The organism is Metallosphaera tengchongensis (assembly GCF_013343295.1).
Taxonomy (GTDB): Archaea; Thermoproteota; Thermoprotei_A; order Sulfolobales; family Sulfolobaceae; genus Metallosphaera; species Metallosphaera tengchongensis.
The window spans coordinates 1,955,490-2,013,160 of the sequence record NZ_CP049074.1 but is presented as its reverse complement, the minus strand read 5'-3'; the positions used below and the strand labels follow the sequence as shown (position 1 = coordinate 2,013,160).

Below are 57,671 nucleotides of genomic sequence, written 5' to 3'. Positions count from 1 at the left end.
CCCCACCCCCAGACGGAGGGGACTACCCCACCCAGAGGGTAGTCTGCGGGGGAGAGGTCGTGTACGGTAAAGACCTAAAACCAGGTGAGTTCGTCTCCGTGAGGCCCTTCGGGGACCTCCTCACCCTGGTCAGGAGCAAGGGTTGGAGGCACCAGGAGCTCTTCGTTGGGGAGGACTTCGGGGGAATGAGGAAGGTGGACGAGGGCGAGACAGTCGGTCCTGTGGGGTTCTCAGATACCTTGATCTACAGGAGGAACGACTCCGTGTTGACCGGGAGCGTCACGATAAAGGTGGACTACCCTGTCCTAGACGTCGTCCTGTGGGGGGACTTACTCGCAGTCGAGGTAATAAAGGACTACAGAACCCCCATCCTGACCTACGACCTCCTAGGTAGGAAGCTGGACGAGGAGACTCACGACAACGTGCTTATGATGGACAGCGAGGGACCAACGCTCTTCCTGACCGAGACCTCGTTCTCATACAGGGTCAAAGTCTCCAGCAAGAGGGAAGGCAGGGAGAACGTCATCCTCAGTTCGGGGAGCACTCAAGTCCATGTCAAGGACGTGTACGTGCAGGGGGACGTCCTCTTACACGGGTTCCTCCTCACCAAGGTCAAGGAACCCAAGGGCGTAGTGGTCTACGGCTACGGAGGCTTTAGGTTACCCCTCCTCCCCAGTTATAACCCCGTACACAACGTCCTCATGGACGATGGGTTTTCCGTGCTGATAACCAACCTGAGGGGAGGCTACGAGAAAGGTGAGGAGTGGCACAAGGCCGGCATGTTGAAGAACAAGGTGAACGTCTTCAGGGACTTCGCCCAGTTCCTCGAGGTCGTGAAGGGGATGGGAGGGAGGACTGTCGCCATGGGGGGTAGTAATGGCGGTCTACTCGTTGGGGCAACCCTAAACCAACGCCCGGAGCTCGTGGACTGCGCCGTCATAGGGCACCCGGTGCTCGACATGTTGAGGTACCACAAGCTGTACGTAGGCAAGTACTGGGTCGAGGAGTACGGAGACCCTGAGGACCCTGAGATGAGGGATTACCTCCTGAGTTACAGCCCCTACCACAACCTGAGAGGGGGCCTACCCAAGACCTTCGTATATACAGGCCTCAACGACGATAGGGTACACCCAGGCCACGGCATCAAGTACGCCGCCAGGTCTAGGGAACTGGGGAACGACGTGCTACTCTTCGTCAACGACACTGGGCACAGCGTGGCTGACCCAGAGTTAAGGGCGAGGGAGTACTCCTACGTAGTTGCCTTCATCGAAGAGTGCTTGAGATGAGTAGTTGGCGGGCCTGCTCGCCATAGGGAAGGTGGGCTGTTTTAAGTGATGGGATCTTTAGACCCCCATAACTTCCTCCCTGCCTGCGAGGCTTGTTCTCACTCTGTCAAACATTAGACCGTGTCCTGGGAGGGATATACACGTTCGTGGAGGTCCAACAGATTTTCACGATGAAGTGTAAGGTTTTTAAACCCCACTCCGGTTGGACTTTCCTCCGGTTCTATTTGGGTGAAAGTATCACCCTATCCACCTCCATTTATAATACTGAGTAAAAAATATTCATTTTTGATTTATAGTTTATTTTGTACACTCTTCTGAAAATACCAATAAAGTTTGCTCTTCTTAGGTGTATTACCGAGATTACTTAAAGGTAGTTAGCACCTGCATGATATTTTAGTGAGAACTCTTTCCTAATTTCATTAAACGTGGTACCCGGTATAGGAACTGACTTCGTACCCCTAACTCACATGTACTTCATCCTCCTTGTGAATTCATCCCACCTGCCCTCCCCTGTCCCTTGCTGTCCACGTATTTTTCTCCCACGGTTCCCCTGTCTGCTGAGGCCCAGGATTTGCAGTAGTACCCTGTTCTTTCCCTTCCTCACTATTTTCCATCTGTCAGCGTTTCTGTTAAGGAGTCGAACTATCTTACTGATAGGGACCTGGACTGTCTCACCCCTTACAGGTGGCTGGTAGAAAGAGATGTACATGTACTCCCTAGAGTTCCCAACCTTGTCCTTCAGCACTATACATTCAGTGTCTTTCACCAAATCCTTTGAAATGGTCACGTACACGTACCTTATGTTCACCTTCATCAACATGTCCACCCCTAAGTCATCACCTTTACTCTACCGAAGCCGTTCCTCCTCGAGGAACCTATCCCTCGAGCGACAGCCGATTCAAGAGATAGTCTCAGGGTCTTCACTACTACCTCGTCCGTCTCACTTAGCGAGTACCTCAACCTCCCGGTCAGCCCAACTACCTCCTTCCCTGCGTAGATCACCTTGGCGTAATACATGACCGAAGGTTCCTCACGTAATGCATGATCAAGGCTGCTCAAAAGCTCGTTCAACTCTTGGTCCCCTCTCCCCAACTTTGTCACGTCAATTACGTTATTGAAGAACACCACGGAGGGTCTGTTGGTGAAGACCTTCCTCTTGTCCTTCCGGTGTGGGGACACTAGGAGAGCTGGAGTCATGACCTTAACCTCAAAGGATTCCTTTAAGTCCACCCTCACCTGCGAGACCTTGACGTCCACTACCCTCCATAAGGTGTTGAAGGCCTTCCTGCTGTCTAAATTCGTCAACGCATTCAAAACCTTGTCCTCCTCTCCTCCCACCTCGAAGGAGTAGACCTCACCAGAAAACACCTGTAGGTACCTTGGCATGCCCCCGAACTTGATGAGGTACCGGTCACTACGCTTCAGTGGAGATATCGACACGTCCTTAGGATCTAACAACATGGTCTTTGCGACCTTGCTGCTAAAGGGTGGTATTATAGCGTCGTTCTCTGGGGACACAGACACTTCAGCTAAGAGCATACTTGTTCACCCTCTATGTTCCTTTTTCCGCATGCCTCGATTCCACGAGTCTGTCGACCTCTTCCTCGTTTGGCATCGTGTCTAGATCAACTTGAAATATGTGATTTTGTCTATAATTATCTTTCCTTCGTCCTTGTCCTTGGTGTAGTGAGCGACAATTAGATAGGAGATGTGAGTGTCATAAATGTAACAATATAGGCAAGCTTGCTCTAACCACTCTCTCGGAGGGTTATCTATTTTCCTCATGGTAGTCTTTATCTCTCCAGGTACCCCGTTCATGATGATATCCGGTCTTCCGTGGAGCTTGTTCCTTTGCACGCAACACTCTACTGGCTCTCCTCCCACAATCTCTCTAACGACGTGTTCTAATGAAGTTACAATCTCTATGTCAGTTGTTAAACACTTAGCACTTCCTATCAGTGCATTGACCGTGTCACATTCATAGACCTCGTTCCTAAGTACTAGATATTTATAGTAAATCTCTTTGCTGAGCCTCCGCGCCTTTGACCTTCGACTGCCTACCCTAATACTAAACGGAGGTTTAATCCTAACTTTACCCTCTTTACGGATTAGATTCATGCCTTGACCTAGAAGAGGCAAGGGGATGAAAAAAAGATTTATAGTAACCAATATTTCAAGGGTATTAAAATGCACTACTGTCACCCCTATATGCCTTTACTACTCAAATATATATAAAGTTAACTATGATTTTTAGCATGTAAGAACAAATTACAGTCCTGATATTTTATCAGGTAGAGATTTATTTTCACAAAAAAATTCTTCATGGCGGAGAATACTGAAAGTAAAGCATTATAATATACTAGTATAATCAAAGACACTCAATTCATATCGGCAAATTCATTGCTCGTTTATACTTTTAAATCTTTCTCAAGACATCTGACTACCAAACCCATTTTGTAAGTTTGTAAGTCTCTTTTTTTATGATCACATTATTTAAATCAGAAAAGTTTATATACATGAATTTGACATAAGATACCTATGTCGTCTTTATCCCAGGCGCCGTCAAAGGCCCAAGGAAATGTTGACCTTTTAAACCAGGCAACCAAGATAGCTATCTCGGCATCCGCACCGAGACCTGGTGGGAGGGGACCCCAAGTCAACTCGAGCACAATAAATAACCTGATCGCGTTTCTGCAGTCGAGGAGGGACGTGAACGTACTCCTTCTCTTAATAATGAGGCAGATGGGGAGGGGGGAGATAGACAACAACACCGGGAAGCTGCTCCTGGAGAGCCTCAAGAACTTAGACGTTGACCGCGCCCTCACCCTGTTGGGATACGTTAAGTGGGCTTTCGAAACGCTTACCGCCAGGAACATCACGGTCAACAGGAACCTCCTAGGTAAAGATCCGAGCTTCATGGATCTAGTTAAAGCGATTTCCTAAGTGGTAGCTATGAGCTGTTACGATCTAGACAAGATAACCTCCATCATCAAGGTGGAAGGCAAGCTAGTGAATAAGACACCCCTCAGGGTAGGTTCTGGGAAAGAGGCCTCTCTAGAGGACGCGACTGACAACCCGATAATGAAGGTTGATGGTAGACCGGTCATCCCCGGATCCTCCATTAAGGGGGCCTTCAGGAGCTTCATAGAGGCCTATGAAAGGGCTAAGGGTGACCAGAAGTCCAGGGTCTGCGATATCGACGATGACGAGGAGTCATGTACCTCATGTGACGACACCTCCTATTGCGTACCCTGCATCCTGTTTGGGTTTAAGGACCTGGGCTCAAGGGTCTTCATCCTAGACGCTGTAGCCAAGGACTTCAGAGTAGGGCAGAGGACTATGGTCTCAATTAACAGGGTCTTTGGCGGACAGGCGCCGGGCCACCTCTACACCCTTGACTATGTGGAACCGGAGGCAGCCTTTGACTTCACAATGGTCGTATACAACTTGGACCTGGTCAATAACGAGAGTGAGGAGTGGAAGAAGGAGTCAGTTGAGGCTATGAGGCTCCTTCTCAAGTACCTCTCCACTGATGGGATATTCTTAGGAGCGAGGAGGAGCGTGGGGTTTGGGTTAGTGAAGCTGACCGAGGCTAACGTCTCGCTCTACAAGGCGCCTGACCTGTTCACGGCGAAGAAGTATTCCCTGCAGGACTTGATAACCGCCTGGAGTAAGGGATGAGCTGAATGGTCGACTTCTCTTTTATCAGGAAGGACATTGCGAAGAGGACCGTATACATAGACGGCGAAGTCATTGCCATGTCCCCCCTTAGGATAGGAGTAGGAAGGGCTAACCTCGACCCCACCAGCACTGCGAGGGACACACTCTTGAAGGACCCACAAGGGAGACCCGTAATCCCAGGCTCGTCCTGGAAAGGGATCTTCCGCTCGACTGGGGAGAGGATACTGAGGGACAAGGGACTCGAAGTATGTAGTGGGATAGGGGGTGACAACTGCTTAGAGAAGAGAGATTTATCCGATGAATTTCAGAAGCTCATCAAAAACAACGTTAATGGGGCCCTTGACATGTTCTGGAAGAAGACCTGCCTCAACTGTAAGACCTTCGGCGCCATGAGCGTAATAGGGGCAGTGAAGTTAGCCGACTCTGTAGCCTCACATTACACTCTAGGAGTGAGGACAATAATAGCCATCAGCAGGACTGAGGGGGCAGTGGCTGAGGGTGCCCTCGCGAGCGTCGAGTTCGTGGAGCCCGGGTCCAAGTTCAGTTTTAGGCTCATCGGGAACAACCTCCCGAACTACGTCATTGGGTACTTGGTCAGGATCATGGAACAGATCCACCTGGGGCTATCGCAGGTAGGGGGTCAGAAGAGCAGAGGCTTCGGTTTCGTCCAGTTCGGGAAGATGAAGTTCACCAGCGTAGGCTCGGAAAAGGTGGGTGATGAGGACAAGGAGATCAAGGTCACCGTGGCTGAGGGTGAGGGCTCCAAGTTCTTCGAGCAGATGAAACCATTTAAAGAGGCGTTCGACAGTGTCAAGACCAGTTATCCAGAGAAATAACTACACCCCCAGGACTTTCAAGGGTCTTGAAGGGTTCCTAGGGATAAAGCTCACGGTCGTCTCTGACTACTTACACATAGGTAGCGGGGAGGTGAGCTATGAGACCAAGGGACAGGTCAAGAGGGAGGACTTGGAGAAGTTGCTCGAACAGGCCCTGAGGAACGGGGTGCCTGATGTGTCCTCCTACTTCTCCGAGAGGGTGCACTCCATGACCAAGTACTCCGACGGAAGGCCAGTTATACCGGGATCGACCATGAAGGGCTTAGTGAGGTCAAGGCTGGAGCTCTCCATACCAGGTTCATGCTTTATAGTCGACAGGAATTCCACGAACTCGTCTAGCAGGTACGTAAACATATTCCACCCCAGTCGGAAGCCCAAGGACGAGTTTAAACCATTGCAGATGACCAAGGTATGCCCAGTCTGTGACCTATTGGGGAACATGTCCCTGTCCAGCAAGGTGTCCTTCTCTGACCTGACCCCGGAGAAGGAGAAGGTACCCATCGAGTTCGTCAAAGACGAGGGTGAGTCTTACGAGTGCGTCAAAAAGGACGCGACCTTTGTGGGGACTGTCACATTCAAGGGCCTCAAGGACTACGAGCTAGGTATGTTAGTGTACGGCCTTGGCTTCAGGATTAAGGGGAACCAGCTTGACTCCAAGGTGATGCTCATGGGTAGGTTTAAGTTCTCCAAAAAGAGCTTCGGTAGGGTGAAGTTCTCCCTTGTTAACCAAGGGATAGTGCCCAACACGGATGTAAAGGGTGCCCTTCAAAAGTTCATCAACGCTTACAGACCCCTAGACTTTGAGGAGGACTGGAAATGAGGATCTGCGTGAGGAGAGACCTGTACCTGGAGGAGTGCGCTAAAGGAGAGGAGGGCAATTACCTCTACGTGGCTGAGGTCAGGGAAGAGGGACGGGATTTAGTGTGGGAGAAGGACGAGAGAGCAGTCAGATGGGTGAGGTTCGACCATGACGATTAGAGGAAAGCTTAACCTTCCTGACTTCAAGATAACGGTGGAGGACGCTGAAGATAAGGGTGAAAAGCTCAAGCCCTTGATCGTCAACGTCCTGAAGAAGTTGGTAGACGTCTCCTGCGAGCTGGTGCAGAAACAGAGCAACGTGTCCGACAGGGGGAGAGTAGCCATGGACATCTTCGCCGACCTCGTGTCAGTCCTCTATAAGCTCCCTGTGCTGACACCCTACGCGCAGGTTAGCCGCAAGTCTGAAGTGATAACGACTGTATACGAGAGTTTCCTGGCCTACGTGGTCTCCAGGCACTTAGACCTGAAGTTCGATAGCCTAGAGCTGGAGGAAGTCATGAAGAAGTTAGAGGGCAATAATATCAAGGAACTGGTTAGCAAACTGAGGGAAGTCATGAGCGGGAGAGAGGTGAGGTCACTCTACGAGGCCCTGCTCAACACCCCGGCTGATACCAGGCCCGGTTACAACTTCACCTCTCTGGCGTCCCATCTACAGCTCACCTCTCTACTTACCTGGCTGTTGCAGACTAACTCTGTAGACCTTAACTACCTGAGGGTCTCGTCCCTCCTGCACGATGTGGGGAAGTTAGTCAGTCCCAGGCACCACGTCAAGGCGTCTATCGAGATACTGGATGAAGTCCTAAAGGAGGAGAGTTGTCTTAAGGATCAACTTGAACATGTCAAGAGCCTAGTGAGCACGCACCATAGGGATTACGACACAATCATTAGAAGTGCAGACGGACTGGCGTCTTCAGCGGACAGGCTCAGTCAGCTCGTGGAGCACTACATGAGAGAGCAGGGTAACCAACTAAAGGTGAGCGAGTGCTACTCCCTGAAGAGGGAGGAGTCCTTCGACTGCTTTGACAAGCACGGTAAAGAGGAGTACGAGAAGGCGAGCAAGACGGTGTACAAGTACCTCGTCTCCCAGATACTGAAGGACTCGAAAGCGTTACATGAGGGGGACGCCAAGTTCTTCGACTACCTAAGACTAGAGGACTTGCCCAAGGTCCCTGAACCCGTGCTTAAGAAGGTCGTACCAGGAAACCTTAAGGGCTACCTAGTCTACGTAGACTTCCCTGGAGTCCAGAAGTTCATAACCAGCTTCCCCAAGATGAGGGAGATGTCCTTCGCCAGCATGCTGGTGGACTTCGTAACTTCAGTGTACTCCTTCATCCTCCTAGACCAGAAGCTCTACTCAGGGAAGACCAGGTTGCCAGTCGAGGCCCTCATTAGCGGTTACGGAGGGCATTCCTATATCGTGGTCAGGAAGGACGAGGGTGTTGATAAGGATAAGGTGGAGCAGGCCCTCTCCCAAGTCATCCAGCCCCTCGACGTGAGGTTACACGTCGCAGTAGTCGATTTCGCCTATGATAACTACGTCAGGAACTTCCAGGAAATCTGGGAGGACATACTGTCCCAGTCGCCCAGGAGGTACCTCATAAACTGGGAGGAGGAAGAGCTCTCCCTAGGCCTCCACCTAGTGTGCGACTACTGCGGGGTCAGACCAGTGGTACATGAGATAAAGGAGAGGGATCAAACAATCAGGCTGTGCTCCCGTTGTAATACCGTGAGAGAGTGGTCCAAGAACAGGGGGTTCATGGCTAGAGCAGGCGCGAGATATGTCCTTGGTGACATGGCCATCTTCCCAGGAGAACAGGCTGAGGAGATCTTTGGGGAGGACTACCCGTCGTACGCAATGGAGTTCATCGCAGGATACAAGAGCCCCCAAGATGGTAAATACGTCTCGCTAGTGAAGGCTGACGGGAACAGGGCCTCTACCATCTTTATGACCAGCGTCACCTTGTCGGACTACGTGGAGAGGAGCTTCAGGTTAGACTACGGGATAAAGAAGGCCTTCCAGGAGACCGTCGCAGACCTCGCTAAGGAGAGCGAGGACCTAGCTGGGAGGGTACTCTCAGGCGTGCTCTACCTGGGAGGTGATGATCTAATGCTAATGATGCCAAGCGCGGTCTCAGTCCCGTTTGCACTGGCGATGTTCAAGAGGGCCGAGGAGTACACGGGTTTCACTTTCAAGGTGGGCATAGTCACGGTGAAACCTGATCATCCAGTCCAGTTCGCCTATCAGGCAGTGAACGAGCTCATGGAGAAGGCTAAGATCAAGGAGAGCAACGAGTCCTCAATTGCCTTCCTAGTATTCTCGACGACCTTGGCTACTGCTGGAGTCGTGCTGGCTGAGGTAGAGAGGTTCTCAAAGGACAAGTTCTTGCAGGTCTCTAACAGTCTTAAGAAGGTGGAGGAGGTGTTGAAAGTTTACCAGCTGGACACATTCGAGAAGGCGGTCGAGATGTACAACCAACCTAACAAAAAGGGAAAGAAGGCAAGGGACTACCTGAGGCCTTTTGAGGATCTGGCAGTTTACTCCCAAGTTAAGCCAGACTACTACGACGTGGTGGCTTACGCCTTGAGGACAATGGTTAGGACTGACGACCCGGACGACAGGGAGGTGCTTAAGATGTTGCTGAAGGATGTAGGGAGAGGAGGACAGTTCCCTATTCTGGACTACTACTTCGCCCTGAAGAACTTCAGGGTAGGTACGCAAGGTGGTCAACGTGATTAAGGTCGAGGTCATCTTCAAGTCCCTTTCAGCTTTGACAATAGCTGGGGGGAGCAAAGTCGGAGCAGTGGACGTACCCTTCAACGAACTGGGTATACCACCCTCCTCCGTGAAGGGGGCATTGAGGACAGCGGTGTCGAGGTATACTCCGAGCAACTTCACAGCGTGCTCGGAGGTGAACCCGGACATGATGAGGAGTAAACACGCCAGTGGGCCTTGTGACGTCTGCAAGCTCTTCGGTTACCCGGGGAGCGGGGAGAGCTGCTTTTACGTAGAGGTGGAGGGGGTTCAACTAGAGAAGTACCTCCTGACCAGGGTGGCCATAGAGGATAAAACCCAAAAGGCGAAGGAGGGGTCCCTGTTCACCCAAGAGGTGTTGAGACCGGGCTTTCAGTTTAAGGCTACCCTGAACTACACCTGCGAGGACCCAAGGCTCTTCAAGTTACTACTGTACTCTCTCCTGTCCTTAAGGCTGTGGAGGTTCGGAAGGAACGGTATGGTGGACCTAAAGGTGACTAACCCGGAGCAAATATGTAAGTCAACCTCCTGCGACAATGAGCTCAAGACGGTACTTAGCTCTCTCTCCAATTTCCTGTGGGGTGATTAGATGACAGACTACGCGTTACTCAAGCTTAAGGTAAAAGGGGATTACGTAGTGACCCAGATGAGGAGGGTCCTGAACTACTACTTCGCGACCTCTAGTTACATACCCTCCACCACGTTGAGGGGTGCAATCCTCAACGAGTTCTACCAGCAGAAGAAGAGGGTACCCGTCGACTTCTACGCCTCCCCCGCCTACCCTGCTAGGGGAGCGCCAGCCCACTACTTCTCCCCAGCGAGCGGTAGGAAGTCTGAGGGGTTCGAGGAGGAACAAGGCATCCTCCGACGTGTAGAGGAGGAGATGAAGGGGGTCAAGGACGAGAAGGGTCTCCTAAACATCCTATCAAACAGGGTGAAGGACATGAAGCCCAAGGTTGGTACGATCGTCCTCTACGAGAAAAACGAGAACGGGAAGAACAAGTACAAGGAGTTCCATTCAGAGTCCATTGTGAACATGCACGTCGCAATAGACAAAAGGACTGGCTCCTCTCACCACGGCATGCTGTTCGCCTACGAGTACAAAAAGGTTATGGAGATGTGGGCTCTTGCCTCCCCAGGAGAGGTCTTGGACGTGGTCAAGGCCTCTAAGAAGATCCTCGTCGGGAGGGGGAAAATGAGGTCAGGTAACGTGGTTGACGTCGAGGTTGTGAGGGAGCTCAGCGACTTTGAGAGGCCAGAGGGGTTGGTCTACTGCCTCTCCCAGTGCGTCCCCAGGCTGTTCGGTAAGGAGGTACTGATGGTCAGGAGACTAGGGGACAGGATGCTGGCGATTGGCGACACCTCCATGTATACCGGGTGGTTCACAACCGACACGTTGAGGGGTACGAGACCTACCTTCAAGGTAATGAGGGAGGGAACCTTACTCTTCGTCGAGGAGGGGAAGCTCGACCTGAGGGCAGCAGGGCTCAACTTCGCATTCAAGATACCAGACTTAGGTGAACTCATAAAGAGGGTGATGTGAGATGGAGGTAAGACTATACAAGTTGAAGTTCCTGACACCTAAGGGGTTCAGGATCGGTGGTGGTAACCAGGACACGTTGGAGCCATTGACCATGGGCGGAAAGTACGTGATCCCTGCGTCCAGCTTGAAGGGAGTCCTCAGGAGGACCTCGGAGATCGTGTGCGGTCACTCCCCCAACCACGAGGAGGTTGACCCTAAGAAGGTCTATGAGGAGAACTCTAAAAACGAGGAGATAACGGCCATAGCTAGGGCAAAGGGTGTCCTCAGCGTCGAGAGACAAAAGGAATTCGCAGAGCTGTACACGCAATACAAATGTCAGATTGAAAGGCTCTACGGAGGGGACTTCTTCGCTGGGGCCATAAGCATAGCTGACGTCACCTTGGACGGCGAAGTGTTGGAGAGGGCCCACTCCTCAATGGACAGGAAAAAGGGGAAAGTGTTAGAGAAACACCTCTACACCGAGAAGTACCTAAACGTGAAGCAGTTCGAGGTCAAGGTAGTGGTAAGGGGGAACGAAGCCCAGGAGTGCTGGAACAAGACGCTGAAGTTCTTGAACGAGGTGGGTACATTCCTTGGAGGTGGAAAGTCCAGGGGGATAGGCCTTTTGGCCCTTGACCTAGAGGAGAGCCTTGTGGGTGAAGTGAACGGGCTTACCAGTCCCCCGACGTGGTACAAGCTCAAGCCCTACCTGGAGGGAAAGAAGGAACTGAAGTAATGGTGAAAAGAGAGGGGTTTGGGTTTCATCGGATCTCATACTTGATATCAACCCTCAACCCTTGTCACAGGGGTCAAGCGGATCCTCCTCTTTCATCCTCCTCCGCCCCATTAGCGGGGTAACCCCGACCCACCTAGATGGGATACCACCTAAGTGGGGAAACCCGCACATCTCAAGTTATCTTACTCCCTTTCGGGATACATACTCACATCTGGGGTAAGACCATTTCTGTCGTGTAAGATATCAATATGGAGTTATGTAAACTTAATCCTCTCACTGAAACTGCTTATCACGGCAGACTCGTAGGACGAGAGGAGGTAAGATAGGGTAGAGTTGACTTAGAATAGTCCCATCTAGAGCAAGTTCTAGATGGGGGGATCTGGAGAACATCTTTACACTACGGATGGGACTCCTCTTAACGGCACCGTTTTTCGTTTGAGGTCCAGTTTTTCGGTTTTGTAGCGATGAGGTCTGAACTAATCTATGAAGATCGAAGTTGTCTTCATTGTTAAGATAATTCCCACGAGGCCGTGGACCTGGAACTGGTGACCTTGACGCGACGCAGGCCGTGGATGGGGTGGGGATGTGGAATGTATCACGATAACTGTTGGCGACCTGGATATGAGAGATGGAGAACCACGAGCTCTCAGGCTAACTACATGAGGACTTAGCTTGAAATCGTATCAGAAACAAGTTCTACCCTCCACTCCATAGACCAACTTTACGCCTCAGTTTATTCTAAAACATGAGAGATATTATACTGAACTCTTCCTCGCCCTAAAGGGCAGGGGAATGTCCTTCTTTTGTCACCCTTAAGACCGTCACGAAATTGAAACTTAAACTTTTTCATACTTTTCATTCATGCTGAGCAGAGGGGTGATAAGGGATCGTTTACTGCTCTGACGTCCCCTTTTTAGACATTCTGTTCATGGATGTGGAGAACTGAGGTACGTTCAATTAACGTTACCGCTCCCTAAAGCGATCATTTCCTTCCTTTATAGATCTTTTTCCCATTTTCTATAGAACTGAATTCAATACGGAGAAATATTAGAAGGACTATGCATTAGTGTAGTGAGGTTTTGGACCTGACTTCCCCTCGCCCAAAGTGCTCCTCTTCGCGTACAAGAATGCGTAAGACAGGAACGTGTCCTACAGAAAGAGTTAAATACTATATTTCCACGAAAATATTTTGGTGAAAATATTACCACGGAAATATTGCGGAGAGAATATAAAGAGCTAGAGAAGATCGACTCATGGACTCTGATATACGGGAGGAGAAAAGTGGGAAGTCCTTCCTCGTAAGGAAGTACATTAAGAGCGACATCTACTTCATAGTGACCAGGGACCTCCAAGCGTACTACTTGGATGGGAGCTTCAAGAGGCTTGACGAAGCTTTCTCCCAAGCGATAAAATACCTAAATGGTGATAGGGTAGTAGTAATTGATGAGTTTCAGAGGATGCCGGAGAAGTATTGGGACGGGCTAGCTGCCGCTCATCCTAAAGGGAGGTTAGTACTAGTCGGTTCAAGTTTTAGGATCTCTGGCAGGGTCCTCGATAAGAGGAGCCCTCTACTTGGTCTCGTTTTACCTCTTAGGTTTGATATCATGAAGTACTCCGACACTTTGAGCCAAGTCAAAGACCCCCTCCTCTCAATGGTCTATAGAGACCCTTGGACAGTGAACTTCGTAATGGGTATCCACGATCTGAGGGATAGGGCTTATCAACTCTTCATGGTCACTAAAGCGTTAATTGGGGAAATATTTGAGGAAGAGGAGAGGCAGTTGACTAACCTGTACGAGACAGTGCTTTTATCTTTATCGGAGGGGGAGTGGAACACCTCGACGATCTCGGGGGTTCTAACGAGTAGAGGTTTTAACGTTACCCCTTCCACTATCAGCAGTTATTTAGAAACGCTAGTAAACATGGGTCTAGTTGAGAAGCTCCCAATATATGGGGAGAGGAGGAGGGCTAGGTGGTACTACAGGATCTCGTCCCCAATGATCTCACTTATGTTTTACGCTGAGGCAAAGTATAACGTGTCCTTTACTCAGGAGGTAGGTGAACTGCCCCTGGGTAGAGAGATCCAGTTCTCCGTGGGAGAACTTTTGGCTGAAAAGTACAATGCGACCTTTGCATACTCCCCTTACGAGGATATTGACGTAGTGTTATTGAAGAAAGATAGACCTGTCATAGGGTATGAGGTGAAGATAGGAGAGTTCAGCAGGGCTGACGCTGAGAGAGCTATAGAGAGGATAAGGAGAGCAGGGGTTCCTAAAGCTGGATTAATAAGTTTGAAGGAGAGGCCGAACTTTAATGCTGATGAAGAGTTAGGACCTGAGGAGTTAGTCAATTACGCTGAAGAAGTATTTAACCGAAGCGTGCCAGGGCATGTCCATTGAGGGCTGGAAGCCCTGACTGAGCTAGGGGACTGCCCAGGAAGAAGTCCGCTCCAGTAACCGTCAATCTCCCACACCACCGTCCGTAGAGGTAAACGGGTACGCCCACCCTTAGGTACTAGGGGCTGGTAATAACCGGGTCTACTCAGTCTTGACCCCTAGCCTACTAGAGGGAGCGGTGGAAGGGATTGGACGAGAGTGTTGATGGGTAGGAAAAGTAGGAGATTTTTATAAATTCGAGAGAGAACCTTGCCTTCCTAGTCAAGGGACATCTTGACCTTGACCACTTTTCTAAGTCTGCTCAGTACTGGTCAGCCGTTCTCTAAGGACTCCCAGTCTTAAAGCGTTAGGGCGTCCACACCTCCCCTGAGAGCTGACGTGGGAACCAAGTCCAACGTGAGTCCCCATGTTTAGGACAGCGTACGGCAACCCAAGCTAATCGTCAAGGACAAGTAAGGCGCATTCCTGGCTTTACTGTGTGCCTGGATAGGTACAACTTACCTCCCCTCAGCCCCGAGAAGTGAGGCTTTCCCTTTTGTGTGGTTGTCCGCTCAGTTGACTCATTTGAACCGTTGACTCATTTGAACCGAGGTCATTACCTTACCCCGAAGCTCTCAGCTCTCGCTAATACCCTCTCGGGGTCCTGTGCTCAACCTATACGGCTATTGCAATAACCTCCAGACGGGTGTAGCCTACGTGGGGGGACCGCACACCTTGGACTGCATACAGGTCTTGCCAGCCTTTCTGGGTACAGGGCCACATCAGGGGCAAGACCCCACGTTCGCCCTTGCAGTATATAAAGCGCTTAACAGCGCAGTTCATGTGGACTTATCGCTCGCGTGGACTGCTGACTACGGCCTTGGTTCCACCTTCACGCAGGTATCTATACCCTCCCAGCACAGCTCTATATCGTATTTGTAATTACAATAATCAAGTACCCTACTCAAGGATACGGCAAGGCTCGCTATGCTCATCATCCTGTCCCCGGGACTTCGCTTAGGATTATTGGTCTTTATTAGTCTCATTATCGTCGTGTACTTGGACATGGTCTTTCTCTTCCACAGCATGAGCGCTTTGTTGTCGGCTGTGATCACTACGGAGTCCCTGATAAGGTCGGGGTCTATCCTCGGTATGGCCACGTCGCACTGTAACGACTGTGTGGGCACCAGGGACGGCGATAGATAGAACGCTAAGTCCAACGCCAACTCCCCTAGGACGCCATCGAGACCCGCACTGAATGACCTTTGGACGCTAGTAGGGCCACCCTTTGAGGACGCTAGCATCAGCTCGTTGTAGACGCAGTAAGGGACGATCAGGTGCTTGAGCTCATAAGTGTGGATCCCGTAATAGATAGCGTTAGTGTCTATCACCACCTTCTCGTCGCTGTAATTACTTAAAGGCTCTTTCACCCTATTGTTCTCTGTTTCTTTCTCGACCTCTAGCTCGTATGCCCCGGACAGGCTAAGCAGTTGGTCTAGCCAGTCACTCTGCCGGTTGTTACCCCTATTCCCGTTCACACATGCATCCATGGAGTTAACGAACCTATCTCCCAGGTTCCTCCTTAATGACCCTAGCTCAAAGTTGGTCGTGTCTAACACCTTATCTTGATCCACCCTCAGCTCGTACCCTCTCCCGTCTCCTCTCCTGTTGAGCTCCATCACGTAATAGGAGACGCTGCCAATGAATGAGGAGGAGACTGAGCTCAGTTGGTCCTCGAAGGTTCTGCGAAGGTTGGACAGTAAGTTCCAGTTGGGCTTAATCTTATCTCCTAGATCTGGTACTGTCTCGAGCCCCTCTAGTGGCCTAGGGACGAACGGGTAGTACAGGTGATACCACGCCCCAAAGCCAAAGACGTAGTTGACCAGGACGTACTTCATAGTGTCCTGGTTATAGAGTAACGTCAAGTACACAGCCGTTATGTTCGCCCCGGGAGTGGGGACTAGGTAGACCTTCCCGCAGTCCTGCGTCTCCCCTTCAACCGTGCTCTTAAAGCCTTGAAAGCTGGTCACTCCAGTGAGGTCCTTCTCTTTCACGTCTACGTTCGCCCTTTTTAGCCCATCCAGGAGGTCTCGGAGAGGTTCCCCTTGTAGGAGGAGTTTCTCGTTAAACTTCGCCTTTAGTATTACGAACTTACGAGGGTTGAACAGCTCGTAAGTCCTCACGATCGCGGAGTGTGCGCTTTCCACATTCATGTCCGACCTGTTTATTGGTATTACGGCACACACCTTTGACGTTTCGCTAGCCATGGGTATAATATAATGAGGGGATATATAAAAATCCTGGAGGTGATGGGTACAATAGCTGAAGGTTTGGGTTTCATCGGATCTCATACTTGATATCAACCCTCAACCCTTGTCACGGGAGTCGAGCGGGTCTTCATCCTCCTCCGCCCCAAGGGGCAACCCCGACCCACCTAGATGGAACTCAGTCTAAATGGGAGAACCTGCACATCTTTAGGTAGATGTTCAATGATGCGTTCAACTGCCTGTCTAACTTAAACCCACAGTTAGGGCACGTGAAGGTCTTACCAACTTTTTGGGATATGGACCCACATCTGGGGCAAGACCTAGAGGTAAGGTATGGGTTGACCTCAACTACACCTGAACCGAGAGGGGGGCCTTGTACCTGAGTACCTTGTGTATACTCCTCTACACAGTCCTCGAGACCTTCCTAGACAGCTTCCCTCTAGCGTTCTTAAACATGCTCTGTCCTTGTCCTCCTTGATCAGGGGCTCACCGAGTTCTAGACCCTTTACCCTGTCCTTGAACCACGCATACCTCCATGAAAAGGTTAAGTATTCGTAAGGTCTGACAGAGACCCTGACCCAGTCGTTGACCACTTTCCTTAGCGTGGACTTAACCCTTACGTAAGGTCTCTTAACCTTAGGCTTCCTTAGGGACGCCCTACCCTCTATCGCCCTCTTCCTCCAGGACTTCAGGATGGAGAACACGTCGTTAATTGCCTTGTCTACGTGGTGTGAAGCCAGTGGGTTCATCAAGACCTGGACCTCGCATTTGTGTGCTCCGCACACCTCCTCCACTTTCTAAGATCTAAACTCACTGGACTGTCCCTATACGCAACTTTAGAGACTTGTCTCAGAGGACCCTCAGCCTTTGGGACACCTTCATCTCGACGTCTAAGCTTTAACCAACATCAGTGATGACGAGGCCGTATCCCTCTACCTTTTCTTGCAGGTAAGGGACCTGTCTTAGCCCTCCTTTTTGTATACCTGAGACACTCCAGCATAGAGGATCTCCCTCTTTTTCACTATTCCCACTATCCTCCCCACGTCTTCCCTAAACATTTACCGCCCTCTAGAACAACAGGCTCTACCTCACTCTGCTTAACTTAAGTCCAGAGTGTAGGAAATTCCTAGTTTTTCGCATAATCCCTTTGGTCTCGCGTTGTGTGAGGCATTCATATGAAATTATATAATTTTACGAGTTAACGGAAACTGCTGACAACGGCAAACCCTCTCAGGCTGATCCTCCAGCGGGGGTGTGCCGTGCCTCCAGGGAGGTCTAGGACTGGAGCCCAGAGCCTCAGATAAGGGCATTACACCTGTGGTTTAGCGCGATCTACGACTGTCGAGCTCAGTCGCGCTCTACCGCGAGTAAACTGCTGACTTGAGTTTCTTCCAGTCGTCATAGGACAGCAGTATCTTTTTGCACCCCTCTTCCGTCTTAACCTTTACGAACTCCTTTAGGAGTCCAGCGTGGGCTATCGCGTTCCTCTTGATATTACCGTTCGCCTTCCCACCCGTCTCTCCCTCATCCCCCGCTTTTTCTTGGTCAGAGATGTACAGTTTATGGTACGGTACCTCAGTGATGTCATTATTATCCTTACAATATTTCTCGACGCTCTTTTTGAGGACGTATAGTTCATGTTGTATTAACTGAACCGAGGCCTCGGAGACGGACTTGTACACCTCCTCGCTAAGGGTGGACAGGAGGTTAAACTCGACCCAGTCTCCACACTTCTCCTTGCACAACTTCTCCTTCAACCCCTTCGCTAGGATATTAAGGTAAGTGGTGTCCGCCTTGTTCAGCACCTGGTCCCTTAACCTATAGTCCACCTTGAGCCCTCCCTCACCCTCGAGCGAGACTGAGCTATAGACTGAGTCCAGTCCGACCTTATAGTCCTGGTACTCCTCGAGGGAGTAAATTAAGGCGAGAGGCGAGTTGTAGACTAAGGAGTAGTAAACGTGGCTATTGCCCCGTCCGGAGAGATTCTGTGGGTCAATAGCCCTTAGCTTTGGGCTTACCTCCTTGTTGACCTCCGTCAGTGTATACTCTTTTGAGCTCATAGGCACGCTGCTGTAGTACCTTACCTTGACTTGCCCCTTCCCCAAGACGTTCACGAGAGAGGCGAAGTCCCTCCCCAGGTTACTGGAAAGGGTCGAGAAGTAGTTTATACCGTGGGTGGTATCTACGACTACCTCTTCTATTTTCTCGACCTCTCCTTTGAGCTTCTCGTAGAGGCCCAGGAGGCCTACCGAGTATATGAAGTAGTTCTTTGCGTCGCTCTTGAACTCAGTGTACGCCAGGCCGGGGACCCCGTCAAACCTGGCAGCTATGTTCGAGGGCAGGACTATGGCCTCTGCGTTCCCGATCCCCTCCCTCCGTGCTATGCACTCCACGTACATCTTAGTCCTCTCCACCAGGTCTGGGTAGTCCTTGAACTTCGTCCTAGGCCATATGACCTCATGGTCCTTGAGGTCGTTGTAGGCCCTTACCTCATTACCACACTCCTTCGCTCTTTCGTTTATGCCTCCCTTCTCCTTTTCCTTCTTGCTAGTGAAGAGGGCAGAGTCCTGGACCAAGATATATATCTTATCCACGCCCTCCTGGAGTAGCTTTAAGGAAGTGATGCTCTCCGTCTTCCTCCTGTTTCCCTGGCTGTCTCCCCCCTCCTCGAGGTAATATGTCGACTTTTTCCAAGGTGAGGGGTCACCCCACGGGGCTATAGCGACCTTCATGGGTATAGTAATCATACCTCAGATAAAAAGGTTCTGTGAAGAGAGGGGCCAGTCCCCGACTTTCACCCATGTCTTCACTCCAGGGCCTTAGCCTTCACCTATCTAAGTTACTTTGGGTAAGTGACCCTACCGTTTCCCTTATCACCTACATCTCTCACTTTTAATGAAATTTAGTCTAATATTTCTACATTTATTTTCGAGACCTTGCTGATGTCATAAAAATCCCTGTCGTAAGTTATCAACGTCTCATTGTTAGCCTTAACTATAGAAGATATCAGGATATCCACCTCCCCCTTGACCTTGCCTCTCGACGATAGTTCCCTATAGATATGCGACGCTATGACTGCTTCCTTGATCGTAAATGGGTATATCACAATTTCCTCAAAGTACTGTGAGACCTTACTGCTGTACTTCGACCTTAAGATCTCATAGACGTTAAACACCGTTGTACCGACAACATCGCTCAAACTCTTTACAGCCTCTAACGTACTTTTATCTCCCTTCATGACCCTTATTATCACGTTGGAGTCAAGCACTGTCATTCTCTCGCCCTAAAGTCTTTCCTAAACTTACTGACCTCCTCTTCCATGTCCTTAGCCTCCTCCTCAGTGAGTACCCCGAACATCTGGTCTAAGACCTCCTTCCTACCCCTCTTATTTGCGTTATAAAACTGGACCAGCTCAATTATGGTCTCACTGAAAGACCTTCCCTCCTTTAACTTAACTAACTTCTCGTACGCCTCATCGGAAATCGTTATTACTTTGGGCATAATGTATATATGCATGCATGCATAGATAAGGTTACCGGTCAGAGTCGGCATGTCAACTTTAATGCGATGTCTCATCGCGACAAGGGCAACGTCAACGTCGCTGTGGGGCCCGTGAGGTATTGGGCAGTCATGATCCCATCGGCTCACTCTCGACCACGTTGTAGAGCTCAGGTCCTTGAAGTGTTATGCTCGAAGACGGGGGCACCCCTATGCCGTGGCGGGGCTTGGACAGGCCGCCCCAATCAGACTGTGGTAAAACTGGGTTCTTGGAACCCATTACCCTAGTCCCTTGAGATAAAGAAGGTGTAGCGTAAGTAGAGACACCCACCTCGCAGCGTCTTAAATAGCGGAGGACGTAGCCCCACAGCAGCGACCCTAGGTAGAGCTCAGCGAGGGGTCTCCCCCTTCCCTAAGGACCTCTTCCCTACCCGTCGCTCATCACGCTCACCCTGACCTCTCCGAACCCAATAGCCCTGCTCTTCCCGACCCCGAAGTAGTTGGCGTACTCCAAGAGCGTCTTCGCTGCCCTAGTCAGCCTAGTGTACCTCCTCGACCTGAGCTCGAACACCGTCCACCCGACGAACCCCCTGACTGGCCTCCCGTCGTAGAAAGTGGTCACGGGCCTCAGCCAGTAGTCGACCTCCCTCATGTAGTAGAGCGCCTTGACCCCGGCAACGCTGTGGACCTTCTCCTCCATGTTCTGGTTCCAGTGCTTCATCAGCGAGTGCATGAGGAGGGGGACGTAGGGGAAAAGGACGTACCTATTGTCCTTCCTCTTGAAGTTCGGCCTTATGGGCTGGAGGCTTGTGGGGGTGAGGAACTCCACCTTGAACAGCCTGGTGTCCCCGATTCCCTTGAAGTCCTCCACCACCTGCGCGTCCTTCATCGAGACGTGGAACCTCGTGTCCCACTCCTGCACCTCGGCGTCAGGGTTGCTGACTATCTCCTCAAACACCTTAGGATCCAGGAAGGTGAAGCTAAAGGAGTAGCCCTCACCCTTCTTCATGATCACCTTCCTGCCCCCTACCGCGTAGAGCGGGCTCCCCCTACTGTCCTTTATGGTGGTCACTCGGAGGGGCTTGTAAGGGGTTCCAGCCTCCTGCAACTTGGAGTAGGACGGGTAAAGTCTCGTGAGCACTAGCCTGCTGAGCTTTGAGGGGAAGGGAGGGAGGAACACGTCGTGGTCGGAGGTGACCTTAAAGTCTATTTTGAAGATCATTAATAAAATTGGGAGAGGGAATTTATATACTTATGTCGAGTACGGGGAGCTTTAACTGGAGTCACGCAGGGTCCGATTACACCGTGATAGTCGGGCAGTCCCCTCCTTGAATGGGCGTGGTATTCCCTCCAAGCCCAACGGCGCGTGCTGGGTCTCCCTGCCTGTTGAAAATGACGTCCTCTACCTCGTAGGGGCGTTCCCGTGGGGAGTGACAGGGGCAGGCGTCCCAGGTACGCTACGCGGAGAACCCACGCGGGTTCACCACAGGACGTTCGCGCTCTCCTCCCTGACCTCACCAATGACCACCCTCTGCTTGAACTGTACCTCCGTGACCGGGACTATCAAGACGTTGAACCTCTCCCCCTCCTTCCTTTCCCTGTAGTACATCCTCAGCCCTGACTCCACGTCCCTCACCCTGCTGGAGTTCAGGTTACCCAGGAAAACGCTGAACTGCACCCTGCTCAGCCCCTTCCTCTTGAGGAAGTCCGCTACCTTCTCCCTGAGGCCGTCGCTGGTTATGTCGTAGAAGACTAGGTAGAGCAACCTGGGCCCCTCACTTGCTAAGGTAGGGCCTGTACTCCTCCCCCCTCAGTATGGAGTTCGCCAACCTCCTCGCCTGCGTGTATACCAGGTCTTCCTCAATCCCTAAGGAGTAGACACGCTTCTTGTCCTTTACGTCCTCCTCCTTCTCCCTCGCCATACCTATCAGCTTCCTGTCCACCTCAGGTGACCTGAACTCCTCCATCAGGTCAAAGACGAGGGAGGTCTTACCTCCCCTGGGGCTGTGGAGGAAGCCTACGTAAGGGTTTAGCCCAACCGACACCACAGCTGAATAGACGACCTTTCTGAGCATGGCGTACCCGATGTTCAGGGCTACGTTGAAGGGGTCCTGTCCTTGGGCCGTCCTCTTCCTGCCCCTGAACCCGAGCGACTTGGGGAGGAGTCTCACTACACCCCTCCAGTAGGCCTTAGCCCCCTCAGCTTCCCTCCCCATGATCTCCCTCACGTCAGTTAGGTTCAGGACCGACCTTGAAAGCTCGTCCAATTCCCTAGATGACAGTTCATAACCGTACTTCCTCTCGTAGTACCTCAAGGTCATGTACTGGTTGTGGAGCTTAGCGTAGACGAACTCCCTAGCGTACTCGTACTTCCTCCTGGTCGCCAAGACCTGCTTCATCCAGAGCTTCATGGACCCACCGTACTTACCTGGGATCAGCTTAGCTATGGGTTCGTACCTATCAAAGAAGACTAAGTCCACCCCGTACTCGTAGGCCAACTTGACCACCTCCGATGAGATGGAGGACGTGGCTATGACGACTATGGAAGACAGCTCAGCTGGCGAGACGGACCATATCTGGCGCCCCTTAACTTCACACACTATCATGCCCTTGTTAACCCTGAGGTAAGCACCGTAGTCTTTGACAAAGGCCAGTTTCTTCCCATCGCCCTGCTCCCCCATAATTATATGACCTCATCCTTTTTAATAAACTTTAAGACGTGGGACCCAAGGTCCATGACACGGTCTGATAATACCGGTATTACGTAAACAAAATTTATAAACTAGATGCTCGTGCACGAAGGTACTCGGCAGCGTTAAGGTAAGCTTGGTCAAGTAGTACTTTTCAGGTTTTTTGGACGCAACAGAGCACAGGGCTCCTCGAGTCGCTGAAGCCGATAATTTTCAATTCCTTTTTGGATGCAACATTATTACTGGTAAAACTTAATTGTTTAAAATTAGTATCTTTCAATTCCTTTTTGGATGCAACTTGGCGGAGATGAGAAACGAGTTAGTGCAACAGCTAACTAACTTTCAATTCCTTTTTGGATGCAACATGTATGAAGGAAAATAAATTTAGGTCTGAAGTAATTAGCTTTCAATTCCTTTTTGGATGCAACCAATTCTAAACAGCGTTGATGAGGCAACCGAGATCTACACCTTTCAATTTCTTTTTGGATTCAACATGAACCAGGTCTCTTCAGGGGCATCATTAGTTTTTGAAAAGACTTTCAATTCCTTTTTGGATGCAACGTATTTCACATATTTGCTAACGTTTGGCAAATTGTTGAGCTTTCAATTCCTTTTTGGATGCAACAGTGACGCAGTTGTAGTGTATGGATTAGAGAAATACTTAGACCTTTCAATTCCTTTTTGGATGCAACTTAGTGTTTTTTGTGTATCCTGACCTCAACCCTACGGTGACTTTCAATTCCTTTTTGGATGCAACCTCAGAAATGAAGGCGCCGCCTGAGTTGGCGGAACAAGTCTTTCAATTCCTTTTTGGATGCAACCAATTATTTTAGCAAAGAGACTAAAGAGAATGAGGAGTCTTTCAATTCATCTTTGGATGCAACGTTTTGCGTCAACCTGAGGGGCCTGTAAGTTCAAGTTGTCTTTCAATTCCTTTTTGGATGCAACCCTGAAGTAATTCTCAAGATAAAGCCACCTAGAAAGAAGCTTTCAATTCCTTTTTGGATGCAACGAACGTGAAGAAAGAGCTTGAGGAGATCAGGAAGAAATTCTTTCAATTCCTTTTTGGATGCAACCTACGTGTATTCGTACAGGTATGCAAGGGTAGCTAGCTTTCAATTCCTTTTTGGATGCAACCCGCCTAGGATCTCGATTCCCGCATCCCCTGTGGCCCTCCCTTTCAATTCCTTTTTGGATGCAACGAGACCTTTACCTGAGGGCTGTTGATAAGAAGTTGCTAATCTTTCAATTCCTTTTTGGATGCAACAGGGTGTGACTACTATCACTATAATCACTAAAGAGACTTTCAATTCCTTTTTGGATGCAACGAGAATATAGGGGGTGAAAAAGGTGGAACAGATTCCTAACTTTCAATTCCTTTTTGGATGCAACAATAGGCAAGGCTTTCAGTCAAGCGAAAGTCCTCCTGAACTTTCAATTCCTTTTTGGATGCAACCTCGGAGGTGGGGCCTGATACACCAAGGGAGGAGGTCATCTTTCAATTCCTTTTTGGATGCAACGAAAGAGCTGAAGAAAAAGAGGGATTTGAAGAAAGAAAACTTTCAATTCCTTTTTGGATGCAACCTTACCGATCGCTAATAAGTATGACGTATTGATAAGGAACTTTCAATTCCTTTTTGGATGCAACCTGTCAGTGAGACTTTGAAGGATGCAAGGAAGAGGATCATCTTTCAATTCCTTTTTGGATGCAACTTGAAATATTAAATGAATACTTAAATAAAGAAATTAATGACTTTCAATTCCTTTTTGGATGCAACGCGTTCATGTTAATCGCCCGCCTTGACGCGTTCCCTAAATCTTTCAATTCCTTTTTGGATGCAACTTGAAGAGACTCAAATTGATTTTTATTCTATACCTGATTCCTTTCAATTCCTTTTTGGATGCAACACTGGTTCTGAACCATGCAGTTCCTGTTCTAAAGTCAGTCTTTACTTTCAATTCCTTTTTGGATGCAACCTCTCTCCCCTCTCCGTTGGATGCAGCAGAGGGGTAGGTCTTTCAATTCCTTTTTGGATGCAACTCCATAAACCTGCTTTTAGATCATCTACTTTCATAAAACTTTCAATTCCTTTTTGGATGCAACAAAGGTCGTTACGTCACGGTCGAGGATAACATGGTCACTTTCAATTCCTTTTTGGATGCAACTTACTATGATAGACCATCATCCCACCAACCTGAAGTACATCTTTCAATTCCTTTTTGGATGCAACGTCACTTACCCTGAAGTAGGGTTTGTGACTGAAGGGATGTATTCCTTTCAATTCCTTTTTGGATGCAACCTTTTCGTCCACATCGACCACGAGTGAGTACGTGGTCTTGCTTTCAATTCCTTTTTGGATGCAACGTTAGTCTGGAAATTTTCTTGTGCTATAGTCGTTACATTCTTTCAATTCCTTTTTGGATGCAACGCTCCTCCCGTCCCACCTCCTCTCATCCTTCAGGTATCTCTTTCAATTCCTTTTTGGATGCAACGTATCGCACGCAGATGTAGCCCCGAACGCTACTTCGCTTTCAATTCCTTTTTGGATGCAACGAACCGTGTCCTCGAGAAGGTAAAGCCCTTGACCAACTTTCAATTCCTTTTTGGATGCAACGAAAATAACTTAGGGGAGGGAACTGGCTCGAAACCCGCGCTTTCAATTCCTTTTTGGATGCAACACTGCTCTTCGGCATCAAACGGGAGGACTTGTTTCCATACTTTCAATTCCTTTTTGGATGCAACAACTTGTCTTCTCCTTCTTTTTATATTGTTACCCGACACTTTCAATTCCTTTTTGGATGCAACCTATGATGAAAGAATAGAAACGCAACTACCTGTAAAAGGTCTTTCAATTCCTTTTTGGATGCATCCAAAAAGTCATTTACAACTCTTTCATATCTATATCTTATATCTTTCAATTCCTTTTTGGATGCAACGTATTTACAACAATTTCCTCCAGCGAAGAAATATATTCTTTCAATTCCTTTTTGGATGCAACGAAAATAAAAAGTCTTTATGCAGGAATATATGATGATCCCTTTCAATTCCTTTTTGGATGCAACCTTTCATTTTTCTCTCTGAGCTCTCCGACATCGCGAAAGCTTTCAATTCCTTTTTGGATGCAACCACAGAAGTCCCACAAAATTATGACTTTACCATAGCAGACTTTCAATTCCTTTTTGGATGCGACATTTATACCTCGGCTTGGAGCCCCTCAGGGAGATCCAACTTTCAATTCCTTTTTGGATGCAACTCTGCTGCAAGGCTAGGTTCTTCCCCCCTGACCGCACTTTCAATTCCTTTTTGGATGCAACTCATACATAGGGGATATAACTATATCTCCCTTTACAACTTTCAATTCCTTTTTGGATGCAACCTAAGGATGCAACATGATATGAGTGAAAACCTCAAAACTCAAAACCAAAAAGACTTTCAATTCCTTTTTGGATGCAACCTGTTGTATTCCAGAACCAGAAGCGGAAGGTACTATAATACTTTCAATTCCTTTTTGGATGCAACGAACAGTACGCAACGATGCCCTCTTTTCCGTGGAAGATCTTTCAATTCCTTTTTGGATGCAACAAGTTGCAACGGTAGAGGAAATATTCGGGTGAGAACATCTTTCAATTCCTTTTTGGATGCAACGCCCATAATCACGCTCGACAAGGTCTCAGCGATACTTAGCTTTCAATTCCTTTTTGGATGCAACATGGGTACTGCCCACCTCGGATCCACCTTGCATCCATTAACTTTCAATTCCTTTTTGGATGCAACACCGCAATGAATGTGAGGAGGCAGGATTGGTTTACCATGAACTTTCAATTCCTTTTTGGATGCAACAAGAAAGTGCAAGAGAGGCTAGGAATTAGTACTGAAGAGGCTTTCAATTCCTTTTTGGATGCAACATATGCCCTTGATTCAGTACTATGCGTCAAACACAACAAACTTTCAATTCCTTTTTGGATGCAACCTCACCCAGCACCGTACCCTCCCGAGAAACATAGAATGAACTTTCAATTCCTTTTTGGATGCAACGCAAAATCACAGTATATGATATTATGAATGAATATAATATCTTTCAATTCCTTTTTGGATGCAACATATAGATGAGTATGGCAACGTAACAATAAAAGACGTTAACTTTCAATTCCTTTTTGGATGCAACTATATTAGTTAAACTTGTGATATTTATAAACCCAAGGAACTTTCAATTCCTTTTTAGATGCAACAGACGTATTTATTAACCTATTACCTATCTTTTACCTTCTCCTATAATAAACTTTACTACCCCGACCTGGGCCTACATGCGACCTGATATCCTTGTAATTACCTCTACGTTTTATGGTCGCATGGTCTTTACGTAAGATTGAAAGGTGTACATGGCTTTTAAACGTTCAAAATTACGGGAGATATTAGTACCGGTCGCATTGAGGCACGAACCATCGACCTCCTAGACATTCACTAAGGAGTAAGACCTATTATTGATAACTCCTACATCTTTTACGAAAGTCGAATTTCAATACTGAATTCTATCTAGAAAACTGCGGTCTGTTCTATACACTTTTAAAACCTATGGTATAACAAAGTTAATTTACCCCTTTTATGCACGAGGTTCTATCCTTTTACGGGAACCTACCGAACTAAAAAGTTTTTACCTGCTTCACAGCTCCCTGACGAAAAACTTCCCCTGCCTTCGGGGCCTGCAAGCGTAGAAGAAACCACAGTTAATGCACTTTTTTGCCTCCTGTGTGACCCTGAGGTGTCTCCCCGTACCTCCCCTTATTATCTCTCTGATCTCCCTGATAGTCCTCTCGACGTACTCCCTACTCTGGTAGGTGTAGGGTATCCTGATCAGCCTCTCCAGGGGGACGTAGTATAGGAAGGCCTCCTTCACAACCGTCCCTGACATCTCCATGAGGTAAGCGTAGAACAGGACCTGGGCCTTATGGTCCAAGGAGACCCTCCTACTGTCCTTCAGGTCCAGAGGGGAGGAGTAGTAGGAGAACCTCAGGACGTAGTCGGGGACCCCGGAGAGGTCTCGATACTTCAAGTAAGGCTTGCGTATGACCTCCTTAGCCTTCAAGGTCGGGTAAAGGAAAGCCATGACCTTCTCCGCCTCCACCTCTGTCCCCTCCCTCATGGCCTCCGTCAACCTCTCCCCGAAACCTATGCCCTCAACTCTAAGTATGACCGGACAGAAGACGTAATGTTTGACCGAGACCCCAGTTATCATTACTACTGTTAGGAGGGAGACTCTATTAAATTACCCCTCCCTCAAAGGGCGGGGGGACAGAAGAAGGCTCGAGATTACCTTTCAAGGAGGCGCCGTATCTAGGCAGCGCCAGTCAGATACCGTGGGGGTCTCATGTGACCAGTTGGGGCCAGAGAACTAGGTCCCACCGTGACGCGTTAAGACGTCCGAGTAGTACTCACCCAGGTGTGACCACCTTGTCCCGTACATGTGCGTTACACAGGGTAGGTCCAACTTACACCAGCGGAGGGCGACTGGTAAACGTGACGTGGAGGAAGACGACAGCGTTGAACACCAACAGACGTGGGGGAAGGACCTGTCTGTTGAAGGCGGGTGGCCTCCCCTGACTAAGCGGTGTTGTGTACAGCGAAGTCCCCCTCGGGACGGACCCCATCATCCGGGCCGGGACTACCCGTCGAGGCACCCTGGTTGCACCCTGACCCCCTGCGCGCTCGGAGAGCCCTTGACCCCTGTGTAACACGTGTGGACGCCGTGACAATCCTGACAAAGGTTTATTTTACCCGAGGGCGACCTACACACATGTTCTTTACCCTGTCTGACGTGACCCTGCTCGCCAAAAGGGTGAAGCTCACGCCCAGGGCCATATCCGAGGAGCTGAGGGGGTGGCACTGGAACGAGCCCCCACTCCTCCACTCATCCTCGACATACCTGGGGGTCTCCGATCTCACCAACGGGTACTGCGAGACGGGCCGTTTCGCGTACCTCAAGCACAAGGGGGTGAAACCCGAGGCCATCAAAGGTGCAAACGACCTACACTACGTCTACGCAGAGGCAGTCCAAGGGGTGAAGAGGTTGATCTATGAAGAGGGGGACAGGGTGACCGGGGGTAGGTTACAGACCCTCATGACTGACGAGTTCTACAGGGTAGTCAGGAACGTCGTGGACCCGGAGAGGGCGAAGGTCATGTGGGACCACGTGGTCAACATCTACACGGCCGAGGTGGACAAGTACAGGTCAAGGCTCTTCCTCACCAGGGACTCACTGGTCTCTCTGGTCGTCCCCTTCCACGTTGAGTACCCCATCGACGGGTCCCTAGTGGGCCTGCAGAACAACATCAGGGCAGACGCCTTCGTGCCGATGGTACCACTGGTCGCAGAGATGAAGACCGGGAGGCCGAGGCGGGCGCACGAACTAGCGTTAGCTGGGTACTCCCTGGCCCTGGAGAGCCAGTTCGAGGTCCCCATAGACTTCGGTTACCTGTGCTACGTGACTGTGGACAAGGGGGTCTTCACCACCTGTAGACTCGTCCAGGTCTCTGACCCGCTGAGGAACGAGTTTCTGGAGACGAGGGACAGGGCAGTGGAGGCTATAGACAACGACCTGGACCCGGGGATGCCCAAGAGATGCGACGACTCCTGTCCCTTCCTCAACCACTGCAACAGTCCAGGTAGTACGGGGGCTAAGGGGTAGGAGTTGGCCCTTGCGGTACCAGGAACACGGAGAGGAGGACGTGTTCCCTACTACTCCACGCGCGGTCTCCATGAGGTCTTCCCACGCCCCTTTTCCTGGCCGTTGAGAGCCCTGTAGCGTGGCAGGGGTAGGGCGCCTAGGAGTCCTCTCTTTCAGAGGTGTTGGTTAACTGTGTACCGCAAAGTTAGAGTCTAAGTCCTCCGCCTCAGTGACCGGGGTTAGGTTGGTGGCCCTGTGTACCCAAAGGGACTTCGCCCCAGGTGTGGCCTCTGCCCGGAAGACCGAACAGGTGTGGACAGCCAAGGTGTCCAGGTCCCTACCTAGGTGGGCTGGGGTCACCCGTTGGGGGTGGGACATCCCTTCGCTAGGACCCTGGTGAAGGGCTTGGGGTTGGTACTAGACGAGACGGAAATTAGCCTAGACCCCACCTACACGTCTACGGTCGACAGGAGCCAGGTAGCTAGTTCCCCCGAGATGGACCTCAGTGTCTCCCCCACAACATGGCTCTTCACCTGGAAGGTCCACGTAGTTGCAGAGGCACCCACAGGGACAACAGAACACACTTCACGTCCAATCACGGGATAGAAACAGGTGATATCCAATAAAGTTTATAACATTTATAATTAACTGTTACTCGATTAACATGTCTAACAGGGCCTGTTTAACCTACGTTGCGGGGGACGTGACCTCGTACCAGGTAGTCAAGTACAGCTTTCAGGGGAAAGACTACACGAGCTTTTTCTCAGCACATGCTTTATGGTCCGCCCTAGACCCGGAAGAGACCGTGGCACTGCTCCCAGACAGCCTCATCTCGGCTAACTGCGACAACAAGGAGGTCGTCAAAAAAGCGTACAAGGACATGTTGACGACCAGGGCGCACGAGTTACAACAGAAGCAAGGGTTTGACCCCGTCTCCACTAAGTTCAACGAGTTCTTAGACGGGATGAAGGTGGAGTACATACCGAACGTGGGCGTGGGGAGCGGCATGGTAGCTGACTGCGAAGGGAACCTGAGCAGAGATAAGGACGGGAGGCCTATCAGGCAGCCCTACTCATCCTCGAGGGACCCTACCTTCATATACAACGCGGTGTTTGCGGTGTTGCACAGGTACCACTCCGAGGGGTGCGGAAAGTTCATAGTAGACTTGACACACGGCACAAACGTGTTAGTATCGGCGTTGTTGGCCTCATCAGCCCTCTTTGAGTCCGACATATACGCGGCCCCCGTGATGGGCTCCCCGAGCGGTGTAGTCGAGATCGTCGGGCTGAGTAACATCGTAGAGGCGATGAAGGACTCGCTCAAGATAGGCCTGTCCATAGAGATGATGGACGAGAGGTACTCAGTGGACTACACTGGAAGGTTGAGAGATCTAAACCCGACAGAGTTCGGTAGGTCTAGAGAGTTAGTCAATAGGGTCAAGCGTGTGGACCTCAACAAGGTCAACGACTTCCTGTGGAACATGAGGAACGGCTTCGTCGTCAACGGGATAGCCTCCATGAGAGACCTACAACAGTACATACCCCAGCTCAGACAGGACTTCCTGTCCCTACGCGACCTCTACCTCACTTGGTATAACGCTGAGCCTAGGTTCCAGAAGGAGAGTAGGATAGTGCTCTCCAACTTCTCGTCCACCCTGGGCATAGAGGGGGTCCTCAACTCGCTGTTGGGGAAGGACGACATTGAGACCCTGTTTAAGGCACTGGAAAAGTACATAGAGGTCGAGTACTACGACAAGGCGTTGTCCTTAGCTAGGGAACTGCCTGTAGCGGAGTGTCTGAGCAACCACGGGGGAGGTACTTTCGATGACAACGACCGAATGTACAGGTTGTGCGAAGACCTGGTAGGTTCCTATATAGAGTTAAACAACAGTGATTTCCAGAAGTTTAGGAACCTCCTTATGCATAGCGGTCTCTCCAAGGACCTTAGAGTCAAGGTCGACAAGAGGGGGGTCACCCCGACGCAAAACATAAACAGGAGGACTATTGTCGATTACGTAAAAGGCAAACTCAAGGACCACGCAGAGGGCGTGAGGAGGATAACCTGAGGGGGACGCTGACGGGGATGTACCTAGACAGGACAGCCCTTCCGCACTATACCCTGACTACGCCCTCCCCAGTGAAGTCTCTCTAGGAAAAGGGGGAGGTGGTTGGGGTGTCCAGCTGACACCCCTTTTGGACGTGACATACTGCGCCCGGTCAGGGACGGGTCGAGCTTGTTCTTTCAATCCCTTTTTTGATGCAACAGTCCACGTCCCTTCACACCTGAGGGTCACCGAGAGGGTCAGGTGGTCATGGCTACCTGACGTGAGGAGAGGTCCTAGGTGGCATGGACGAGCCACATGTGGCAGTATGACTCCCCCAGACTTTAACTTGTACACAGGTGGTTGTGGTTGGACGTACCAGTCTTCAACAGGAGGACCTCGGGTGTTCCCTTCACCCCAGGGGGGCTAAGACCTTCTCCCCAGGGTCCAGTCCTAGGGCAGGCTATGGGGGGAGGAGGTGTACTCAGGTCCCTCGTTAATAAACCACGTCACCCTCAACAAAAACGCCGAAAGCCCCCGTTAAGGGTATCCCTATCCCAGTAGCCCAGGTGTACTCTTCCCGGGCTACAGGGTTTACCACTGCGGTCCAAGCAACTCGTTGAGCTATTTGCTGTAACAACGTGTTATGAATAGTCTAAACTATTGTGCTAAAAGGGCTCCCAAGGTATTATTTGACAGTCGCTCCGCCCTCTCCCCTATCTACCGAAGTACCACAGGTACCCATCCCTACAAGGTGTACTGCGTTAGTCAACAGTTTACGTAGAGCCCTTATGCCTATATGGTCTGGGTGTTGAGGGCTTTGCCCATTCCTCTAGCTGTCTGACCAACAGACGTCTCCCACGGATGAGTACGCCCTCACCGTCGTACTTGTCCTTGTCCACACGGTGGATCATTGGTGGATGTAAAGGCTCCCCTTAGCGGAGACAAAAGCCCACGTTAGTCCAGACAAGGTAATTCTGACGTAAATTCTTCACGCCTGTTAAAACTTTTTAGCTTGTCACGGCTATTAATCGTGAAAAAGGGCATGTTTAAAAAAGGTATTAAATACTAAACGGTATCCTTGATTTAGACAATGTTTTGTAAAAAGGGTTTATAATAGATAGTTTTTAGTCGGAAACTACGTAATAATGAAACTTCATTTCCCTGATTCGAGAAATAGACTTAAAGTTAAGTGCGAATTGTAGAGAAGACTGGTTCGAGCCTCAATGCGACCAGTACTAATATCTCCCGTAATTTTGAACGTTTAAAAGCCATGTACACCTTTTAATCTTACGTAAAGACCATGCGACCATGAAACGTAGAGGTAATTACAAGGATATCAGGTCGCATGTAGGCTCAGGTGAGGGTAGTAAAGTTTATTATAGGAGAAGGTGAAAAAGAAGTAACAGGATAATAAATACCTAAGTTGCATCCAGAAAGGAATTGAAAGTTCGCTTTCTTGTTCTTTCTTGCTTTCATTCACTCACTTTGTTGCATCCAGAAAGGAATTGAAAGTAGTATAGAAATCCTTGTTCTTCACATTCATTGCGGTCATGTTGCATCCAGAAAGGAATTGAAAGTAGAATCAACCACACTGGACATAGACGTCGACCTTCTGGTTGCATCCAGAAAGGAATTGAAAGTCAACTGGGTATTATACAAATACTTCAGGCAATATTTACAGTTGCATCCAGAAAGGAATTGAAAGTAATCCCATCCCTTTTTCTTCCGGATTATCATAGCACCACGTTGCATCCAGAAAGGAATTGAAAGCACTCTATCTTCCAGCTTCCCTAGATCTTCTTTAGGTTGCATCCAGAAAGGAATTGAAAGTTTTTGATGGTGTTTTTGTTCATTTCAACTAACTTCCTCGTTGCATCCAGAAAGGAATTGAAAGTTTTATGGTGCGGATACGCTTTCCTAGTGAGTTTATATGGTTGCATCCAGAAAGGAATTGAAAGATAAATCTAAGATCCCAAACCTTTACCCGGTTATCAAACGTTGCATCCAGAAAGGAATTGAAAGTGATAATCATCTGATCAATATCTAATTCCCAAACAGGTTGCATCCAGAAAGGAATTGAAAGAATTGGACTAGTCCTTATTAACTGCGTAGTGCTCCATGGTTGCATCCAGAAAGGAATTGAAAGTCAACTACTAGAGTTATACCCCTCGGTTTAGGGTTTGTTGCATCCAGAAAGGAATTGAAAGAAAACATCTAATAATGCATCTACGTATGTGGATTGTCCTGGTTGCATCCAGAAAGGAATTGAAAGTATTTTACTTGTCCAAAATTCGCCCTATATTCCACTCTTGTTGCATCCAGAAAGGAATTGAAAGAGGGGAATCGTTCAGTCTCTATACGAGATCAACTAAGTTGCATCCAGAAAGGAATTGAAAGTTTTTCTATGAGCTAATCAATAGGAAAGTGAATCTCTTCAGTTGCATCCAGAAAGGAATTGAAAGTGTACGTACTTGAAATGTCTTGCGTCCTCCAATTTCCTGTGGTTGCATCCAGAAAGGAATTGAAAGACTAATACCCCTTCCTTCATGAACTTTTTATCTTTCTCAGGTTGCATCCAGAAAGGAATTGAAAGTTATTGTATATGAACCAACATTACATACTACTTTTTCGTTTTGTTGCATCCAGAAAGGAATTGAAAGAAAAATGCTTTAGCAATTAAACTGAAGTCATATCTAAAAGTTGCATCCAGAAAGGAATTGAAAGCACTAAAATCTATATGGATAAGTCTCTCACCCATATAGGTTGCATCCAGAAAGGAATTGAAAGTAATTATAATGGCAAAGTCTCTCTTAATGGCAGAGTCAGTAGTTGCATCCAGAAAGGAATTGAAAGTTCGTAGGTCTTAGAAAATAGATGGTCTGGGACTCCACGTTGCATCCAGAAAGGAATTGAAAGGGCTTTAAATAATAATACTATATAGGTAATTAGATATAGTTGCATCCAGAAAGGAATTGAAAGAATTATGATCAACAACAGCTAACTGGTACATGTCCAGTTGCATCCAGAAAGGAATTGAAAGTAAATCAAGTTCAAATTTCTGTTCGCCCTCACCGTTCAGGGTTGCATCCAGAAAGGAATTGAAAGTTATGATAGTTTGTAGCGTCTTCTTTAGTGAACAATAGGTTGCATCCAGAAAGGAATTGAAAGATTATTGCGTCTCCGTCTGTCAGTGGCACCATGACCTACGTTGCATCCAGAAAGGAATTGAAAGATATAATACCCATCAAGAACAGGTAGAAAAACATGCACAGTTGCATCCAGAAAGGAATTGAAAGTTAAATACCTCCTTCCCTTCTCGGATACCATGCATAAATGTTGCATCCAGAAAGGAATTGAAAGTCATCTATGAAGATGGGGCAGGGTTTTATCATGCTAGTTGCATCCAGAAAGGAATTGAAAGATTACTAATTCTTTCTGTACAACATACTCTTTTTTACACTGTTGCATCCAGAAAGGAATTGAAAGACAAAAGCACTTCAACTTACACATTGTCAGACTACCAGGTTGCATCCAGAAAGGAATTGAAAGGTATAATCTACTAGCTCTCCCTTGCTTATCATTGCGTAAGTTGCATCCAGAAAGGAATTGAAAGACTTTCTAGGTCTGCCCTGCCATGATAGGGGTCAACCAGGTTGCATCCAGAAAGGAATTGAAAGGACATTACTTTCTGAAGAAATTGAATTTATGGGAACACAAGTTGCATCCAGAAAGGAATTGAAAGTGGGAAAATTTCTGATTAAGAGATATTCCTCACCTGGTTGCATCCAGAAAGGAATTGAAAGAATTGTGAGCCCATAGCATTACTTTTTTGTGTTCTCTGAAGTTGCATCCAGAAAGGAATTGAAAGTTAAAATCTAATTTTGCATCTACTTGTATTTTTAGGTTGCATCCAGAAAGGAATTGAAAGTTAGTCTGATTACCCTAGTCTTTCCGTTATGATCGTTGCATCCAGAAAGGAATTGAAAGTTATTTCCCTACATCTGTACTTTACACCTAATGTGTCGTTGCATCCAGAAAGGAATTGAAAGTTAATATGTTAGGGGCGATAAAGGATGCGTTCTTCTGAGTTGCATCCAGAAAGGAATTGAAAGCTTTGTAATTGCTGGGCTGATGCAGTATAGTTCTGGCTCTGGTTGCATCCAGAAAGGAATTGAAAGAGACCCGAATTTTGCGTTTGCATTTTCATTTTTCTTTTCGTTGCATCCAGAAAGGAATTGAAAGTTCAATACGAGCAGAAGAACTTGCTGGGTAACCTTACCCTGTTGCATCCAGAAAGGAATTGAAAGTTACTATGTCAGTATATTTTACTCTAATGACTGGAGAAAAGTTGCATCCAGAAAGGAATTGAAAGTTAAAAAAATTGAAGGACGTAACGATAAACTCTGTAGTGTTGCATCCAGAAAGGAATTGAAAGCCTCAATCCGAGTCGTTAAGCGTGTTAATACTCGCGATAGGTTGCATCCAGAAAGGAATTGAAAGAGAACATATAGCTATATGTATAGTTGCCCTGCTGGTCTATGTTGCATCCAGAAAGGAATTGAAAGACAACTCGACAACGAAGGAAATTTGCAGTACGTCATTACGTTGCATCCAGAAAGGAATTGAAAGATACAGTATTGTCTCTCTTTTTCACATTCAAACCGAAAGTTGCATCCAGAAAGGAATTGAAAGGTGCTAGAGAGCTACACAACTTATACGCTAGGTCCAGGTTGTTGCATCCAGAAAGGAATTGAAAGTTTTCAAGTTTGGGTTTAAAGCTCTCTTGTCTCAACCTGGTTGCATCCAGAAAGGAATTGAAAGTTCTGCAACCCTCGCTATCTTTATGCTGTAGTTGTAGTAGTTGCATCCAGAAAGGAATTGAAAGTATTTACTTAAAATAGAGTGTTTTCTTAAACTTGAAAAAGTTGCATCCAGAAAGGAATTGAAAGTCTAGAACTTTTGGAGCTATTTCGTCGGGAATCATAAGTTGCATCCAGAAAGGAATTGAAAGTATAGCTTATCCGTTTCGTTAGTTTCCAAATTTTGGCATTAGTTGCATCCAGAAAGGAATTGAAAGCTGGACTGTTAAAGACCAGCGAGATAGCCGGGAAGAGGGTTGCATCCAGAAAGGAATTGAAAGTTAATGTTTGGAGCGACGAGGGCTACAGTAACACTACCAGGTTGCATCCAGAAAGGAATTGAAAGCTTTTAACAGGATGGGATGTCCATCACTATACCACCCGTTGCATCCAGAAAGGAATTGAAAGCAATAAAGCTATAATAGATCTTATTGTCGTGAAAGTTTTAGTTGCATCCAAAAAGGAATTGAAAGTGTAATCGCTTCTCCCTCTCCTCTTCTTGGGGAGAGGAGGTTGCATCCAAAAAGGAATTGAAAGGGTTTGGATTCTGATCTGTTCATCTTTTTCACCAAGCTAGTTGCATCCAAAAAGGAATTGAAAGAGGGCAAAGATACGTAGGATCCTATCATCAATTCAACGTCGTTGCATTCAAAAAGGAATTGAAAGCCCCATTAACCGGTTTCAGGGGGTCGGGGGTCTGCCGGGTTACATCCAAAAAGGAATTGAAAGTTTGAATCTCATCGTTATCAAACTCGTGTACTAGCAACTGTTGCATCCAAAAAGGAATTGAAAATCGTCATTGACCCACCCCTGTCGCTATCACGCCCCCCCTCAGCTGCATCCAAAAAGGTAAAGAAGTTTTAGAAAATACATAATACCATGCGGGACATTAGGTGTCCTGTTCCTTCCAAAAAGGTATCTAAGGTCAGTAAGGACTGAATCTAAGTCGCGGCTCGCTGACCTTATTTTACCTCAAATATTGAGAGGACTGACAAGGGACGGGCGTGTCATCCAAGTTCTTCTCCTGGAAACACCATTATGGGAGCGAGGCCTAGTCTAATCACCCATCTTGCGAACCCGTACCTCCTTTAAAAGAAAACAATGGTCCTGGCCTTAGTCGTATAGAGGTCGCAGAGGTAACCTAGGCACTGTTCCGGCCTGTAAACCGCCAACGCCCTGTCCCTGATCTGTACCATCCTCCCCTTTACCCTGTCGTACTCGTCCTCCCCGATTATACTGGTCACCAGATGAGCTCCTACCTCACGTGCCCCAAGGACTGCTGCTGAGCTGATCGCCTTCCTACCGCCGCTGAAGTCCAGGTAGTCCCCAGGACGTAAAAGCCCCTTTACTTTCTCCCTCACGAGCACGAAGTCCTGAGGTGTACTGACGTCGTCAATGTCAAGCCTCACAGCCCTTACCTTGGTGAAGTTTAGACAGCACATCAGGACGGCCTTCATTATGAAGAACGTCTCCTCAGTCTCACTGGTGGTCAGGGCAATTAGTTCGTCGACCTTGACCTTGTGTGGAGGGAAGTCGGAGATATAGTTCCCGTTGGAGAGGTTCTCAAAGGTCTCCACGGGGCCCCCAACTGTCCTCCCCAGTGTCGCAAGCAGGTTTACCATAAGCTTGTCCGGTATAAGGGGGTAAAAAGCTTTACACCTAGACAAGACCTCTTCTCCTTTACAACCCGGAGAAGTAAATACGTATCTAATAGGCAATCCCTGTGGTCAGGATCTCATCTCCTCTATACATCTACGGGTGACGTTCTTCCTGAGCGGGGGCCCTTCTTTGCTAGTTCTACTCCCCTCCGTTGTCTTACTGGACACTCCCTGGGCAGAGCTTCGTCCTGTGTCCTATGAGTACCACAACGGTAGGAACTTGAGCATAGTCACCCTTGCACGTCCCGCGATAGCTCCTGTCCCCTACTCAACCAACTCTGGCAGTAGGGACCAGCCACAGCAAGGACAGGGAGTCTCGTCACTCCTAGGCTTTTCGTGGGGTCTCCCGCCTCACACCCGCCTTCCACGACGAGGTGAAATCCCTCCAGCCGCCTTACCCTCGTTGTGCGGGGCTAGGATGACTATCCCGCTCCATACCCACTTGAACTTTCATGTCCTTCACAGGGACTATCTCCATTTTACGTCCCCCTCTCCTCCACTTTCCACACGTGGTCAGGCGTATTGTCAAACCTCGCACACCCAGTAAGAAGCCCCGTCCCTGATGGTGTAAGTCAGGTTCACGTCCACAGATCGTGTGAACTTTTCAGGCATAAGCCCCGTCAACGTACTCCCTAGCCACCCCGCCCTCATGAGCCGCGCCACACTGTTTACCGCGAGGAACAAAGGCCGTCGCCAGGCCCCGGGCAATCTCGTCGCATGTCCCCCCAAACTGAAGTTCCTCGGGTACAACCCCTACCCTTTACCCCAGTGTAAGTCCTAGACCTGTGAGTGCCCCATAGCCTATCAAGACCTCTGGAGTTCCGTCCCCTGCCATCCTGAGCAACGCAGTCACACCTTATCACGTCTCGCTTGACCCGACCTCCCCCTGCGTCAAGCCGTGGCCCCTGACACGACCTTGGGAGCGTTTCTCCGCGTTAGCTCCCCTTACGTAACTGTTGAGACCCTACCACACATCATTATCCCTTGTGGACTACTTTACGGACAGAGTGGGATGGGGTCCATACTGTAAACGCACTACCTCAAAGTGTTGATGACGGTGATAGGGAGGAGGGTGAAATTGAGGTAATCTTTGAGGTCGAAGCCAAGTCCAGTATCGACGGAAGTGCTTATCACAATAACGTCAGTAGTACACTCCTTTATGGTAAGTCTAAAGCCCTTTAGAGAGAAGGAAGTCAAGTAAAGGAATCAAGATTGGTCTTCTGCTGAAAATTAAGCCTTTTGTCCTTAGTTAACATATAGGAATAGTACCATCGTAAAGGCGTAAGTTCTGGTCTTAGTCTTATTTCAAAATGTATCAGTCTCTCTCCTCTAGTCCCTCAGAAATATAGTCCATACGCTCGACCCATCCCCTATCAACTGTATTTTTCTCACTTCTCTATACTGTTATCCCACCGTCTTCTAAGACCCTTTCCTGTCCTTCACACGACCTGCAGGGGTTCTATCAGTATTTTTATAATATTACCTATGGACCTGAACCATACTTTATACAAAAGTTAATGGTCAGAAAGTTAACGAAAATACTTCATTACCATCTTCATATACTCTTACTTCACTTTTATCAGACTCTAATAGTCCATAACACTTACGAGTCTGTGAGCTGTCCACTCTAAGGTACTTAGTCCCGGAGGGGAATTGATAATAAGAGTAACAGCTGCTATGCATGTGTCCATTAAGGAACAGCCTGGGCTTTAAGTCTTCAACTGCTTCAAATACTAGCTTACTGTAGTCATCCTCCCTCATGTAAGGGTAAATTTCCGGTATATAAGGAGGTTGGTGAGTTACAAGGATGTCCAGTCTTGGTACAGCCTTTTTTATCCTATGGACAGCGTCCATGAACTCAGTCGGCTCAGTCCTCGGTACCCCTTTCTTAACTCTAAATCCTATAAGTCCGTTAATCCCTGCAATTTTCAGGCCCTCAAACTCGATGACTTTACCGTTCTGTACAGCTTCCTTCTCTATTACAGGAAAGTTTTCATGGTTGCCATAGACCGTCAGGAGGTCTACTTTTGATAGTATTCTCCCAAAATCCTCTGGGGTCATCCCCTCGTCCCAATCTCCTGCGGAGATAAGGACCTGGGGACCTGTCCTATCTATTACCTCTAATAGCCATTCAACTGCTACAGACATGTCGTGCCCCTTGTGGGGTTTATATGACTTGTGAACGTCACTGACTAGTAGGAACCTCATAGATTAATTAAAGAGGAGTAGTTTATTAGGTTAACTTAGGTTTAACCGTCTTGTTAATGCCTTGATGTAATAACATCTGGATGGACCTCTAGCTAGTTTATTTTCATTCATAATAATGAATCTACTTTTAAGATTTTCATTTGTATGTTGGTCTCCCTAGTCTAGGAATTATCAACTTGATCAATTTACCCCTCTTTCCTCACCGACGTTCCGAGAGGTAAAATATCTTCGAAAAGATTTTGATTAATTGAAGTAAAAATTGGCGTTCCCTTCGTTTTATCCCAAGTTACGGAACGTGATAGAGTTCTCTCGAGATATACCGGAATATAATCCATGAACTTTATCTAGATATACCGGAATATAATCCGGTATCCCCCCAGAGGAGTTGAAAAGGGTGCTAGCTGACCAGAAGGATATCTTAGGGGAATAGGCTCTCAAAAACTACGTCTCCAGGGATGTACCTGACATTTCAGACTACCTTGAGGTTCCCAACGTCCTAGCGATATTGGGCGTAAGGAGGGGTGGGAGATCGGCTCTAGCGACGCTCCTCCTTAAGGGTAAGGGCTTCTCTTACGTAAACTTTGACGACGAAAACCTCTCTAGGCTTAAGGCTAAGGATCCTAGGGACCTAGAGCAGGCCATCTACCAAGTCTACGGAGACGTGGACTACATGGTCTTTGACGAAGTCCATAACGTTGAGGGTTGGGAAGCCTTCATAACGAGGTTTAGGGACAGCAAGGGGATTGTGCTGACCGGAAGTAATTCTAGGATGCTCTGAGGTGAGTTGGCGACGTACTTGACAGGGAGACACCCCGACTACGTCCTCTTCCCCTTTTCTTTCAAGGAGTACTTAGAATTTAGGGGAGTAAAGATAGTGACTGGGTCTGGTAGGGCAATGGAGTTGATCAAGAGGGCTAAAGCCATCTACGTAAACGAGTACGGAAGGATCCTAGGTAGCGTTTCGCAAGGGTTTAGGCAAGTGATACTGACTACAACGGATCCAGACCCAGCGAAGAGGCCCAGCATCAGGAAGGTAATGGGGATGTTAGAGAAAATCTGAAGTCAGCCTAACTCTACCTAACTTACTGAGATCCTTGCCCTACGAGAACGTGGAATCTGAATGCTTTCCTCGAGAGTCTACCTAACTTACTGAGCTCCTCCACGTTATTCACTCTGTCCATCTCTTACCCACTTCAGAGTAACTCCTTGTACTCCTCACGTTAGTCTGCCCAATGTCGCTGCAGTACCTCCTGCACCCTGCCTGCCCTCTCAGGACCATTGCCACGCCAGGTCTTCTTCTGCTCCTTGCTCGTGTAGGGTGGGGTGGCTTACTGCCATGTAGTAGGCCAAGTCAAGGCAGAAAAGGTAGATAATCTTGCTTTTTTGGATAAGTGACTTAACGGTGAAGGAGGTGTGACGATTAATTCAATATTTACCAAAATCACAGCCTCTTTTGTCGTTTGAAAAAAACGATGGTAGATCTCTAATTTCGAAGGAGCTCATTTCCTCCCTTATCTGTTGCACTTCATTTTTTCTTGTAACCTTCCACAAGATATTACGTATTTCTACATGTAATCAGCCTCCATTACATGCTTTCATCTCTATGGAAGATTAACTCCCGTACATGTACCATACGAACTTTTGCGTTATCTTACAGAACTTTCAACTCTATGGAAGATCATATAGCTAACTCGCCCAAATGTTTTCTGTCTCTTCATCACGAGATATGTTTCAAGTGTTGCCTTAAACGACATATAAGGCCAGGATGTTGCGCTTTAACTAGTCACTCTGTACCTTAATAAGTACTTCGTCTCCTGTTATCCTTTCCACAGCATTCTTCACAGACGCATGTATAATTTCCCCTTCTTTTCTGCAACTTCATCGTCCTTGTGTGAGGACAACAATTTGATTGTTTTGACATAAACTAAACTCTATTCATTGCGGAAAAGTATTTTTAGGGTGAGGACCTATTCGTCAGGGCGGGAAGATGGACAGGTATGATTTCTTCGCCCTCATTCAAGTAACCTCTACCATTTTAAGCCTAGGGTCCAATCCTCGGACGAGAATGGCCTCGACGTCTTACTTGTCAACTTGGAGGACTTCATTGCCTCACACTACCTGACCCTTCACAAGTTGGCCAACGTTAATTATGAGCTTAAGCCTGATTTAGCATCGTGATAGTGCTCGTTCATGAGGGTTAATGGCGAGATGGGTTGTTAGGCGTTACGGGTCTAGGCAGCCTATCCATTTTAGGTTGATGACGTCAGGGTCTTGTCCGTCCGGGGGCGCGTCGAACAAGACCCACGTCCGACCGCAGGTACTGGTCGACTGGGGGTGCCCAGTCCAGTCGTGACGTTTACCATGTCCTCTTTAAAGTCTCCACCACAGGTGCTGGGATCCCTACTCTCTATGCACTCCTTCACGGCCCCCGGTCTCAGGTCCCTGACCTCCCCTCGTCTCTGAGTGGGACAATAGGGCACTCCGTTCAGGACCCCAGTCCCTTGAGATAAATATTCCATCTCCACCTAGGCCTCGAAGGACACAGCTACTGGATGAAAGACCTCCAAGCTTTCGGTTAACCCTTTCTCCCTCTCCTCTTGGGCTCTCACAACTGCCTCCTGCCTTACTGTCCTTTGTACTCCGGTAGCGCTTTAGCTGCATAGCCTACTCACCCCCTTGAAAACCCTACCCGTTCCAACTCCACAGCCCCAGACCACCAGAGGGAGTTAGTAAGGATTGAAAGAGTGGACTCCCGGATTTCACCCCTCAGGGGAAACCCCCAGTCTGGACCTCCCTTCAGGCCCTCCATATTTTTCACCTTTCTGATATTTCATTAACTCTTTTTTCATAGATAAAAACCATTTGAGTAAAATATTAGAAAAGTTTAAAACCCCCAGGTGCTTAAGGTTGTTATGGCGCAAATCTTTCCAAACTGGAGTTCGAAAGGTAAACCCAAAGCTGTATCTAAGCTAGAGAAGTACTTAGCCCCGGGTGAGTCCTTGGTGTGGTACGAAGTCCCTAGCTACTTGTCTAGGGTCCTCGCCTTGTATACCATCATCGCGCTACTCGGTGTTTTAATAACGTTTTACTCCTTCTCGTTGTTTGCCACCCTTGGACCCATCTCAGCGTCAAGCTGGGGAGCCCTCTTGCTGGGCATAATCCTCCTCTACTTCGGTATCCGTTTAAGGAAAGGGGCGAGCGAGGGAGACCTCTACGCAGTGACCAACACGAGGGCAATACACATGGCCAAAGGTAGGATCCAAAACGAGATAGCCCTGTCCCCAGGCTTGGTTGTAGCAGTGGTCGACGAGGAGTTGAGGACTGAAGGTACTGTCAGGAGCGGAGGAGTTGTGGTCCAACCAGGGCCTGTGGGGGTCTTCGGGAGTTCAGGGAGGATAAGGGCTACATCTAAGTACATCAGGGACATTGCCTTCATCTACCAGGGCAGCGAAAAATTGAGGTTTTCAGCTGTGAAGTCGGCGAAGGAGCTCCTGGCAAAGGTTGCAAGCATGGGGTTCCAGGTGAAGGAGTGAAGTAGGAAGGAGCCCGAGGACCAGTCTTGAGGTCAAGGCCTCGTTTTTAAGTAAACCCTTTTTCAGGATAGCCCACGGTGGTCAATGCACAGGGAATGTACGGATACCCCTGATAGTTCCCTTGTCAGGCTATGAAGTGAGCGTATTACCTTTACGTTGAGGTAGCCTGTCAGGTGTACCGAGAGAGGTCAGAGCGACCGCTGGGCAGATACGGTGGTCTATACGTGGTGCCTCACTAGTAGAGGTGTCCGACGCTACTTCAGAACCAATATCTGGAGGTTAGAGGAGTCCTCGGACTTCTCAGAGGAGCTTATCGACTTACACACCTGCTTATAATGCGTGATGCTAGTCTGACCAAGGGTTGACTGAGATTGAGCCCCTCAAGGGGTCTGCGACTCAATGGGACGCTCCTGGGCGCGGCATACGGTCTCTGTGAGACCATTAAGTCCATATCTAAGTTGTTGTATTCCTATACCGTGAAGGAGTCCTACCAAGGTGCGGGTGTACACCTAGGAGGGCTGAAAAGACGTATGGACAGTCCAAGGTATACGTAGCACTCACAGGTGACTCCCTTAAACTTAGGCTGGAGGGGCTACACGAGACATCCAGGCAGACTAGTTCCAACGCGACAGCTCCAAGCCGACTAGTTCCAAAAGGGATTACGCAGATTTAAAACATGGTCCTCCTATCCTCTGTCATGAAAACGGGGACCGTCCTCCTAACCTTGCTCCTCCTCTCCCTAGTCACAAGTTTTGTTGGGCACTCCCAGACACCCCTTGAGCTGTTGAACACTTTTACCCTCCCCGGGAGCCCATCCAGGTACTTCCTGGACGGAGACGGGGTCCTCCTGTGCACAGTCCAGGGGAGCGGGCTCACCTCCTTCGCCACTTCCAAGTTCGGGCTCTACTACGTGAACGCGTCAGGGAACTACTCAGTGCTAAACGCCTCCCTCCTCAGCGGGGCCTACCCGGTAATATTCGACAACTCCTCAGTCTACGTCAGCGTCCTGACCTTCGCGCCAATCCTCCTGCCCAACACCTCAGCCTTCGAGGACTCCAGCGACGTCCTGGTAGTCTCTGGAGGGAGCGTGGTAAGGAACCAGACCTTTAGCTCACCTACCGTCGCCTACCCTACCGGGGACCAAGTGGTCTACATAAGGTATGACGTAGTGCTTACCTCACCTTTCCAGTCCCTAGGGTCAAACGCGTCCCTTGGTTCGTCAGTGTCCAAGTACGTAGTGGTCACCGACAGGGGGGACTTCACGGTGTACAACCTCATACAGCTCCAGGAGGTAGGGGAGGACTTCCTTGTCCTAAACGGGAGCGCCGGTGGGCTTCGCCTCCCCCAGGTCCCAGGTGCCCTCAACCTGCGCGGTTACTCCCCCCAAAACCTTACCGCCTTCCTCCTCTCTGGGGACTTGACCTCCGTCCTCTGGGAGCGGCACTTCCAGGGGTACCTATCGGGGGTGGCCTTTGGCGATTACCTGGCCGTGAGCAACGGGAGCTCCACATTGGTCCTGGACTCCCTTTCTGGGAAGACCCTGATGGAGGTGCCCCTTGGAGGGGTTGTCGGTGTGGTAGATGCTACGGGAGGAGGTGCGCTCTTGTACCTACAGAGCCCTGACCTGAGCATGGTTAGACTCCTCTTCCTGAACCTGACCGACCACAGCTACAGGTACCTGACCTCCCTGAGGGGACAGGTAGTATCGAGCGGGGAAGCTGGTGGTGTAGCTTTCGTCAGCGTGGAGGGGGTCGGGTCAGGGCCCAGAGTGAGCCTAGTCCTCATGAACGGGTCGGGCCACGCCCTTGGGGTCTACAACTTCACCGGGAGTAACGTGACGGCCCTGTACACGGGTGAGTACGTCTACGCTGTCGGGTTCGGGAGCTCCTCAACTGTAGTCCAAGTGTTCCAGGTGGGTAACGCGACGCACCCCTCTGCCCCGGGTACAGGTAGTGAGTCGGGTGGGACCTCGTCAGCTCAGAACGTCCTTGGGCCAGTGATAGCCCTCGCCGTCGTCGTGGGGGTGTCCTCCCTGGCGTTCTACTTTGTGGTCAAGAGGAGGCACCGTTAGTCCAGGCTGGGACTTGAAAGAGACGCGGTGAGCCCCCGTCATCGACCATTTACCGGTAGACCTTTAGCCCTTGTGAGGTGAGGACTCGATACCTGAGCTTCCAACCGGGTAGGAGGCCTCCGGACCTACCTTTTAAACCCACGCGGTAGCCCTCCACTCCCCAGGAGGTCTGCTCGGTCTAGGGGTCTCCGCTCAACCTCGAGCTTTCCTCGTAGGTCCCGAGAGTACCATGCTGCAAACCTGGTCATCTCGAGCAGCCCTTTACTGCTGATCTACCACTGTCACGTTAGCCCCCTCACCCTGCTGGGGTGTCTCCACCTCTTCATCGCGTATCTGGCTGGACCAGTGCGGAGCTCCAGTCCGAGTAGTTAGCTCGCGTCTTAGCTCTCCTCGCACGGGTACTAAGTCCCTCGCCAGACGTTGATCAACTCCGCCACGAGTCAACGTGAGAATAGCCTGCCTAAGTTTTATCGGTTAAAGGCGCTCTCCCGGTCCTGGACCTGTCACCGTCAGAGCTACGTGGACGTGTAGACCCCTAAGGCGAGTGGGTGAAGAGTACCAGGAAACCTGACCCTTTACGGTTTAGACCAACTTTGTCACCTTGAACCACCCCGCGACACTGGCCCCTCTGACGGACGAAAGGTCCAGCTACACAGCAAGCCTCAGCCCTTAGCGGACGTGAGGTCTCAGCCAAAAGGTGTATTGGGGCAGGATCCGGTCCCCGACTTGAGGGTCGGAGTGAAGGTCAAAGCGGTCCCCTCCGAGGTGTGAGGGCTGGTCATCTTCTCATCACGAGACGAGAGACGACCCCCGGATGATCTGGGGATTTCACGGGTCCGTGACCTCATAAGAAAGGGTCTCTTGGATTTGACACTAGAGATTTGACGCTAAAGAAAGGGTTAAAAGTCCCCCAAGAAATTAACCATTGTGATAAACATGCAAGGTAACGAGTGTGGCAGATGTAATATCAACTGTTCTGAATACGTGAGTGAGAGCGTAAGGTGGGAGGATGTATACGACTGGTCAGGTATAAACATACGCAGGATAGAGGCAGCCTTTTATGAGAGGAACTTCCTGGACTTAGATGTCCAAGGGACGCTTAGGAACGTGATCGAGGCTGCGAGGAGGTCCCCGATATATTACCCCAGTCAGGCGTGCCTAGAGAGACTGGCTATCTTTTGCTGTAGTGAACGAGAGCACGCTGGGTACATCTTTTACAACATTGACAGGATAAATGAATACATTGACGGCCTTACTAACTCCATCGTGCTCTTGACATTGGCGGACATGAGTAGGGCTTTTACTAAGGAAGTAGTGGCAGGATTAATAAAAGATAAATATCGGTGGGACAGGTTACTAAATAACGTAAAGAAGGCGGTAAGGTACGTTATCACTAGCTCTATAATGCTTCACGAGAGGTTTCACTGGGCTGAAGGTTGCGGATCTTCAGACAGGTGTGATGCCGAGGCTAGAGCGACTGCATACCAGATAGTGAGGACCATAGACTTGATAAGGGGGAGAAGGTTCGAAGACTGGGCGGTCCAGCCACCTCTTAACTTGGCAATTCAGCCAACAGTCAACTTAGCTATACGCCCTTACCTCATGCCTTTGGTCTACAACCTATTCGATAGGATAAAGAGAAAGTTTATACTACTCCATGACCTCTCGACGCTTTTCGCCCTTGAACTCTCTGTGGAGTCCATACTCCTGACGCACTCAAGGTTACCCTGTTACTCTAGATTTTACAATTATTTAGGGTCTAAGAACCGGATACTGGGGTCAATTGATATCCACAAGGCAGATGATCGGTTTAGCGTAATAAGCCTACCTTGGATAGGGGTAAATATAGGCTTTAACTATCATGACCATGATCACTTCCACGTTAGCTACGACACCGAAGATAACGTCTACTTAAATCTAGATGTAAAAGCCCCACCTAGGGTGAAGGACCTGAAGGAAGTGTGGGTTAGTTGCCAATGAGAGTCGGTCGCCTCCTTAGACCCGGGACCTTCGCAAGCCCTTGCCCAAGTCTCCAAGACGAGGCATCAAGATGATTAGAAATAGTGGGCGCCAACGTCTAAGTCGACTACGGCGATACTACTTTAATAGATACTACTTTAATATTTGGATATCCTAATAGGTAGAGTAGTGGAGGTAATACCGAGATGTGGGAGGTGAAGTTGCCGGTGACCTACCAGAAAGAAGGGGGAAAGTCGTTGAGTGGAGGCCTGCACATCTCGAGGACTTGTCAAACAGTAATAAGTATTACCTTTCCCTTCCCTAACCTTACCTGTAAAGATAATGTGCTCTGACGAGTTCTGCGCGAAGGAGGTGAAAGGCTACCAGCGGGTAGATGTGCAAGAGATCACCGCTAAAAAACTTAGCTGGAACGTATGGTGACCCACTGTTACAGATCCTAAGTGAGGCTAAGGCTGAGAGGATGGACAATCGTGTTCTAAGGGACATTAACCCTCTGAGGACGCCGCGACGCTGGGGTTTAAGGGCGGTGAGGAGGTGATGTGGGTACCTCCTCGTTACGCCCTTTACGTGATGCTCAACGCGTGCTGGTTAAACGAAAACTCCGGGGAGGCCTACTGCTACTCATAGGGTTAAAGAGGGGAAGGGACGGTCTGCCGTTACCTGGCCGTCGTCAGTAGTTTTAGTGGGGCTATTAAGTCTAAAAAGTAGGGGAAGGCTCGCCCACTAGGGTGGGGATTAGAGAGGGTATAGAACCCCATTTCCTCTATACCAATATCCATGGGCAGAGAGGGTAATAGGAGTGGAACCGAAACCAGGGTCGCAGTTTCAAGGTTTCCCTTACCTCCGCTCTGCTCAGCCTAATTGAAAGGTATGAAAAAGATCCATGTCATATCCTTGAACAGCTAAGGGAAAATAGGCCAAACTGGTTGTTGAAAGACGCAAGGGACTTACGAGACTCTAAGGCAGAAGTTTAATCTGCCGTCAAAGGTTGCCATAGACTGCTACAGGATGCCACCGCAAAGTACAAGTTGTGGTTGAACGACCATAAAAGCGGTAGGTACTCGAGCGTAGGCAACGTGTCTCTCTGGTTAACGCCAGTACGGCCGTACTCAGGCGACTTCAGCAGGAGGAGCGCGAGGGTAGCAGGAGTCCGTAAGTTAACGATCCAGGGATACCCTAGGAACCTACCAGAGTACACGGACTAGGAACTAAGGGAGGTTAGGTTATTGTTTAGGAAGGGTGAAGCTTACCTAAAGGTTACCCTCCATAAGGAACGGAAGGGATCAGAGGTTAAGGACGGCGTCGCATTTTACGTTTCTATGGCTAAGGTCGTAGTAGGTAAAGACGATAAACAATACGTCAGGACACCGACTCATATAGGGGGGCACCACTACAGGTCACTAGCTTAGTCCTCTCAGGAGTATTAGAAGAGGTGGAATGAGAACGACACGGTCTTAAACAGGATAAGGTCATATCATAGGAAGGCTAGGAACGTGTTGGAGGACTCAGTTAGGAAGGTAGGGAAGTGGGTAGTTGAGATAGCCAGTTCGCTCAACCCCTTAGCCATCTTCCTCGAAGACCCGAACAACCTCATAAAGAGGGTGAAGAGGTTACCAGCACAGTTTAGGGATAGACTTTATCTTATGCAGTACCGTAGGCCCTAGTTCTGGACTGGACCGCAAGCTTAAAAACACGGTCTCGGGGTAGTCTACGTCGACCCGTACTGCTCCTTCACCTCAAGTCCAAAATGCGGGAGAAAGATGGATGAAGCAGCCCATGGGTACCTCCACAGTCCCCGCGGTCATGAGAACCGTGACGTCATCGCAATCATGAACTAGTAGGGGAGGGGCCCTCTTCCCTCTAGACGGCCCCTCATAGATGTGACTCCGAAACGACGTGGAGAACCCATAAGGAAAGGAGGTTAGCTCGTAACCGCCTTTAAATGGACGCCTTAATCATTAGCACAGTGGGGCTCATCAATACTTATCTTGAGTCCTCAAGGTCCAAAAATATAACTTGATCTTCATTGTCAGGAAGATAATGTAAGAGCGAAATCGTAGATTGGATGCCCGCTGATAGACCACTAAAGGTCACTATTATTCTTTCCCTCTCTCGTAAACGTGCCTTATAAAACCTTATTACTTGCAGCTTATCAAATAGTATTTCCTTATTTTGATCAGCTAGTTTAACTATTAAACTTTCAGACCCATCGCAGTTTATGTTTGATATTTTATCGGCAAGATTCTTTATAAAATCTGAATATGGGATTTGTTCTGCAACCCTCCCTTTATGCTCTTTAGTCCTTTCTCTAGTTATGACCTTTTCGGGTACGTATACAAACCTTACCTTTTTTCCTAACGTGTCCCTTTCATTCTCTGGAAAGTCTTTTATAAAATTCTTAATAAAATTTACAAATTTCTGTTTATTATAGTCTCTTACCATTATGTATATAACTGGCCTTTCTTGGTTTCCTTTTAATTTACTCTCTAAATCTCTATATTCTACGTCTTCCACATCTATACCTGGCATGGTACTCATTTTTTGCTTCATTTTATCAATTAATTCTGAAGGCGTTCTTTCATCCTTCACTATGTACACATTATATTTTCTATCACGGTTACCATAGTTACGAGAGTCTAACTCTTTCTTAAATACTTGTACTGTGTACGAAAAGCTCTCTAGTAAATTTTCGGCCCCAGGCTGTAAGAAAAGCAGAAACATAATTTCTTTAGAACTATCTGTGTCGCCAAACGCGTAATCAGCTAAAGAACTATTAATTAAGTGAAGTATATCTTTTTCAGATGAACAGCTCGAGCATATCGATGTATATAATTCAGTAGCTTTATCAAAAAAGTCCTTCCCTTTATCGCTTAGGTTAGTCCCTTCGAAGATTTTAGTTAAAAGGAAATGCTTATACATTATAAGGAGTAAAAAGACTGAGATCAACTTCGCGTGATCAAATTCTTTATCTTGTTTATGTTTAATATAGTCTATTAGATCTTCAACCCAAGTCTTCTCCTCATTTCTTGTGCTACCTTCTTCACCACCTATACCTAAAACATCTTTGAAGAGTAATGGAGAATCCTTGTTACTATTTGTAATAAAGGCCATGTTGCCTATAAGGTAATTTGTGTAGTAAAACAACTCAGGTGCTAAAGTCCTAATGTAATAAGAAATCTCCTTTAGGATCTCATTCTCATATTCTAAGGTGGGAGAAGGAAAGAGATATTTATTCTCCTTGTTCGAAACTTGAAAGAATTTAGGAGATCCGCTACCTATTTCAATACTATTTTTTTCTTCAATACTATTTTTTTCTTCAATACTATTTTTTTCTTCAATACTATTTCCTTCATAAATTATTGGCCTTGTTATAAAAAACATATGTAAACCTTGTTTTACATTTCCATTGGAAAGGTTTAATGCTTCATGGGGGGTCGAAACTTCCTCATAAAATTCTAGAGAGTATTTTTCGTTCTGCTTATAGATCCTCAGCGCATCCAACTCATATAAGATATTAACTATTGTATATACTAGATCTGGATAACTTCCTTCGAAGCTTAACTCTAGGTAGTTTTCTTTTTCAATTATTTTAACAAGATGAGAAAAAATCTCAACGATAGACACAGACATGTCATTACTCCCTCGTAAGTCTAGTTGTAATGAAATCAACGTAATACGCATTCATTCCGCTAATATTATAGTATTCTAATTTGTCACGAATCCCATTAACTTCTTCATTGATAACGCTGTCAAACATTAGCACGTTTGGAAAAGTAGTGTAAGTGTAATACACTTCAATTTTTTCGATGGTGCTCACTAGTCTATTTAACAGGTTGTCGTTATTTCCGTTCACGTATTTTAATCCCAAAAAGATATGAGGACCAAAGGACTCGGAAGCGAATAGTACTAATCTTTTTTCTGCTTGGGAATGTCTGTTCTCTAAGTTATTTATTACGTTATCTAGGTCTTTAATCTTGCCTTCTCTTCTTACAGTCCTCCTTACGAAGTCATGAACGTTTAAAATCAATTTAATTGAGGTAAGCAAGAGTTCCCTAGTATACTTTACATTCTTCAATTTTAAGCTTTTTAACACATACCCTGATAGAGATTGAATTATATCAGAGCTATTCTCATCCTCATTCTGAAAACAATTCTTTATCATTCTCCTTACGTATTGAAAATCAACACTTCTCTCCTGGTATGAGTTTACCAAATCCATTATAACATTCTCTATCTCGCCTATAACTTCCGTTTCTCTATTCTCCTTAGTTTCTAACAGCTTCTTTATCTGTTCAGATATCTCGCCCATTACAACATGCCTCTCGAGCATCATGGGTTTGAAACCCTGAATGAAATACTCTACTGACTGTAATATGGATATTAAATAGGTGATAAGTATAAATCTAAGATCGCTCGTCGTTTCTAACCTCCCCCTAAGTAGCTGAGTTTGAAAAATTACTCTATCTAACAAGAGTCCATATCTAGTCATGCCTATGAATGCTGGTATAAAAGAGTAGGGAGACTGCAGTTTCATCTCATAACCTTCACCGACCAGCTGGCTCTTGAACTTTAAGGACTCGTGGACTATGTTGTCCATATCAACCTTACTATAATAAACTAGAGGGAAAGCTGCAGGATATCCGTTGGTAGAAAGTAAAGTATAAGATAAGAAGTTAAGCTTGCGCTTAGGGATATATCGAGTTCCATCATAATGCAAAAAGTAGGGGATGTAAGATACTTGTGTAAAACCTCGTGATTTCATAATCATTGGTTCAAGACAGAACTTGACGCGAACGTTGTCGCTCTCGCTTACTTCACCTGGGGCATATATTTTATAATTACTTATTATGGTCAAAGCCCTATAGAGTTCATTCAAGCCATTTTTGTCCTTTAGCTCTACGCACAATACCATAAAGTTCACCTACTTCCCTTGTGCAGGGAGTCTATCAGGTCTAAGAAACCGAGTAGGTGTCCTTCATATTCCTCACTTATTTTCGTTTTCAAAATATTATTTATGACTAGGGAAAGTAGTTCCTCGGTCTTCTCTTGTCCTATCTCACTCGACCACACGTAAAGGTTTTGTAATACTGTATTCAAGTTGCTATAACCGTACCTGCCCACGACCTGTGGTATTACGCTCAGAATATCATTACCTTCGTAACTCATCTTCAGTACTAATATCTTGTCCTCATACCTAATTGAAGGGTTAGTTAAAAACAGGACTGCAAGAGAGTCCCTTTCTGAAGGAATCGCTTCCTCCTTAACATATTCCATATACCTATTAAGCACTTCATTAATGTGGTATATTGGAAAGTCCCCCTTAGTTATTATAGCTGATGAAGAGAAGGTCATAATTTTTCTCTCTAATAAGAACTTCCTTATCCTTTCCACGTTATCGTAATTTGTTAATTTTTTAATGACACCAACTCCTATGTCTAGTATTTCTTGCCTTATTCTTGATACAATCTCTAATAAGTCTACTGGATCACTGCTCGATAGTATTATGTAATTTTCATCGCCGCCTAAATAAACCGTAATCGCGTCGTATTGCGAACCTAGAAACAATGGCAAAAATGTCTTAAACTTGTAGAGCTCTTCTTCAATAGCCATAGTCCACTCTTCGCTGCTATTATTGATTTGCAATCCTATTTCTTTAGAGGCCTCCTTAAACTTATTTAAATCCACAAATGCTCCAAAATGGTCTCCATCACCTCTGATTATGTAAGCGTAATTCCCACTTTCGACAATACTGTCAAGACCAACTTCAGAACGCCTACCTCTCAAATTTATCGTTACCCACAAAGGGTCTATATACGTAACGTAAGGATTGAAGTCAAAGTCAACTCCATACAGTACTTCAGAAGCATCAAACAGCTGATCTGCTGTATTACTGCCTATGAGATCTCTAATTTTTGCCTTTACTATCTTGATTACCTCACTTACGTTATCCCTATTTACATCTTTTGGCACTAGATTAACGAGCTCTTTAGCCTTAGTTACTGTATATCCTATTAAATAATTAGTTATCGATTTATAATTGATTACAGCTATATCTCCATGATTTTCCGCACGTCTAGTTAAATAGACCTTTAAATCGTCTATCTCGAACATCGTACTTTGGTTATCAATACAAGGCTTACAATTCTTCTCACGGAAGGTCCAAATTGACATAGTTGCAGAGCTATTTAAAACTCTTCCGACTCCCCTCAGCATCAAATCGATTTCACATAACGGGTCGTCTCTCTTTATCTGAGATAAAAACTCATTACCTGAAACGTCGTAATCATCCCTTGCCTTACATATATCGCAAACCTTCCCTGCGCTGGCGGAAACACTAGGGATCCCCTTTATTAGAGTGGAACTACCAACGTCTATATCAACATATGACGGAAAGAGAATTTGATTTAAGTTATTAGATAGAGAGAAAAGTTCTTCAAATAGTTCCGTATCTACTTGTGAGATCTCAACTTCACTCCTTCCCCCTCCAACCCTCAGTATCTTAGCCCCTAAGTCATGTTCTAATGCATAACTCTTTATTAAAAACTGAAACAACCTCTGAGCGTGATTTAGAATGTAATTTCTTCCCCTAAGGTCATGAAGCCTTATAGACGAATCTATAAATAAGTGAGGTCTATTGAGCCCTATCGCTACCTTGACCATTTGATCTACCTCTGAGGAACTTGTTCACAGCTTCTACTAGGTCGTTGTGTAGGTTTGTTAACAGGGCGCTATTTTCTAGTTCTTGCTCAGCGTTCACCTCCTCATTTACTTCTTCGACGCTCTCTATCGTTACCTCACCGTAACCTATAGTACTTCTCTTCCCCATGATCAAGTAACTATTTTTCAATTTATTTGATAACCAATCTATAAACTCATCGTCTTTATTTTTCGTCTCCACCACTATAAAGGTTAAGAAAGTGGTTCCAGGTTCCAAATGTTCTATGTCATAGAGTTTTTTATTTGCTGCAGCTCCAGTAAACCTATTTATAGCATTGTGTGTTGACGAATTTATTAAATACTTAGATACAGGCAAGGCGTCAAATACAATTATCCTTCCTTCATAACCGCTCGCACCGAAATATTTACACACTTTACAAGGATATTTTTCGACTGCTAGAGACTTTAATATACTCAGCTTATACCTGGGCATCGGGAATTCGCATTTAAGTCCATCAACGTAACTTATACATGAAGACCAGTTAGTTGGCATCCTCACCCCGTCTAACACAGAGTCAATGAGCCCAGAAATCCCATCCCTACCCGTAACTTCTAGACTCTCTATATTAACGTCATATAAGCTAGACTCCAGAAAGTCTTGAAGTAATGGATCGATTATTTTTTCCTTTATTTCTAACTTATCATTGAACTTCAGATCCGTAACGTCCTTTAATATTCTAAGAAGTTCCCTGAATGAGATTAAAGAATTTCCACCCTGTTCAAAATTATACTCTTCATACTTAGACCTTAAGACACCTTTTAGAGTCGAAGAGGGTATATAAGGTAGTAAGAGGATATTGCCAGTATGAGAAATGACTGCCTCTCTTTTAGCTATAGGAAGATCGATAGGTGACATTGCTGACTCAATAGTCCCGCCTCCTACTGAGAGGTTTGTCAAGTTTTTAAACTTTATCTTATAGACCTTGACCTCACTATCATATGGAGTTATTATGTCTAACTTCATCTAATCCACCCATTTTGAGAGATATAAGAGTACTTTTATCACCGTTTCGTCTTCCCTAATAGGGATGTCCTCTAAGGACAAAATATTGTAACCTAGTACTTCTGAAAGAACGATCCTTTCCCTCTCCTCGTCTTTAAATTTCTTAATCCTCCTCAAAAGTCCATTGCTATAGAATTTGTTCATGACCTCCCTAACCCCTCCTCTATTTTTTCAATTATGCTCTTTCCTAAATTCATAGCATTTATTATTTTGTCCCTATTTTCACCTTCGAGAATAAAATTTACCTTTTTCACCGAATTCTCAAAATTTTGCTTATAGTAGTCTATGTAAGACCTAATTACATGTATTATAAAACGATCATCTCTGTTCATGACATCTAAAACCTCAACCTCTCCAAAACCCAATGACTCCCACCTCCCCACTCTCTGTATTAGATTAGCTAAATTGTCTAAAATAGAGTCCAGCTGACTTAAATATGGAACTCTTCTCATTAATTCGATTCTACCCTTAAACTCTATATCCTCGGGTATGTACTCGGCAGAAAACAGCTTCGCTTGTGATACAGCCCTCATAAGTCTATCCACGCTTATTCTAGCCTGGACCGGAATAACGGGTATATTAGTTATGGCTATAAAGTCTGAGACCTTTATAGCAGATATTAACCCGTTGGCTCCGAATATTTCGCAAGAAGTGCAAGTCTCTGACGAAAACGGCAACTTCTTTGCTAAGGCTATCTGTAGCAACAGTGTAAACATCGTCATCTCGTTTTCAGATATACCTAAGAGATCTTTATCACTCAAACAACTCAGCTGGCTAGTCGGGTCACAAATGATGGGGAAGAAATCATACACTGAGACTGAGACTAGAGCTGAAAGTTCTTCATCATGCAGATCTAAAAATGACGGTAGCTCTGTACCCAAGCCATAATAACCGGAATACAGTCTATTGTTCTTTGGTATAACCTTCTTTAGATCCTCTTTCAAGGAGTCTATAGAATAGTTCATAACGTTAGCCGTGAATTGTTTTAAAAAGCAATATAAAAAGTCTTCAAGTGAACCATAGGACTTCTTAATTGCTTCAAATGTCTTTCTCCTTACCTCGTTTTCGAACCTAGTCCTCATAACACCTTTTATGGTCGAAGAAGGGATAGCCAACTTGTCCTCACCGTTACCAGTCCTCGCCCTCCACACTTTGAGGTCTATAATTGAAGGCCTTGCTTGTGGACCGCCGCCAACGTGGGTCCTAGTTTTAAGCCTTAATCGGTACGTATGAGACTGAAGATCTGAACTTATGCTCACAGATCTCTTTCACCTCCTTCTCTTTAATCGCGGGGGTAATTAAACATTCAACCTCCCCTTTATAGTCATATATTTCTTTTAAACTTACCTTGTCCTTACATTCGAGAATTAAAATCGAACCTTTAGAAAAGAAAGGGCCTTCAACACCATTAACCTTTACCCTCACGAAATGATTTATTATCTCTAAATAAATATAAGGATATATGGGCTCCATATACGCATAAGTTAACCTACAGTTAAACCTGCTCATTATTCCCTTTATTATGCCGTAATGAAGATTCGATATAGCAAAGATTCCAAACCTATTTACCGTTTCATCTGGGAGGTCAAACCTCGAAGGTATAAGATAGGCGCTATTAACGTTAAACCTTAAGTGTTTTTTCCTCCCTAGACCAAATGTCTTAATCCCATTAAGTACTTGCTCAGCCTCTCCTAATGTAATCCCCTCAACCCCAAAGATCAGGTTGCCAGACAGCTTTTTTTCATTCATAATATATAAAAAGCCTTTTTGTGAACCTCCTCTAACCCTATCCATCGCTATGCCAACCCTGCTATATTCCATAATAGTAGGGGCATAGTTAATTGGTGTATAAGTGTTGTTTATCACATCTATCAGCCTATAGTAGTTCTTATGATAAGTCCTCCCCTGCAATCTAGGACCTTTAACTACTGCTAAATCTAAGTAATTATTAGAGTCCGATACTATAGCTGGGACCGCAGGAAGTGCTCGAAATTTCTCTCCTTTTTCCTCAATCTTGTCCCTAACAGCGTCTATCACATCATCAATAGAATTTGAAGGTGGATATGTGGTTGAACGGACCGTTAGGCCATAGATCGTGGTGGAGGGAAAATAGTCTAACGCCTTATAATAATTGGTTATAGAGTACCGTGAAGAGACCATTGAATTTAATGTAACGTCCCTGAGCAAAAATGAGTACAAATTTTCCACCTATTACTAAACCTTAAAATACCTGAAGGATTGTTTATTGTAACCTAAAGTAACTCTCTGCAAGTCTCTTTGTTCCCTTGGTTTTATATATCCAAGGCTTTGGAGCTTGTTAAGCAGAGTACCTTGGTCAAACACTTTGTTTAGCATATCTTCGTCAAGCGAGTGTAGTATTGCTTTGTTTGAAGGTTTAGTGCCTATATAGAGAGGTACAGAAACTCTCACGTCGTTCTGAACTCTGTAAAAGTCCTTGTTAATAACATAGAAGG

At 47.2% G+C, this 57,671-nt stretch carries 46 protein-coding genes, 1 pseudogene and 2 CRISPR repeat arrays (2 of these 49 cut by a window edge); of the genes and pseudogenes, 21 read left to right on the top strand and 26 right to left on the bottom strand.

Features of this window, described 5'->3' with window-relative positions:
- Positions 1-1,286: the 3' portion of a prolyl oligopeptidase family serine peptidase gene (locus GWK48_RS10595; protein WP_246263814.1), read on the top strand. It extends 289 nt beyond the left edge of the window; the window shows 1,286 of its 1,575 coding nt (coding positions 290-1,575); the start codon falls outside the window, past its left edge; its stop codon occupies positions 1,284-1,286.
- 463 nt (positions 1,287-1,749) lie between these two features.
- On the opposite strand, the gene GWK48_RS10590 is transcribed toward GWK48_RS10595, so the two are convergent.
- From GWK48_RS10590 to GWK48_RS10580, 3 genes are all read right to left on the bottom strand, one after another.
- Positions 1,750-2,100: a hypothetical protein gene (locus GWK48_RS10590; protein WP_174632125.1), complete on the bottom strand. Its 351-nt coding sequence runs from the start codon at positions 2,098-2,100 to the stop codon at positions 1,750-1,752.
- 14 nt (positions 2,101-2,114) lie between these two features.
- Positions 2,115-2,825 carry a CRISPR-associated endoribonuclease Cas6 gene (locus GWK48_RS10585; RefSeq protein ID WP_174632123.1) on the bottom strand — a complete coding sequence of 237 codons (711 nt, stop codon included), beginning with the start codon at positions 2,823-2,825 and terminating at the stop codon, positions 2,115-2,117.
- Positions 2,826-2,906: 81 nt separating this feature from the next.
- The gene (locus GWK48_RS10580) at positions 2,907-3,404 is read right to left on the bottom strand and encodes a hypothetical protein (RefSeq protein WP_174632121.1); all 498 of its coding nucleotides are present in this window, start codon (positions 3,402-3,404) and stop codon (positions 2,907-2,909) included.
- Between the two features lie 420 nt (positions 3,405-3,824).
- On the opposite strand from GWK48_RS10580, the gene GWK48_RS10575 reads away from it, so the two are divergent.
- The 10 genes from GWK48_RS10575 to GWK48_RS10530 all read left to right on the top strand — a co-directional run bounded on the left by GWK48_RS10575 (position 3,825) and on the right by GWK48_RS10530 (position 14,031).
- A complete protein-coding gene (locus GWK48_RS10575) occupies positions 3,825-4,229 on the top strand; it encodes a hypothetical protein (RefSeq protein WP_174632119.1) in 405 nt (134 codons plus the stop codon).
- A 9-nt stretch (positions 4,230-4,238) separates the two neighbouring features.
- A complete protein-coding gene (csx7, locus tag GWK48_RS10570; RefSeq protein WP_174632117.1) occupies positions 4,239-4,967 on the top strand; it encodes a type III CRISPR-associated RAMP protein Csx7 in 729 nt (242 codons plus the stop codon).
- Between the two features lie 5 nt (positions 4,968-4,972).
- A complete protein-coding gene (gene csx7, locus GWK48_RS10565; protein ID WP_174632115.1) occupies positions 4,973-5,803 on the top strand; it encodes a type III CRISPR-associated RAMP protein Csx7 in 831 nt (276 codons plus the stop codon).
- Positions 5,775-6,623 carry an RAMP superfamily CRISPR-associated protein gene (locus GWK48_RS10560; RefSeq protein WP_246263813.1) on the top strand — a complete coding sequence of 283 codons (849 nt, stop codon included), beginning with the start codon at positions 5,775-5,777 and terminating at the stop codon, positions 6,621-6,623. The genes csx7 (GWK48_RS10565) and GWK48_RS10560 overlap by 29 nt, the downstream gene beginning before the upstream one ends.
- A complete protein-coding gene (locus tag GWK48_RS10555; RefSeq protein WP_174632114.1) occupies positions 6,620-6,781 on the top strand; it encodes a hypothetical protein in 162 nt (53 codons plus the stop codon). The genes GWK48_RS10560 and GWK48_RS10555 overlap by 4 nt, the downstream gene beginning before the upstream one ends.
- On the top strand, positions 6,771-9,359 hold the full coding sequence (locus tag GWK48_RS10550; protein WP_174632112.1) for a Cas10/Cmr2 second palm domain-containing protein: 2,589 nt from the start codon (positions 6,771-6,773) through the stop codon (positions 9,357-9,359). The genes GWK48_RS10555 and GWK48_RS10550 overlap by 11 nt, the downstream gene beginning before the upstream one ends.
- A complete protein-coding gene (locus tag GWK48_RS10545) occupies positions 9,352-9,963 on the top strand; it encodes an RAMP superfamily CRISPR-associated protein (RefSeq protein WP_174632110.1) in 612 nt (203 codons plus the stop codon). Before GWK48_RS10550 ends, GWK48_RS10545 begins: the two co-directional genes overlap by 8 nt.
- Complete coding sequence (locus tag GWK48_RS10540; RefSeq protein ID WP_246263812.1) at positions 9,964-10,917, top strand: RAMP superfamily CRISPR-associated protein; 954 nt, start codon at positions 9,964-9,966, stop codon at positions 10,915-10,917.
- 1 nt (position 10,918) lies between these two features.
- Entirely contained in the window at positions 10,919-11,632 is a 714-nt protein-coding gene (locus GWK48_RS10535) for an RAMP superfamily CRISPR-associated protein (protein ID WP_174632108.1), read from the top strand.
- Positions 11,633-12,885: 1,253 nt separating this feature from the next.
- Positions 12,886-14,031 carry an ATP-binding protein gene (locus tag GWK48_RS10530; protein ID WP_246263811.1) on the top strand — a complete coding sequence of 382 codons (1,146 nt, stop codon included), beginning with the start codon at positions 12,886-12,888 and terminating at the stop codon, positions 14,029-14,031.
- A gap of 848 nt (positions 14,032-14,879) precedes the next feature.
- Here the strand turns inward: GWK48_RS10530 and GWK48_RS10525 are convergent.
- The 10 genes and pseudogenes from GWK48_RS10525 to cas4 form a co-directional block, all read right to left on the bottom strand.
- Positions 14,880-16,274 (bottom strand): hypothetical protein, encoded by a 1,395-nt coding sequence (locus GWK48_RS10525; protein WP_174632106.1) that lies wholly within the window; start codon positions 16,272-16,274, stop codon positions 14,880-14,882.
- A gap of 178 nt (positions 16,275-16,452) precedes the next feature.
- Positions 16,453-17,023, bottom strand: a pseudogene (locus GWK48_RS10520) (transposase); the annotation flags it as partial.
- A gap of 609 nt (positions 17,024-17,632) precedes the next feature.
- Complete coding sequence (locus GWK48_RS10515) at positions 17,633-19,006, bottom strand: TM1812 family CRISPR-associated protein (protein ID WP_174632104.1); 1,374 nt, start codon at positions 19,004-19,006, stop codon at positions 17,633-17,635.
- 170 nt (positions 19,007-19,176) lie between these two features.
- Positions 19,177-19,548, bottom strand: coding sequence for a type II toxin-antitoxin system VapC family toxin (locus tag GWK48_RS10510; RefSeq protein ID WP_174632102.1), 372 nt, complete (start codon positions 19,546-19,548; stop codon positions 19,177-19,179).
- Positions 19,545-19,775 carry an antitoxin VapB family protein gene (locus GWK48_RS10505; protein WP_174632101.1) on the bottom strand — a complete coding sequence of 77 codons (231 nt, stop codon included), beginning with the start codon at positions 19,773-19,775 and terminating at the stop codon, positions 19,545-19,547. The genes GWK48_RS10510 and GWK48_RS10505 overlap by 4 nt, the downstream gene beginning before the upstream one ends.
- 127 nt (positions 19,776-19,902) lie before the next feature.
- Positions 19,903-20,052, bottom strand: coding sequence for a hypothetical protein (locus GWK48_RS10500; RefSeq protein WP_217451753.1), 150 nt, complete (start codon positions 20,050-20,052; stop codon positions 19,903-19,905).
- 147 nt (positions 20,053-20,199) lie between these two features.
- Complete coding sequence (gene cas6, locus GWK48_RS10495; protein ID WP_174632097.1) at positions 20,200-20,994, bottom strand: CRISPR-associated endoribonuclease Cas6; 795 nt, start codon at positions 20,992-20,994, stop codon at positions 20,200-20,202.
- A 258-nt stretch (positions 20,995-21,252) separates the two neighbouring features.
- Positions 21,253-21,537: a CRISPR-associated endonuclease Cas2 gene (cas2, locus tag GWK48_RS10490; protein ID WP_174632095.1), complete on the bottom strand. Its 285-nt coding sequence runs from the start codon at positions 21,535-21,537 to the stop codon at positions 21,253-21,255.
- A gap of 10 nt (positions 21,538-21,547) precedes the next feature.
- The gene (gene cas1, locus GWK48_RS10485) at positions 21,548-22,453 is read right to left on the bottom strand and encodes a CRISPR-associated endonuclease Cas1 (protein ID WP_174632093.1); all 906 of its coding nucleotides are present in this window, start codon (positions 22,451-22,453) and stop codon (positions 21,548-21,550) included.
- Between the two features lie 219 nt (positions 22,454-22,672).
- A CRISPR array of direct repeats spans positions 22,673-26,692; the repeat unit is 25 nt; unit sequence CTTTCAATTCCTTTTTGGATGCAAC.
- Between the two features lie 431 nt (positions 26,693-27,123).
- Positions 27,124-27,696, bottom strand: coding sequence for a CRISPR-associated protein Cas4 (gene cas4, locus GWK48_RS10480; RefSeq protein WP_174632091.1), 573 nt, complete (start codon positions 27,694-27,696; stop codon positions 27,124-27,126).
- 558 nt (positions 27,697-28,254) lie between these two features.
- Here cas4 and cas4a point away from each other — a divergent pair.
- From cas4a to GWK48_RS10465, 3 genes are all read left to right on the top strand, one after another.
- Positions 28,255-29,145, top strand: coding sequence for a type I-A CRISPR-associated protein Cas4/Csa1 (gene cas4a, locus GWK48_RS10475; RefSeq protein WP_174632089.1), 891 nt, complete (start codon positions 28,255-28,257; stop codon positions 29,143-29,145).
- Positions 29,146-29,487: 342 nt separating this feature from the next.
- On the top strand, positions 29,488-29,730 hold the full coding sequence (locus GWK48_RS10470; RefSeq protein WP_174632087.1) for a hypothetical protein: 243 nt from the start codon (positions 29,488-29,490) through the stop codon (positions 29,728-29,730).
- Between the two features lie 58 nt (positions 29,731-29,788).
- Entirely contained in the window at positions 29,789-31,189 is a 1,401-nt protein-coding gene (locus GWK48_RS10465; protein ID WP_174632085.1) for a TM1812 family CRISPR-associated protein, read from the top strand.
- Between the two features lie 472 nt (positions 31,190-31,661).
- On the opposite strand, the gene GWK48_RS10460 is transcribed toward GWK48_RS10465, so the two are convergent.
- The 4 genes from GWK48_RS10460 to GWK48_RS10450 all read right to left on the bottom strand — a co-directional run bounded on the left by GWK48_RS10460 (position 31,662) and on the right by GWK48_RS10450 (position 39,893).
- Positions 31,662-31,805 (bottom strand): hypothetical protein, encoded by a 144-nt coding sequence (locus GWK48_RS10460; protein WP_174632083.1) that lies wholly within the window; start codon positions 31,803-31,805, stop codon positions 31,662-31,664.
- 785 nt (positions 31,806-32,590) lie between these two features.
- Positions 32,591-36,820: a CRISPR direct-repeat array (repeat unit 25 nt; unit sequence GTTGCATCCAGAAAGGAATTGAAAG).
- 295 nt (positions 36,821-37,115) lie between these two features.
- Entirely contained in the window at positions 37,116-37,649 is a 534-nt protein-coding gene (gene crn1 / locus GWK48_RS10455) for a CRISPR-associated ring nuclease Crn1 (protein ID WP_174632081.1), read from the bottom strand.
- Positions 37,650-38,210: 561 nt separating this feature from the next.
- Positions 38,211-38,336, bottom strand: a complete 126-nt coding sequence (locus GWK48_RS11700) for a hypothetical protein (protein ID WP_281359968.1) — start codon at positions 38,334-38,336, stop codon at positions 38,211-38,213.
- 870 nt (positions 38,337-39,206) lie between these two features.
- A complete protein-coding gene (locus tag GWK48_RS10450; RefSeq protein WP_174632079.1) occupies positions 39,207-39,893 on the bottom strand; it encodes a metallophosphoesterase family protein in 687 nt (228 codons plus the stop codon).
- A 466-nt stretch (positions 39,894-40,359) separates the two neighbouring features.
- Between GWK48_RS10450 and GWK48_RS11530 the strand changes: the two genes are divergently transcribed.
- Both GWK48_RS11530 and GWK48_RS11525 read left to right on the top strand, forming a co-directional pair.
- The gene (locus GWK48_RS11530) at positions 40,360-40,671 is read left to right on the top strand and encodes an AAA family ATPase (protein WP_343044013.1); all 312 of its coding nucleotides are present in this window, start codon (positions 40,360-40,362) and stop codon (positions 40,669-40,671) included.
- Positions 40,672-40,677: 6 nt separating this feature from the next.
- Complete coding sequence (locus tag GWK48_RS11525) at positions 40,678-40,953, top strand: hypothetical protein (protein ID WP_246263809.1); 276 nt, start codon at positions 40,678-40,680, stop codon at positions 40,951-40,953.
- A gap of 1,608 nt (positions 40,954-42,561) precedes the next feature.
- Here the strand turns inward: GWK48_RS11525 and GWK48_RS10440 are convergent.
- The gene (locus tag GWK48_RS10440; protein WP_174632078.1) at positions 42,562-42,702 is read right to left on the bottom strand and encodes a hypothetical protein; all 141 of its coding nucleotides are present in this window, start codon (positions 42,700-42,702) and stop codon (positions 42,562-42,564) included.
- A gap of 103 nt (positions 42,703-42,805) precedes the next feature.
- Between GWK48_RS10440 and GWK48_RS10435 the strand changes: the two genes are divergently transcribed.
- The 5 genes from GWK48_RS10435 to GWK48_RS10415 all read left to right on the top strand — a co-directional run bounded on the left by GWK48_RS10435 (position 42,806) and on the right by GWK48_RS10415 (position 49,141).
- Positions 42,806-43,426, top strand: coding sequence for a hypothetical protein (locus tag GWK48_RS10435; RefSeq protein ID WP_174632076.1), 621 nt, complete (start codon positions 42,806-42,808; stop codon positions 43,424-43,426).
- 697 nt (positions 43,427-44,123) lie between these two features.
- The gene (locus GWK48_RS10430; protein WP_174632074.1) at positions 44,124-45,497 is read left to right on the top strand and encodes a hypothetical protein; all 1,374 of its coding nucleotides are present in this window, start codon (positions 44,124-44,126) and stop codon (positions 45,495-45,497) included.
- A 927-nt stretch (positions 45,498-46,424) separates the two neighbouring features.
- Complete coding sequence (locus tag GWK48_RS10425; protein WP_174632073.1) at positions 46,425-47,477, top strand: hypothetical protein; 1,053 nt, start codon at positions 46,425-46,427, stop codon at positions 47,475-47,477.
- Between the two features lie 1,226 nt (positions 47,478-48,703).
- Positions 48,704-48,886, top strand: a complete 183-nt coding sequence (locus GWK48_RS10420; RefSeq protein WP_174632071.1) for a hypothetical protein — start codon at positions 48,704-48,706, stop codon at positions 48,884-48,886.
- Positions 48,887-48,970: 84 nt separating this feature from the next.
- The gene (locus GWK48_RS10415) at positions 48,971-49,141 is read left to right on the top strand and encodes a hypothetical protein (RefSeq protein ID WP_174632069.1); all 171 of its coding nucleotides are present in this window, start codon (positions 48,971-48,973) and stop codon (positions 49,139-49,141) included.
- Positions 49,142-49,460: 319 nt separating this feature from the next.
- Here GWK48_RS10415 and GWK48_RS10410 read toward each other — a convergent pair whose 3' ends face one another.
- The 8 genes in view from GWK48_RS10410 to GWK48_RS10375 are tightly spaced (at most 15 nt apart) and all read right to left on the bottom strand, a layout consistent with a single transcriptional unit that may run on beyond the window.
- Positions 49,461-51,107, bottom strand: coding sequence for a hypothetical protein (locus GWK48_RS10410; RefSeq protein WP_174632067.1), 1,647 nt, complete (start codon positions 51,105-51,107; stop codon positions 49,461-49,463).
- 4 nt (positions 51,108-51,111) lie between these two features.
- Positions 51,112-52,389 carry a hypothetical protein gene (locus GWK48_RS10405; protein ID WP_174632065.1) on the bottom strand — a complete coding sequence of 426 codons (1,278 nt, stop codon included), beginning with the start codon at positions 52,387-52,389 and terminating at the stop codon, positions 51,112-51,114.
- Between the two features lie 5 nt (positions 52,390-52,394).
- Positions 52,395-54,137 carry a hypothetical protein gene (locus GWK48_RS10400; protein WP_174632063.1) on the bottom strand — a complete coding sequence of 581 codons (1,743 nt, stop codon included), beginning with the start codon at positions 54,135-54,137 and terminating at the stop codon, positions 52,395-52,397.
- Complete coding sequence (locus tag GWK48_RS10395; protein ID WP_174632062.1) at positions 54,109-55,158, bottom strand: RAMP superfamily CRISPR-associated protein; 1,050 nt, start codon at positions 55,156-55,158, stop codon at positions 54,109-54,111. The genes GWK48_RS10400 and GWK48_RS10395 overlap by 29 nt, the downstream gene beginning before the upstream one ends.
- Positions 55,159-55,341: a hypothetical protein gene (locus GWK48_RS10390; RefSeq protein ID WP_174632060.1), complete on the bottom strand. Its 183-nt coding sequence runs from the start codon at positions 55,339-55,341 to the stop codon at positions 55,159-55,161. It abuts the gene before it with no gap.
- On the bottom strand, positions 55,338-56,456 hold the full coding sequence (locus GWK48_RS10385; RefSeq protein ID WP_174632058.1) for an RAMP superfamily CRISPR-associated protein: 1,119 nt from the start codon (positions 56,454-56,456) through the stop codon (positions 55,338-55,340). Before GWK48_RS10385 ends, GWK48_RS10390 begins: the two co-directional genes overlap by 4 nt.
- Positions 56,407-57,396: a hypothetical protein gene (locus GWK48_RS10380; RefSeq protein ID WP_174632056.1), complete on the bottom strand. Its 990-nt coding sequence runs from the start codon at positions 57,394-57,396 to the stop codon at positions 56,407-56,409. Before GWK48_RS10380 ends, GWK48_RS10385 begins: the two co-directional genes overlap by 50 nt.
- 15 nt (positions 57,397-57,411) lie before the next feature.
- On the bottom strand, positions 57,412-57,671 hold the final stretch of the coding sequence (locus tag GWK48_RS10375) for a hypothetical protein (RefSeq protein ID WP_174632054.1). It continues 418 nt past the right edge of the window; only the last 260 of its 678 coding nucleotides appear in the window; its start codon lies beyond the right edge, outside the window; it ends in the stop codon at positions 57,412-57,414.

What these genes read in the sequence shown, in the direction of transcription:
- crn1 (WP_174632081.1), bottom strand. Translation starts at nt 37,649, where the DNA reads ATGGTAAACCTGCTTGCGACACTGGGGAGGACAGTTGGGGGCCCCGTG.
- csx7 (WP_174632117.1), top strand. Translation starts at nt 4,239, where the DNA reads ATGAGCTGTTACGATCTAGACAAGATAACCTCCATCATCAAGGTGGAA.
- GWK48_RS10400 (WP_174632063.1), bottom strand. Translation starts at nt 54,137, where the DNA reads ATGGTCAAGGTAGCGATAGGGCTCAATAGACCTCACTTATTTATAGAT.
- GWK48_RS10465 (WP_174632085.1), top strand. Translation starts at nt 29,789, where the DNA reads ATGTCTAACAGGGCCTGTTTAACCTACGTTGCGGGGGACGTGACCTCG.
- GWK48_RS10410 (WP_174632067.1), bottom strand. Translation starts at nt 51,107, where the DNA reads ATGTCTGTGTCTATCGTTGAGATTTTTTCTCATCTTGTTAAAATAATT.
- GWK48_RS10435 (WP_174632076.1), top strand. Translation starts at nt 42,806, where the DNA reads ATGGCGCAAATCTTTCCAAACTGGAGTTCGAAAGGTAAACCCAAAGCT.
- cas6 (WP_174632097.1), bottom strand. Translation starts at nt 20,994, where the DNA reads ATGATCTTCAAAATAGACTTTAAGGTCACCTCCGACCACGACGTGTTC.
- GWK48_RS10395 (WP_174632062.1), bottom strand. Translation starts at nt 55,158, where the DNA reads ATGAAGTTAGACATAATAACTCCATATGATAGTGAGGTCAAGGTCTAT.
- GWK48_RS10535 (WP_174632108.1), top strand. Translation starts at nt 10,919, where the DNA reads ATGGAGGTAAGACTATACAAGTTGAAGTTCCTGACACCTAAGGGGTTC.
- GWK48_RS10525 (WP_174632106.1), bottom strand. Translation starts at nt 16,274, where the DNA reads ATGGCTAGCGAAACGTCAAAGGTGTGTGCCGTAATACCAATAAACAGG.
- GWK48_RS10430 (WP_174632074.1), top strand. Translation starts at nt 44,124, where the DNA reads ATGAAAACGGGGACCGTCCTCCTAACCTTGCTCCTCCTCTCCCTAGTC.
- GWK48_RS10505 (WP_174632101.1), bottom strand. Translation starts at nt 19,775, where the DNA reads ATGCCCAAAGTAATAACGATTTCCGATGAGGCGTACGAGAAGTTAGTT.
- GWK48_RS10440 (WP_174632078.1), bottom strand. Translation starts at nt 42,702, where the DNA reads ATGGAGGGCCTGAAGGGAGGTCCAGACTGGGGGTTTCCCCTGAGGGGT.
- GWK48_RS10550 (WP_174632112.1), top strand. Translation starts at nt 6,771, where the DNA reads ATGACGATTAGAGGAAAGCTTAACCTTCCTGACTTCAAGATAACGGTG.
- GWK48_RS10450 (WP_174632079.1), bottom strand. Translation starts at nt 39,893, where the DNA reads ATGAGGTTCCTACTAGTCAGTGACGTTCACAAGTCATATAAACCCCAC.
- GWK48_RS10530 (WP_246263811.1), top strand. Translation starts at nt 12,886, where the DNA reads ATGGACTCTGATATACGGGAGGAGAAAAGTGGGAAGTCCTTCCTCGTA.
- GWK48_RS10510 (WP_174632102.1), bottom strand. Translation starts at nt 19,548, where the DNA reads ATGACAGTGCTTGACTCCAACGTGATAATAAGGGTCATGAAGGGAGAT.
- GWK48_RS10590 (WP_174632125.1), bottom strand. Translation starts at nt 2,100, where the DNA reads ATGAAGGTGAACATAAGGTACGTGTACGTGACCATTTCAAAGGATTTG.
- GWK48_RS10540 (WP_246263812.1), top strand. Translation starts at nt 9,964, where the DNA reads ATGACAGACTACGCGTTACTCAAGCTTAAGGTAAAAGGGGATTACGTA.
- csx7 (WP_174632115.1), top strand. Translation starts at nt 4,973, where the DNA reads ATGGTCGACTTCTCTTTTATCAGGAAGGACATTGCGAAGAGGACCGTA.
- cas4a (WP_174632089.1), top strand. Translation starts at nt 28,255, where the DNA reads ATGTTCTTTACCCTGTCTGACGTGACCCTGCTCGCCAAAAGGGTGAAG.
- GWK48_RS10580 (WP_174632121.1), bottom strand. Translation starts at nt 3,404, where the DNA reads ATGAATCTAATCCGTAAAGAGGGTAAAGTTAGGATTAAACCTCCGTTT.
- GWK48_RS10405 (WP_174632065.1), bottom strand. Translation starts at nt 52,389, where the DNA reads ATGGTATTGTGCGTAGAGCTAAAGGACAAAAATGGCTTGAATGAACTC.
- GWK48_RS10390 (WP_174632060.1), bottom strand. Translation starts at nt 55,341, where the DNA reads ATGAACAAATTCTATAGCAATGGACTTTTGAGGAGGATTAAGAAATTT.
- GWK48_RS10575 (WP_174632119.1), top strand. Translation starts at nt 3,825, where the DNA reads ATGTCGTCTTTATCCCAGGCGCCGTCAAAGGCCCAAGGAAATGTTGAC.
- cas4 (WP_174632091.1), bottom strand. Translation starts at nt 27,696, where the DNA reads ATGATAACTGGGGTCTCGGTCAAACATTACGTCTTCTGTCCGGTCATA.
- GWK48_RS10500 (WP_217451753.1), bottom strand. Translation starts at nt 20,052, where the DNA reads ATGGGTTCCAAGAACCCAGTTTTACCACAGTCTGATTGGGGCGGCCTG.
- GWK48_RS10555 (WP_174632114.1), top strand. Translation starts at nt 6,620, where the DNA reads ATGAGGATCTGCGTGAGGAGAGACCTGTACCTGGAGGAGTGCGCTAAA.
- GWK48_RS10585 (WP_174632123.1), bottom strand. Translation starts at nt 2,825, where the DNA reads ATGCTCTTAGCTGAAGTGTCTGTGTCCCCAGAGAACGACGCTATAATA.
- GWK48_RS11700 (WP_281359968.1), bottom strand. Translation starts at nt 38,336, where the DNA reads ATGAGGGCGGGGTGGCTAGGGAGTACGTTGACGGGGCTTATGCCTGAA.
- GWK48_RS10515 (WP_174632104.1), bottom strand. Translation starts at nt 19,006, where the DNA reads ATGAAGGTCGCTATAGCCCCGTGGGGTGACCCCTCACCTTGGAAAAAG.
- cas1 (WP_174632093.1), bottom strand. Translation starts at nt 22,453, where the DNA reads ATGGGGGAGCAGGGCGATGGGAAGAAACTGGCCTTTGTCAAAGACTAC.